Genomic DNA, 52295 nt, shown 5'->3' with positions numbered 1-52295 from the left:
TGTCGCGGCCAGCTCTGCGATGTGTGCGTCCAGGACGCCGACCGTCGCTCGCTTTGCCGGGTAGGTGCCGTAGCGCACGCCGCGCTTGTCCACCCGGGCAAGGTAGCGTTCGATGATCCGTCGATAGGTGTACTGGCTGGAAGCGGCCATGCGCAGCCAGCGGGGCGCGGCGAATAGCTTCCGGGCGAGGTCCTCCATCGATCCCGGCGTTACCGCGCCTGCAGACGACACGCCGATCGGCGCGGCGCCCGAGGCGGCGTGGTACTCCTCCATGAATTCGGGGGAGCCGGGGTCGGCTTTGAAGTTGTAGGTTTGCTGTCCAGTTTTTCGGTAGCGGTAGCGCGTCCGACCGTGACGATCCTTGTAGGCTGTCACGTTGTCAGGCAACCAGCGCTGGGCTTTACGGCGCGGCATCGTCGAGACCTTCCTCCCATGGGTTAGGCTCCTCGGCAGCGTCGAGCGCAGTGGGGGACTGGACGATTCGCGGCTCTGGGGCCGGATCAATTATCATCCGGCCGGTACGCGGCTCAACGATTAGCACCGCGCCAAGCTTTTTGGCGGCGCGAAGAGCACGCTCGATGTCGGATTGAAGGATGACGGCTCGGGAGGTCATACCGCCTTCGATTGTTCCCATGCGGCTATTATCCGCTCCACGGCCGTCGCGAAGTGCTTCGCGCTCTTTTCGATGCCGGTGAAGATCTTGCCGTGACGGACCGCCGAGACGCCCGTGCTGCCAGTGCCCATGAACGGATCGATGATCGTGCGGCCCGCCATGTTGCGCACGATCTTGTCCATTACGGCGAGCGGTTTGACGGTGGCGTGCCCAAAGGTCTTTGCGGGCATGGTGCCCGAGGTGACCCAGCGGTGCATGTCATGGTGCTCGCCGACCGGATGGTGGCCGCGATTCCAGGCATGCACGTAGGGCTCCACGTCCGCGAGGTAGTGCTTGTTGCGCATGGGGCTCGGGTTCGGCTTGATCCAGCCCAGCAAACAAAAACGCTGGTATCGCCGGTCGATGTATTCGAGCAGCTCGGGCAGCTGGTCGTTGTGGCAAAAGACCACCACGGATCCAGCGCGGAGCGGGTTAACGATCGACATGTCGAAGCCCTGGTCCAGCTTCTCCGCGACGATCATATCCGCGCCCGTGCGGCTCTTGCGAAAGGTGCCGCCGCCCCGATTGTCGAAGCGGTACGGCGGATCCATGAACTCGGCATCGAAGTAACCGAGCCGGGGGCGCAGGCGATACGCATCGCCATGATACAGTCGGTGTGGGCCGATCTGGACCACGCCGAAATCGCCGCCTGGTTCACAGGGGTCATATCCAATGCTGACAGGCGCTAGGCCGGCGTGCTGGCATTCGCAAACGTCCATGCGAAAGCCGGCGTGGTCCCTGAAGCCGGTATAGGCGCATAGGGGGCAGAAGGGGTTCATGCTTCCTCTCCGTCAATGCGGAACGCCGCCTGATCGTTGTCGATGGCGAGAGCGAGAGCCCCGGGTTTGGCCCAGATCTCGCGCGTGCTGAGGAAGAAGCTTTCGCCCATGTCGGCGAGGATCAGCGTCTCACCGATCGTCTCGGCCATGCCGGTAGCGGCAGCGCCCGGCACCATGTTGCCGATCCACTCGCGCTTGGTGACGTCCGAGCCGCCGATGAGGTCGAACGGGGTGCGGCAGCGCCATTCCAGGCCGAATTCGGTCTCTTCCTGGTAGAAGATCTCTTCCGGGTCGAAGAGCGCCTGAAGCGATGCGAGATCCAACGTCGTGAACGGGCGGTGCCACGTCCCATCAGTCGAGATGATGCGGCAGACCAAGCGGTCCTCGGGCTTGGGCAAGAGGATGGGCTCGCAGTCGAATCCTACCTCGCGCGGGTCCGCGACGGAGTTGAACCCGTTGTCGTGGCAGGCCGAGCCGCTGACCGCATATGCAGTCTGTTCCCAATCAACGACGCCGTAGTGCCCGCCGGTCTGATAATGCTCGCGGCGCGCATCGGCGACGCAGGGATGGCCGCCGGTGACGCTGTGTCCACCGGCTGAGATCGTGCCCGTCGCTTCCTCGTAGGGAGTGACGCGCATGATGTTCTGGTGGCGCTGGTTGCCCCAGCTCGGGCGCGGGTCCGCAACCGCAAATGCACCGTCGCCCGTCGTGCTGGCGCCGATGACGGTACGGCTGCTGCGATCGTAGGGCGTCACCTGATATTTGGTGGTCGTGTAGTCCTTCCCCGCCGGGCGCGGATCGGCAACGGCGGTGTCGCGCGAGGATGTGACCGAGACGCCCGGCTTGTCGAAGGGGACAACGCGATAGACGTTCGAGTGGGCTTTCCGGCCAAGGCGCGGGTCGGCGATGGAATGCGAGCCGCCGCCCGGAAGGGACTGGCCCGACACGGTGCCGACGTTTTTATCCCACTTGTTCACGCCGTACTGTTGATACGTCTGGTTCGCGCGCTCGGGCGGCCGGGGGTCTGCGACGGCATAAGCGCCAGTCGTCGGCTTCGGATCACCCGAGATCACACCGGTCGGCTTGCCGTCCCACTCATTGACGCCGAGGACGTGGCGATGCGTGCTGCTGCCGTAGGCCGGCCGAGGGTCAGCGACGCTGTGCGCGCCGTTGTGCGGGCGGCTCGCGCCGGCGACCACCCGAGCAGGATCGTCCCAACCGCGAATGCCCAGCGCCTCGTTGTGCCAGTCATCGAGAGGGCGCGGATCAGCCACCGAGAAGCGGCCTTGTCCCGGTGCGCGGTGCGAGGTGATCACCGGCGCCGTGTCGCCCCAGCCATTCACGCCCAACGCGTTCTCGCGCAGAGGCACCTCAGGCAAGATGCCGAAGTCGCGCAGGTTGCCATCGACCACGGCGAGGTCATTCAGCGCACGCCAGTCCTTTCCGGCCGGAACGAGCGCGAGGCGAACCCAAGTCTTCCATTGCAGCGACGGCACGCGGTGCATTGGACCAGCCATTGGATCGCCCGGGAGCGGCAGCTTGCCGATCACCTCACCCACGCCGCGCAGGCGGTGCTCGCGGGGCTGGTAGATGAAGGGCGGCACCTTCTCCATGTGCCGGGCGATCAGCAGCGCGCGCTTACGGCTCTGCGCCAGGTTGCCGATCACCCCGCAATCGTGGGTGTCGAGGTTGACGCTGTAGCCGTAGGCGCGGAACAGCGCGGTGATCTGATCCAGCAGCCACTTGCCGCGTGTCAGGATCCGGGGGACGTTTTCGAACAGGACCACCGGGATCGGGCTGTCCTTGTAGGCTTCGAGCAGCAGCCAGACGCCGCGCAGAGTGAGGCGGTTGAGCGCCTGATACTTGTCGGTCTTCGACTGTGACGAGGACAGGAGACCAGAGAAGCCCTTGCAGGGTGCGGAGAGGAACGCGACGTCGACAATCGGCCCATAGGCGGCGCGAATGTCGGCGGGCGTCGCTTCCTTGAAGTCGTTCGCCGGCTCGCGGCCATGGAACGCCATGTACTGCTGGCGGTCGAACAGGTCCATGACCGTGCCCTTGGCCCCGGTCAGCCGCTCGAAGTTCTTGATGGCGCCCGCATCGTTGTCGATGCCGCCAACGCAGATGAACTTTGCTTGGGTGTTGCCGACACGCGGGCGGGCTTTGTTGAACCCGATCGCACCGCCACCGACGCCGCAGAACATGTGGGCGTGGCGGATTTCGCGCACGCAATTGGTAGCGGCAAGTCTCATGCGCGGGGCGCTCCGAGGAAAGGAAGGAAGTGTTCACAGCCGTGCTCACCGCGCGCGCCGCAGGAACGGCAGATGGCGGTGGGGCTGGCGGCGCGACGCGTGGGGATGGAGGGCGCGACGGGACGCGGCTTGTCCCGGAACGCGCTTGCCAAACGGGCGCCGTCTACGCTGCGCGGCCGGGCGAGAAGTTCGCCCCGGGCGCGGCGTTCTCGCACGATTGCGAGGCTGGCGAGAAACTCGGCGACGGCTTCGTCGGCGGGAGAGGGGGCCGATGTTATCACAGAGCGCCTCCCGCCATATCGGTGGGCTCGGGCCAGTTCCAGAAGCCCTGACGACCCTTCATCTCGATGGGTACGTCCCAGCGCTCGACCTCGAGCATCGGCCAGCCCCAATTCGCCTGGTCGTCGCGGTCGCTGTCGTTGACGTGCGGCACGCCGAACTCCTCGGCGATGTCGTAGCCGTCGCGGGGCTCACCGACGATCGCGGTCCCAAGCCCGGCCGACATGGGCAGCGGGCCTTCGGCGCCGGGCGACCAGGCGCGGTCGAGGATGGGCAGCGCCTTTTCGGGATCGAGGCAAGTCATTGCCGCTGCGATGCGATGCTCTTCGCTGAGATCCCGATCGCGCAGGGTAACGAAGAGGTCCACCACCTCCGCCGGCGGAACCTTGCCAGCACCGGCGTGGATGACGATGCGCTGCCCGATCAGCGAGCGCGGTGCGCGCCAGCCTCGGAATTCGAAGGGCTTGGCGCCTGCGACGATCAGCGAGGCCCACGGCTGCCAGATGGTCAGCGCCTTCATGCCCAGCCCTCCAGAAAGCGGTTGAGGGCGGCGATCAGGTCAACTTGTAGATCGGCGCGCCCGCTCCGCACGCTGCGCTGATGCTCGCGCTCGAGGTCAATCTCGAGAGTGGTGCGAAGAGCCTCAGCGAGGGTTTCGCATGTATCCGGATCGTCGAACGCGCGGACCTGCGTTGATTCGCCGCCCATAGCGAAGATCAACAGCTGAGCAGCAGCTAGCGAGCAATCGCGAGCGGCTCTCGTAGCGGCTTCAGGCTCAGTAAGGACGGTCATGCGTGCCGCCCTCCGCCTTGTTCGTTCACCGCAGCGGCGACATTGGGATCGTCCAGCAACTTCACCAGATCAGCCGACGTTGCCGGCGCTGGATCGTATGCGGATCCGCAGAAGGGGCAGAACTTGTGCCCGAACACGCGGGGTTTGTGCGAACGGGTTTCGGCTTTCCCGTTATCCTTGCGCATGAGGCCGGTGTACGTCCGCGCGGTCATTCCTCGAAGATCGCGGGAAAAGACGATCGCCGTATCCAGCGTGTGTTCGTCCAGGGCGGCGTTGATCTCTTCGATGCATTTGCAGGGCTGGTGTGTCATGTGCGGGGCACTCCTGGTGGAAAAGGTCAGCGCTCGCCGAGGAGGCGCTGGTTGAGTTCGAAGGCGCGCTGGGGCGTGATCGGCGTGGGCGTGGCCTGCGCAGCGGCGTGGGCCAGGTGCTCGGCGGCGCGGCGGCGCTCCCGGCGCCAGTCGCCCTTTCGACCCGCTTGATGGGCGGCGATGATGCCGGTGCGGATATCGCCCGGCAGCGCAGCGTAGTGCTTCTCGCAGAGGCGCTGCCAGCGCTTGCGGGTAGTGTTGCAGCCGGGCACGTCGCAAAGGTGGGCCTTAGCCATTGGCAATCTCCATCGGTGAGCGGGAAAGGGCGGGGTCAAGGCGCGCCAGCGGCGGGCCACCCCAGGACAGGGGCATGAGCTGGTGCGGAATGCGGTCCGTCGGCATCACGCTGAGCACGACTGCAACGCCCTCTGCGAAGCGCATGACGACGCGGGCGCGGGGGAGGCGAACAACCCGGGCGCCGAAGTCCGCGGCGATCTGGAAAATCGGTGCGGAGAGGGCGGTGCGTGCATCCTCTTCGGTGCCGCCGAAATAGGCGACGTAGCGTTCGACCGCGCAGGGTGTGACGGTGACAGGAACCATGGTCAGGCTCCCACACGCATGAGGTCCGCGACGGCGGTTTCCGCCTTGCGCACGCCCATGTCCCACCACAGGTGCGATCGGCTGTCGCGCCGGTATGGATTGGCGGGGACGGGGCCACCCTTGAAACGGGCGGCGATGACGGCATCGCGTGCTTCACGCTGGACGCGGGTGGATACCATCATGAGGCAATCCACTTCACGAGCTGGGCAACGATGACGACCAGACCGAGGATCGATGCGGAAGCGATCACGGTGGGATACATCTTGCGCTGGTAGAAAGCGGCGGAGAGGGAGATGCGCTGGCGCATGTCGGTGTCGATCGGGTCCGCTTCGAGGACGATGATGTAGCGACAAGGCGCTGTGTCGACGGGGATTGTCGTCGGCGCGTTCACTGCAGCGGCTCCCGCTCGCAGGGCAGGCCGGGAATGCAGACGCCGCAGAACGCCCGCAAATCGCCGCAGATCTCGACGGTAACCCAGCCCACAGGGAGGATCGGGCGGGGGCGGTGCTCGACGGTCTCACAACCGTGGCACTGGAAGGTGAAGGGGATCGGCCGACGCGCCAGAGCGCGTTCCGCTGCCGATCGTGCCTTGGGATGATGCTGGATGCGCATGACGGGCTCCAATCAGGACCAGGACGAAAGGGAGTTCGCGAGCACGGCCCCGGCCCATGCTCCGAAGGCGAGGCCGACGCCGATCGCGGCGGCGAGGAAGACGATGCGCAGGACCGGGGAGATGTCGGCGGCGCTCGGGTGGCGCGGGGCGCATTGGTGGCAACGGCAGTAGGCAGCGTGAATGCGGTCATTGGACATCAGGCAGCACTCCTGAGAGGTTCCGGAGCCGCAACGGCCCCGGCGTTTTTGCGCGCGAGTTCGGCGCGGATCTGGTGGGTGAGGGCGGCGAAGAAGTGGGTTTCGCGCTCGGGCTCGAGGTGCCAGCGCATCGCGATGACGTGCTGCGCCTGCAGGGCTAGCTCGCGGGTAAATCCTCGGCGTTCGCCGGCAATCTCCGCGATCGTATCGAGGCTTGTATCGAGGGCGGCCTTGCGCGCCTCGAGGGTGGAGAGGTGGGCGCGTTCGCCCTCGCCGGTGACGATCCACTGCCAATCGGCGAGGATCGCCGCGTAGATGGCCAGGGCGGCGTCCGCCTGCGCCTGGTCCAACTTTCCGGCCTTGACCAACTCGGGGAAGCGCTTTTGGCGCGACGCGAGCATGCTCTCGGCCATGGCGAGGAGATCAGGGTAGTCCCCTGCCGCCCATGGCGTGGAACTGTCCACGGTGAGGGCGCGCCAGATTCCGACCGTGAACCGATCCATGAAGATTCGGGGGCGGCTCATATCATCCGCTCCGCTTTCTTGGGCTGATCAAAAACCCAGCACGAAAGCACACGCGCCATCGGGTTGTTGACGTTCTTGGTCGCGATCCATTTGCGCGACTTCGAGTTACGCAGCAGCTTCTTGAGCAGGTCCATGTTGGGCGGGGCGATGCCGGCGTTGCGGCACCGCGCCTCGAAATCGACGAGGTTGATGGCGATCGTGGTGTCGGGATCGCGGTGCTGGTTGACCGACTTGCCGTCGGCATGGTCCTCCGGCTTTTCCCGCTCCAGCAGGTATTGGACCTTGTCCCAAAAGTCCGAGACAATCGGGTGATCGCCGCCGCAGGAGTTCTGCCGATCGAGCGCCATGGCATCGACGACGCGCAGGGTTTCCTCGATCCATTCGGGGCGGATCGACGGGAACAGCTGCTGCAGCGCCTCTACCCCTGCTGCGAGCTGGCTGTGGCACTTGATGGGGCGATCGTTCGACAGACCGTCGACGCGCTTGCGCATGTCGGCGTCGTGGAAATCGTAGCGGTCGAAGAAGAAGGGAAGGTACTTCGCCTCGTTGCGGGTGACGTGGACGATTGTCCCCGACACCTCCTCAATCGGCCATCGCTCCAGCTTGATCGCCGCCGTCTTCGTCGCCGGTGACCAGCGCGATTTGTCGATGTCCATCGACATGAGGCGTTCCAGCACGGCCGGGATCGCGTCGATCCGCTCGTTCTGCATGAGGTAGATGGTGCCGAGGAAGGGCGGCTCGGAGGTTTCAAACCCGCCGCTCTTCTGCCCGGTTCCGCGCGGGCTGCGGCCGTTGTAGAGAACTAGCAGCTCGTTGTAGTCGAACTGCTTGTAACCCTTGGCCTTGTCGTCATCGCGGCCGCCTTCGATCAGGCCAACCGGGAGATTGGACACCTTCATCAGGCTGCGGGCGAGGAACGCTACGGTGCCCTTGTTAGGATCGAAACCTTCGTAACCGGCGCGCCCCGCCAGCTTCCAGAGGAACTCTACCAGCGTGGACTTACCGGATCCCGGAAGGCCGGTGATCTCGAGAAAGCCGATGGTTTTGAGCTTCTCGCGGATCTGCACCGCGAAAAACGACATCGTAAAGAAGGCGAGGGCGATCAGCCCCTTTGGGCCGTAGGCGGTCCAGATCGTTGCGATCCATTCGAACGTGATCTTGTCCGCGTCGTAATGGATCTCGAGCATTCGCTCCGGGCTACGCAGCTTCACAGCCTGCCGGCCGAAGTCGAAGTACTTCTCCTGGTTGAGGTCGACCAAGCGACCATCGCGCACGGCCGTGTCGCCAAGCAGCCAGGCGCGGTGCGGCGCGGAGTATCCTGTGAAGGGGATGGGCTCGACCACTTTGAGGCCGCGCGTCTGGTTGCGGATCAGACGATCCAGCTGCTCGCCGGTCCCGGTCCACGTCCCAGCGAAGGCCATGAGACGCTTCTTGAATTCGCCCGAGTTTGCGCAGGCCGAGGAGGAGAAGCGGGCTTTCACCGTGGGCTCAGCGCCGGGGAAGTCGATCTGCAGGAAGTAGTTCGTCTCGTCCGCGATTTCGTCGCGTTCACGATAGAGCAGGCGGAAGGCGCAGTTCGCGATCTCCTCGATCATGAGGTTGCGCTTTTCGTCGTCGTCGTAGGTTACCTTGCACCACCACAGGCTGTTGCCGTGCCGGAAGTCGAACGAAGCGAGCTTGCGCTTCTCGTGCAGCATCTTCGCCTTTTCGCGTGGTGAAGATGCGATCGTGAGGCCGCCGTTCCACAGGTAGTTCTGGATCGCCTCGGGGCCGAGCGGAGCGCGATCCTTCTCGCCCCGCCATTCAACATGGTCGAGGAGAAGGTCGTTCCAGTCCTTCGATGTGCCTTCCCCGTCCGGCGTCACCTGCGCAGCGGTTGCGTTCCAGCCTTCGGATTTCGCCTGTTTCACGAAACGCCGGGCGAAGGAAACGCCGGCGGCGCCGGGGTCAAAGGCAAACACCAGGCGGGGCCGGGTGGCGCGCTGGTACTGCTGCAGCGCCGCTGTCAGCATCGACAGGAAATGCTTGGGCCAGAAGTTGCTCGACATCGCCGACACGGCGATCAGGTGCGCGCCCTGCTCCAAGGCGACGGCGTTGAAGATGCCTTCGGTGATCCAGATGTCATCGGCCCGGGCGAGATCCTCGAGCGAGATCTTGGGCGGGATCCAACAATGGCCCCCGGGCTTGCCGCCGTATGCGAAATGGGCCTTGCCGCTAAAACGGCCGGGCTTGTCGATGATGCGTTCCCAATAGGTATCGCCCACCGGGAAGCGGATGGTGGCGCTGGTCTCGCCCGTCTTGTGGTCGCGATAGACCTCTTGGGTATAGGAGCCGCGCAGCAGCTGCAGGTCGAGGCCGCGTTCGTGCGACAAGTAGGCGTCGGCCGACGCGCTGGGGTTCTCGTGAGACGGTGGATGGCGCTTCGACCAGTCTTCGAACAGGTCGGGCAGCAGGCTGCGGACGCTCTCTTCCCACTGGCACTTGCCCTTCCCGCACCGAACGATCTTCGGTTCCTTGGAAGCGCAGTACACCGAGGTCTGACGGCAATTCGGGCACACGCCCTCCTGCAGCCAAGTCCCCTTCGTGTTCTTGAACTTGAACCGGGCCTGCAGGCCCTTGATGACTTCCTGCTGCAGGTTCACCGGCGGGCGCCCTCACCGGCGACGACGTCGCTTTCGATGGTGTACTGAATAGCGCCGCTTAGTCCGGCGCATTCGTCCGCAACGGGCCGGAGGTTTCGCTTGTCCTCTTCGCTCAGGCAATTCAGCTCAGCGCAGCCAAGGAGAAGGGCTGCCGTGCGGAGAGTGCCTTGGGTTTGAGCGAGCAGGCTTTCCAGTTCGGCAATCCGGGCGCGGGTGTGTTTCTTAGGCAAAGCTTCCCCCTCGGCCGCAGCGCGGCCGTGAAAAATCATCATGGTTTGGGTGGGTGGCCCCGGCCGTCAGGCCGAGGCGAACATGCTCATCTGGCTGTCGTCGGGTTCGTCCCGACTAGGCGGCAGCACATGTGGAATCTGATCCGCAGGGCACTGCGGTAAGTCCAAATCCGGCCGGGCAATCAACCCGGGGTTGAAGCTGTGCACGAAAACGATCTCGGACATGAACGTGTGTCCGCAGCCCGTGTTGGTGCAGTGTGCATGCAGGTGCTTGACCGTCGCCGTGACCCGGGTGGAGCGCCGGATGAAGGCCGGCGCTTCGCACTTCGGGCAGGTGATAAGCGCGCTGTCTTTGGAGAGCGCCCCACCTGATCGAAGCCGGAATTCAAGCGGTGCATGGATCAACGGGCCCCCCCGCAGTATCCCCTCGCCACTCATTTTCGACCGTCCTCCGCTTCCTGCTGATCCAACGTCGCCAGACCATCGGTCAGGCTTTCGATCGCTTCGTGAACTTCCTGCCGTGCGCGGCGCCGGGTCCGAGGATCGGGCGAACTGCTGGCGGTGATGAGGGCGGCAACCGCTTCGCCGGTTTCCTTGGCGGCCTTGCCTGCGACGGCGGCGAGACAATGGTCAGGGCCTTCGCGGTTGGCGATGTCCAGGCGCAGGGCGTGGAGGCGGTGGAACGGGGCGTGATCTCCGCCGCGTTCCATGAAAGCGCGATCGAGCCGCTCGGCGTCGATCAGGCGGATTTCCTTCTCGCAGTCGGGGTCCGACCAGTAGCGAACGGTGCGTTCGGAAGTGACACCGCAGATCGCAGCGCACCGATCCCACCCGATCTGAGCAGCGATCTTGGTTAGCGTCGCTTCATATGTGAGGGGCTCACGGATCTTGGTCACAGCCCGGCCCCGTTCAAAATCTGGCGGCGATTGACCGCGACCCGGCGAGGTCGCCCGTCTACGCCGCTCCTGCGGACACTGGCGCGTTGATCGACGCCGGACCAGCGAGAGGGCGCCTCGGGCATTTCGACGGGATAGATATCGGGGCGAAGAAAGTGACGCGACACGCCGTAAAGCCGTTCAGCCAAGAGAACATACTCAGCGGGAAGCTGCTTGGACTGGTTGATCCAACGCCACACCTTGGGCTGTGTGACGCCGAGGTCACGAGCCATTTGGCTGTCGCTGCCAGCGACTTCGCGACAGCAAACCAATGCTTCGTAGCGGGAGGGTTCTTCGTCCATGAAGCGATCTATACAGAATTGAATAGGAAGGTCAACGAATTTGTAGCGTGTGCCGTTATTCAGTTTCGTATAGGCATCGGGAATGGCTGATATTGTTGGTTCCCGACTGGAATGGTTGATACAGGATCGGCGCACTAGCCAGTCTGCGCTGGCGCGGGAGCTGGGTGTGTCGCAGCCAACGATCGGCCGCTTGATCTCTGGCGAAACCCGGGAGACCGGAAAGATAATCGAACTCGCCCGTTCGCTCGATACGACGCCAGAATACCTGATCGGAGAAACCGAGGATGACGGCCCATCTGCTCGCGTTGTGATCTCGCCTGCGCTGGCAGGCGACGACACTGAGATTGTGGAGATCAAAGAGCTTGATCTTGCTTTCGGAATGGGCGGCGGAAGCTATCTTGACCTTCCCGTCAAAGAGAAGGGGCGGAAGTTCGCACGCGACTGGCTGCGCCTATATACTCTGTCACCGGCCAGCCGGATATTCATGGCGCGTGGGATCGGCGATTCGATGGCGCCTACGATACAAAACGAAGATGTTGTCATCATCGACACAGCACAAAATCTGGTCGGTATGGGCGACCAGATTTGGGCGATATCTTACGGTAACTTCGGGTTGATAAAGCGCCTTCGACCGCTTCCCAGCGGCGGCATTAAAATAATGTCGGACAATCCCAATGTCGAATCGGAGATCGCCTTTGACGGCGAGCTACACCCGATAGGGAAGGTGGTTGCCGTTATTCGCAAAATAGCGGGCTGATAGTGTTCGACACGCCTCTGCCTGCCATTTCGCTCGCCGTTGTCGGGATCGAGTTTGACAATCGCGACGGCTCCAACCGACGTTTCGCTATGGCGATGTGCGAGCCAGGTGATCCGGTCGAGCTGCGCCTCGAGCCCGACAACCCGGCAGATGAAAACGCGGTCGCGGTGTACAACGCTGACGGCATGCAAATGGGATACATCAGCTCGCAGCGGGCCGTCCGCATCAGTGCCCTGCTGCGGGCCGGTCGGGAAATGCGCGCCGTCCTGCAACGTAAGGCAAAATTTGGCGGGTGGGTTCGTCTTGCTTTCGATGGCGAGGATCCGAAACTGACGCCTGCGATGATCGCAACGGGGCCTGACGAGGCGGATGGAAGTACCGCTGAGCCTGACAGCCAAGTACCCGCTTCCGATCCGGACTTTTACCCAGATGAAACTTGGCCAGACGACTATTAAGAGGGGGTGTGAATGGTCGCTTTAAGCAGCGAACGGCAAATCTTTATGTGGAACCTTTGGCCGCACGCCGTGCCTGCGGATGCGCCTGTAACTGTTACTGTGCCTCGGATTGTGGAGCTCTTGCAGAACGAGTTTCAAGCAGGAAAGGCCTTCCTGTACATCGACGAGGACAACCGCGTTGTTGGTGAAAATGAGGCCAAGAACCCAAAAAATTGCATTTTCGTCGCTGACATTGTTGACCTGCCTCATCTGGATGCATGGGCAATCCTAGTGACCCGAGGCGACCCGGACGCCGCACATCCAAGCTTTATAAATCCGATTAAGCTCACCGTTAAGGACGTTAAGCCCGCCGACGACGAGGTGCAGGGGTGGTCGGCGCATATGCTGATCAGCAAGACCGCGCACACACAGGGCAGGCACCGCGCCTGTTTTGAAAAAATGCCGGGGGTGAGCAGCACGCTGGTAAACGCGTTCTTCGAGCGCTTGATCGATAATGCCACGGCTGATGACCCAGACCTGCTATATGATCGCCCTCTAAAAAGGGGGAAGAAGATCGAAGTGGTTGAGCGTCGCTGCAAGTACCGCCTCGGCATCAACAAAGTGCCAGCTCAGACGTTGAAAAAGGACATTGAGCAGGGCGTACTCTCTCAGATCACGCTGATTCGAGAGGTAGAGACGTATGGTGGGCCAGGAGATCCTTCGCGTTTTACTACCATCAAAGAAGAACTCGTAATCAGAACTAAAAAGGAAGGCGCTTCAAAGGCGTACGATCTCGCTCAACAGATTGCCAAGTGGGGTAAAGAGCAGAGCTACCAAGAGGTGCAATTTCGTATCGACAAACTTCCGGGCAACACGAGTTCATCGCCAAGATTCGAGTTGGAGAAGGCCGATGCTATGGACACTCTGTATTCTCGATCGAAGCGTTTGCTGGGTTTCACATCGACCCTCGCGACGTGCTATTCAAAGGTGTTCCAAGAAATCTGTACGATGATGGCCAAGGAGCTAACTGACAAGTCGAATTGGTCATGATCTGGGCGGTCCGACAATTGGGAGCTCCGATGCGATATCTGACGATATCGCAAGGCTCAGGCCTTTTTAGCTCCAAAATCACGTACGATTTTGTTCTTCCTTTTGTCGTGGCGCTGCCCGTTACCATTTTTGTGCAACGCATGCATGTCAGCCTTGGGCTGTTCGCTGACAGCGGACTTGTACCGAACGTGATCAATTTACTCAATTTGTTGATCGCTTTTTTCATCGCGGCTTTAGCAGCCGTTGCCACATTCGATCGTGTTGGACTGGACGATCATTTAAAAGGTGAACCTGCCATTCTAAGGCGCAAAAATAACCGAAGTACTATAGTAGAGCATGTTCTGACGCATAGGCAATTTGTTTGTTATCTCTTTGGATATTTGTCTTTCACGTCCATCATATTGTTATTTGGTTTGTATGTCGCACGAATGTTTGGAGATCAGCTGCGAGAAATTCTTGAAATTTCTGCATTTTTGCGCATCGCAATGAAATCTGTAGGGGGGTTCGCGTTCTTCTTTTTGCTCGCGCAGCTCGCCGTCACCATGTTACTTGGGATTTATTTTCTATGCGACAGGCTGCAGTTCATGGATGATACCACGGTTTGACCTTTTGTGCCGCTGCGGGCGATTTAAACGCTCTCCATACTTACTCGCTGTTTTAAGCCTCCGCTTCCCATGCTGGTATCGACTGACTTCACCAGCCAGGCGATGGCATCGACCTTCATGTTCCAGCCCGACAAAGCGACACGCTGGTTGGGCTGGATCCGAGGATCCGCAATCGCGAGCTCGTATTCGAACTCGTATGCCCCGCGTTGCCGCTTGGCCTTTTCCGCCTCGGTAGCCTGCTTCGCATCCGCCTCGCTGGCATAAACACGCTTCAGGCGCTTTGCTTTTGATCCGCCGGTCGAGGTCTTCTTCTTCTTCCCGCTCGCCTGATCGTGCCAAGCCGCCTCAGCGCCGTCGTATTCGTCGCGCTGGACTTGGGTGAAACGCCAGGACCATCCGTCACGCTTGGTGATGGCGAGCGGTGCGAGGGCTTTTCCGCTGACAGTCGTGGTGCTGCCGATCGGCATGAAGAGCAGCTTTCGATCCTTCCACGTCGCGACCGCATCATACCGGCTGCCGAGATCCTTCACGAATGCCATGTCGCTCTTACCGTGCTGGTCGATCGCGGAGATGGCTTTGCCGGATAGATCCGGATGGACCTGCGCCGTCACGGAATTGCGACTGGCGATGTCCTGCAGTATCTCGCCGACAGTCGTATCCTTCCACGCTTTGGTGCGGCGCTTGCGATAGTCGCCATTGAGATCGGCGGATCGTGCGCGGATCAGCACCTGGTCGGGCGGGCCGGTCAACTCCACCTCGTCAACGGTGAAACGGCCCTTGTCGACCAAGCCGACAATCACGTCCGTTCCCGACTTCCACCCTAGCGCCAGAGCTAACACCTTCCCCGGCTCAGGAAGGGCGAGCTTACCATCGGCGTTATGGAGCGTGAGAGACAGTTCGTCCGCCTCGCCCCCGCGCTTCTCGGAAAGGGAAAGTTCGACGAAGCGCGGATTGATCCTGTCAGCCAGGTCGATGCCATCAAGCGTGAGGCGCAGGCCGGCGATATTCGCGTCCGCCATCAGTCCACCCGGGTCAACTGAATCTGAAAATCCACCGCGCGCGGAATGCCGCCGGCGAGCACCGTTCGGTGGGCTGTGTCGAGCAGATCAATGCGGAAGTGCCCGAGCACGCGGCCTGCGCCGTCCACAAGCGGCCAGTTGCCGCCAGTGTCCGCCATCTCGACCAGACGATCCAGCGAGCTGTAGCTGCCGGCGATTTCCGGCACGAGCAGGCCAGCCAGTGTAATCCTATCCTCGCCGGGCCCGACGAACTGGCTGGCGGGGCGCGCCATGTGGCGATCGGTGCCCTCGTGGCGCCACGCCTGGCTGCGCTGGAAATCGGAATAGGCGGCCGTGTCCATGCCGAACAGGAACATGCCCAGCGTAAGCAGCTGCGAGGGCGACATGAGCGGTGCGGAGGCCATCAGCGATCCTTGAACTCGGAACGGCCCCGCTGGGCCAATTTGCGCTCGAACTTACGGAAGGCGGCATCAGCCAGTTCGTCCACATTCATTCCCGGCGTGCCGTGGATATGCAGTTCGATCGGCCCGAAGCCGCCGCCGCCACCTTGGCCACCGCCCGATGGGCTGGCGGCTGCATTCATCGGTGTGAGCGAAACCGCGCCGGCGGCCGCCACGCCAGACGCCATGCGTCCGATCGCGCGCACCGGGCCGTGGCGGTTCTCGTCGATGCCGCGTTCCAGACCGCCTGCGACGTGACCACCCATCGCCATGAACAGGCGTGAGGGTGATTTGATGCCAAGGTAATTGCGGAACGCGGTGACGCCGTTCTTCGCGACGTCGAGCAGCTTCCAAGCCAGCGCCATGGGATTGATCGCGAGCAGCAGGCCCTGCATCATCATCGACCCGATGTTCTTGAGCCAGTCCGGCAGACCCTGCAGCTTGCCCTTCACCCACGCGACACCGGCGGTGAAGGCAGCGCTGATCTTATCCCAATGGGTGTAGATCAGGTACGCGGCGCCGGCGAGCGCGAGCACAATCAGCGTGATAGCGAGGACGATCGGATTGGCCATCATTATCAGGCCAGCCCGTACCACCCCGCGAGCCAATAGCATTGCGGCACCTCGCACAAGACCGAATCCGCGCATAGCGAGACCGCCGGCTTGAATGGACAGTCGTGCGAAGACGCCAAGGTGGCGCCCGAAGCGTGAAATGCCATCGACCTTGCGGAAGTACGGAAGGATCCGCGCAAATGGCCCGAGCAAGCCTCCCACCGCGAACTTGGCTGCGCCGAGCCCAAACCGGAAAGCAATCAGGGCACCGACAGTCTTGACCAGGAACGAGGTAAGCTGCGGATGAGCCTTCGCCCATGCCCGCACCGAATTGGCGGCGGAAACCACCTGACGTGAAACGGTCATGACCGTGGGCAGCAGCTGCTGCCCCAACGTGATGTTGAGCCCCTTCAGAGCGTTCATCGCCAGGCCGGTGGCGCCCTCGGACGTCGCGATCGCGGAGAGATATTCCTTCTCCATCGATCCCGCGTACTTCGACTTGTCCGCGACCAGGGCGAGGTTCGTTTGCAGCTTGTCAAGGTTGGTGAGCATCGGCGCGATGGCCGACACGGATTCCGAACCGAACAAGTTGGTCAGGATACCGGCCTGCTGTGCCTTGGGCACCTTGCTCAGCCGCTGCAGGACGTCCGTGATCGCGCCGCCGGCGTCCTTCTGCATCCGGTCGGCAAGGTCCGTAGCATTGAGCCCCAGCGTTTTCAGCGATTCCGCTTGGCTTTTGGTCGCGGCGTCTCCCTTGGTGAGCGCCAGCATCATGTTCTTGATGCCGGTGGCAGCAACCTCCTCCTCGACGCCAACGCTGTTGAGCAGCTGCGCCATGGCGGCAACCTGCGGCGCGGTGACGCCGGCGACCTTGCCCAGCGCCCCGATGCGCGTGACGATGCCGGATACGTCGGTCGCCGTGCCGCCATAGGCGTTGGTGAGCGCATTGATCTGGTTGGAAAGCGTATTCACGCCGTCCTGATTCATGGCGAAGGCGGTGCGCCACTTCGCCATCATAGCGCCGGCCTCATCGCCGGACATGTCGAAGGCGACGCCCATCTTTGCCGCGTCCTGGGCGAAGCCGAGCAGTTCCTTGCGCGGAATGTTGGCGCGGCCGGCGGCGGCGACAATCGCCGCGATGCCCTCGGCCGCCATCGGGATCCGCGTGCTGAGGTCGAGCACGTCGTCCGACATCTTCGCGAACGCCTGAGGGTTGGGGAAGTCCACCACCTTACGCACATCGGCCATGGCGCTCTCGAAGGTCATTGCCTGCTTTGTGGCGGCGATCAGCGGCACCGCCATGGCTGCGCCTGCGAGCATGCCCTCCGCGCCCTTGCCGCGCATTTCCTGCGCGCGGTTGAGCATAGCCTGCCGATCGGCGGCGATGGCAAGGTGCCGGCGCCGGCGGGCAAGCTGTTCGTTGGTGCTCGCAATGCTGCGCTCGAGCGCGCGCTCCCGGTTCATCAGCTCGGTGACGTTCCCGGTTGCGCCAGACAATTCGCGCCGCACCTTTGCCAGCTCCCGCTCGAGCTTGCGCGATTCGCCGGTGAGGGAGCGGATCGAGGACGAACCCCGGCGGCCGAGGCCGACGATGTTGCGCAGCGCCCCGGACATCTTGTCAACGCCTAGGAAGTTCACGATCAGGGAAAGCTTGTTGCTCACGGTGTCCCGTCCTTGGGTGGGTTCATCCGGTTCCAGATCGCGACCGCCCGGTTGCGCCACTCCATCAGCTCATCCAGATCCAGCGTCTCCAGCTCGCTCTTGGGCCAATGCAAAATGTAGGCGATCTCGGCGATCAGGTCCTCGGGCGATGTTCCGCCATCATCGCCTCGATCGCTTCCCGTTCCGTCTTCGTGATAAAAAAACCGCGAATGGTTCCGCAGATCTCGGCCAGGTCGTCAGGCTCAAGGTTGTCGGCTTCGTCGGGACGTAGCGGTGGCTCCGTTACGCGCGGGATCAGCTTGAGCATCGCGGTGACATCAGTAGTCAGGATGTCCTGTAGGGTGATGCCGCCGCGCAGCTCGCCTGCCTTAGGCTTGCGAATATTGACTTTCCCGAGGCTGGTCTCGCCGCGAATGATCGGCGTGTTGAGCGTGACGGTTTCGTAACGGTTCTGCTGCGTGGTCGCGGCTGCGACGTCGGTCTGTTCGGCCATGTGCGGGGCTCCTGGTCAGCGGGGCAGTCGGGGCCGGGAAGGGGGAGAGAGATTACCGATCCTCCCCGGCCCACCACCTGGACGGCGCCCCGCAACAGGACCGCCCGGTGGATCTGGTTATGTTGGTGGGTGTCAGCCGAGCAGGATCGCCATAATTTCGGCGTAGCGATCAACGCCGCCGACAAGATGCACGCCGTTGATCATGTCGATCTCAACCTCGACGACACCGTCCACCTCGCGCCGATAGTAGGCGAGCGGGATCGTGTACTTATGCTCGGTGCTCTCGCCCGGCTTGCCCTTGCCGAGGTCGATTTCTGCGAAGCGTCCCCCGATAAAGATCTCGACAGCTTCCGCCGGGGTGCCGTCATCGGCGCGGTAGGCTGCAACGAGGCGTAGCTGCACGCCGTCGACTGCAGTGGTGCCGAAGCGGCGAATAAGAGCAGCGACATGGCCGCCCATAGTCATGGTGGCCTCCATCGCTTCGAGACCCATATCGCCTTTAACCGGTCCCAACATGCCGCCGTTGCGGATATCTTCGCCGGTGAACGCGAGCTTGGGCTCTTCGAACTCCGCAATGGTACCGAGGTAGCTGACGCCGTCGACATAGCCGTTGATGTTGATGAGTTTGCGACCGAGGCCCATGGCCGGATCCTTTCAGCGGGAGGGGAGGTTACGGCTCAGACCAGCTGGTCGGCGAAGTCCGAGTAGTAGAAATCGGTGATGACCAGATTCACGCGCGGGTTCTCCATCGGAGCGCAGGGCGTGAACTGCATGCGGAAGGTCGGTCGCCCGGCGGCGAGCTGGTCCGAGGTATTCGCCGCGCGATCGAAGAACGCCTGTGCGCCAACGATGCGGCCCTGCGTAACAAGCGCACGGAACGCAGCGTTCACCTTCTCGAGCAGGTTCTTGATCTGGCCCACGGTGATGGGCTGGTCGATGAACGGGCGGATGGTGGTGGCGATGACGTCCTGCAGGGCATAGCTGGTGCGCACCGCGCTTTCGAAAGCGAAATCCGGCGCGTCGTCGCCCGCCGTGGTGCGATTGCCCCAGAAACGGTAGCCCTCGGCGCGGATCATGGTGGTGATCTGCGCATCGTTGAGCACGCCGGCATCGGTGGAGGTGTCGAGCAGATCGAAGTGCACGTCCTTCGTGATGGAAAGAACACCGTCCATCGCGACGTTGGAGATGGTCTTGTGCCAACCGATCTGTTCGTCGATTCGCGCGCGAAGGCCGAGGGCGCGCGCGACAGCATCGCCCGCCCACCCGTTGGTGTCTGGCCACAGCAGCATCAGCTCGCGCGCCGAGAAGTTCTCGCGGTAGAGGATCGCGGCGGCGACGTCGGCGCCGATCGCGCGTGCATAGGCGAACCCGCGCAGCTTCTTGGCCGCGATCACGAGCTCGGTGCTAACCGCCTGTGTATCGAGACCAGGCGCACCAATGATGCGCGGACGAACGCCCACCAGGCTCTCGGCCGCGAGCAGAGCCTGCAGGCCGGTGTAGGTGCCGCCGGTGGTATCGCCGATGACGTTGTCGTCTGTCTCGGCCGTGGTCGCCCCTTCTTCCACCCGCACGACGATGACCACCGGGCTGGACTGATCCCCGATCGCCTCGAGCGCGGCCTTGAGCGTGCCCAGCTTCCCGGCCTTACCGGCCGCAATGTCGACGCTGGTGACCAGGACCGGCGTGTTGAGCGGGAAGGCGGCGTCGATCTCGGCGGCAACATCGCCGACACCGGCTTCGCTGGTGGCGATCAGCCCGATCACCGACATGCTCGACGGGGAAGCGGTGACGGTGCTGTCGGACGATTCGGTAAGGGTAAGACCGTGGGTCATGGACGCTTCCTCAGCGGGTGATGGGGATGGAGAGGGTGACCTGCGCGTTTGGCTCGGGCACGTCGGTGCGCTTACCGGCGATGGAGATCGTGAGAGAACCGTCCGCGAACGTGCCGCTGACGTCGATCTTGGCGATCGAAAGGCGCGGTTCCCAATCCCGGATGGCCACGGCAGTTGCCGCCCGCATGAGCATGACGTTGGCCGCGTTCATCGGGCGGTCGATCAGGTCGAACAGGATCGAGCCGAATGGCCGGCGCATCGCGCGTCGGCTCAGCGGCGTCGTCAGGATCTTGCCGACCGACTGCGCAAGGTGCGCGGTGCCGTCGAGCTGCTTCCCGGTGTTGGCGTCCATCCCGATCATGGGAGGATCAGAGCGCGATCTAAGAGGGAAATGCCATAACGCGGGCGGGTGAATATCGGCGCTACCAGCAACGGGCTATCACGTTTAATTGTAGCGCTGAGCTATGTGGGGGATCAAAACTATGAACGTCAATGCCGAGCTGTTTGATACTGGACCTGACTATCAAAAAGCTAAACAGTCAGCCTTCGCTATCAGCATCCTCGTTTTTCTTGCCTGCCTCGCTGTCCCCGATCCGAACGGGAGATTTGAATTCGAAGCACTTGATGTAAAAGTTTCAGCTCCATTACTCGTCATTCAGCTATTGCTGCTCGCTATACTCGCGTACGCCGCATATGGATTCCGAATAAACCGTAGACGCGCTTTCATCGAGCACACGAAACTTGTCCGTAAATTCGGTGATGTCAGCCTCTACGAGGCGCTGACTGGTATCAAGGCGGAGTTCGAGAGCATTCTTGCTTCGGCGAAGGCTTTGGCAACCAACTTCGCTGGGGCCGCCAGCACGATGGCGAACATTGAAAGCATGAAGCAGGAAACTACGGATCACTGGCTGGATCAAATCAGCCAGCATCACCAAGAATCCGTTGATAGCATTCTGGATACTATTGCTGAGCCAGCAGACGACAGCTCGGCGGAGCTGGAGCGTTTCAAAGCAGAAATGCGGACCCGAGCAGCGGTTCCAACTTCAAACTATATTTTTGCAATTAAAGAACAGTTCGATAGGAAGGTCGATGAAGTGTCGACCCATAGATACCGCGTGTCCATCTATAACCTTTCTACCTCGGCTGAGCGGTTGAACGCGGCGACCGCCCACGATATCCCGGTCATGAAGGCTGCAATATTGGCGATGGAAAGTGCCATGAGCACAGTAAGCGACAAAATTGCTCCCGAAGAAGTGCGATTCTTCTTTGTAGAGACCGCCGTCGTTTTTTTGGCCTTGGGAGGATCTGGTCTGTTTCTGCTCTACCGGCTCGCACAACATATTCCGTTCCGGACCATCTGGCAGAACTTGGGCTGCTAAACGGGAGCGAAGGTTCGGCGTGTCTCCGCCACGGCCGGACGCAGGATCTGTTGCGACGGGGGCAAATAGGTGATCCGAAAACGGTGGCCCGGTGTTCTTCTCGCGTTTCCCCGCGCAGTGAGCACCTGACCTCTCTTCAGACCGGCCCGCCCGATTGGGCGCTGCCCGCCTGGACGTTCCCGTGCTTGTGGCTGTTGAGGCTGATACCTGCCGCAACCACGTCCTCGCTTGCGGTAATCGTCCCTTCCACCGTGACGTCCCCCCGGATCGTCATTCCGCCCGGTGCTTCTATGAGCGCAGTCCCGCCGCCGGGCAAGGTGGCAGTGAGGGCGTGGCCCACAGGATCATAGGTGATCCGCGCGCCGTCCTCGAATTCGACGCCTTCGGTCAGGCCCCACGAAGGAAGCGGGAACGCGTCCTGGTCGATTCCAGCGAGCGCCACGGCAGCGGCAAGTTGACCATCGGGACAGAGCAGAATGACCTGTTCGCCGACGCTGGGCGGGCTCGACACCTTCGTCTTCCCGCAGCGAGGGGCGAGCCAGCGGATCGGCGGCGTCGTGGCGCCTCCATCGTCGTCATCTTCGTCGCCATAGAGCACGGTGCAGCGCTTCGCATCGAGATCGACGGTAGCGATCGTTCCGAGGCGGATAAGCTCCGACATATCCGCAGGGATATCTTCCTGGTCTTTCATCGGCCGGCGCTCTCAGGTTTCGCGAGGCCTGCCGTGATCAGACCTTGGGCCCATTCGTAGGCCGAGGCGGCGTAGACATAGGCGCCGTCGCAGGAGACGAGGTCGGCTGTGTCTGCCGCCACGACGGCGCTGGCGGGCGCTGCTGCATGAACGGCGGCACCGAGATCATCGGCGGGGAAGGTGGCAGTGGGGACACCGCTGCCGGACCGCAGGCCGCGAGCAGCGATGTAATTGCGCAGGCCAGCATTGTCGGCCGCGAGCGCATCGTGGGAAGTCTGGGCATCGGAAGCGATCTCCTGAGATTTGCGTTCTGCGGCGGCCGTGGTGGCCTGCGCGGCAGCGACTTCACGCCGCCATCCGGCCCGTTCGGCTTCGCGGGACTTCTTTTCCGTGGCGAGCGCGGTGCGCGCTTGGTCACGGCCGGCGAGGGCATCTTCCTTCCCTGACCACTGCCACCAAGCGAGAACCAGCAATGCGGCGCAGGCCGTGGGGGCAGGGTGACGGCGGGCCAGACCGAGCAGCCACGCTGCTACCCGGCCCAGCCCGCCCAGCACGGCGAGCAGGAGCTTCATGCCACCCCCCGGAGGCAGATCGCCCGCTCGCGCCCACGACGCGCTGTCAGGCCGGCGACAGGGCGGAGCACGCCTTTCGGGTGCGCCTTGTCCTTCACGCGCGCTTTGTTCCACATGCTGAACGCATCGCACCCGGCCCGCCACTGCCGCGCGTTGAACCGTCGCGCCACCGTGGATCCGCAGTAGCCCCCGACGCCGATGTTGTAGGCGAGCAGCACAGCCGCGACCCGCTGGTAGTCGCGGCCATCTGCGCCAAGCGTCGGCGTGCAGGCCATGACGCCCTTGGCATGCTTCGCCAGTTCGGCCTCGAGCAGGGCAGCGCACTGCGCCTCGCTGTAGCGCAGGCCCATCTTCACGCCAGCCGTGATGCCGTCGCAGGCGGTCGGGATCCCGGCAATGTCCAGGTAGGCTTTCAGATACTGCGGCCCGGCGACGTGGTTGATGGTCGCGGTGCCGTCGTCGGCCACGGCGACCGCGACCGTGCGGCCGCTCTCCTCCTTGGGCGTTTCGACCAAGAGCATCGAGGCGGACAAAAGACCGACGATCGCGGCGAGACTGCCGCGCTTTACGCCAACGGGGATCTTCAATTCCGACATGGCTCAGCCCTCCTTTCGTTGAGTGACGCGCAGGCAGATCGCGACGGCGGCAAGGCCAACGCCGACCAGCGGCTGCGCCCAATTCGGCAGCAGGCTCACGACATGCGCGAAGCCCTTGGGATCGGTCGCGGCCCAGCTGGTGACTGCGCCGCCGACGACGGCGAATTGCACGCTGGACCACTTCCACCAGTGCCGTGCACCGGGGACCAGGCGCGCTTTCAGCTTGGCAATCATGCTTCCGGTTCCTTGCGTTTCACGAGCCGCTGCACGGTCGGCGTTTCGTAGATGCGGATGGCGGTCCAGAGGATGGTCAGCAGGGAGGCGACGGCAGGCAGCACGCTGATGAGGCTCCCGAGCAGGGCAGTGAATGAAAGTGCGTCGAGCGAGAGCTTGAGGCCATCGGGAAGATGATCGAGCGCACGCATCAGGGCAGCTTCCAGTCCGAGCGCGCACGGTTGAGCGCGAACTCGGCATCTACGATGGTGTCGAACCACGCCGCCGTGGCTACGTTGGCGTCCTGTTTCACGTCCACCATGCGCATGCGGTAGAACCGTGAGACGGCGGAGGCGCCAAACGAGGCGTCGCCGCCGATCGTCGACGCTGCGGCGGTGCTGGGCTGCGCTGCATTGGCGCCAGACGCCGCACCGGCCTTGGTGATATCAGCCGCGTTGCTCGCCCTGATTATGCGGCGGCGGTACTGGAATCCGCCCGCTCCATCCTCGACGCGGCCAAGGGCGAAAAGGTACAGGTCGGACGCAGGGAGATTGAGCGTCGCGCTGACACCGTCCGCCATTACGGAGACCTGCAAGCCGCTTTGCGCGCCAGCGAGATATGCGCCCCAGCTGCCGGTCACCGGTCCGGACCGCATCCACCCGAATAGCTTACGGATCGCTCCTGCAGCGGCCGGGAGGTAGAGCCATACCATCGCGATGTTGCCGCGAGAGGTGGTGGCGGGTTGGCAAGATGCGGGCAAGGCGATCGTCTGGATGGCCGTGCCATCCATGACGAAGCCGCCGTCGAAACCCATGAGCGGTGCCGCAAAAGTGCCGTCAGCTCCGTCTGCCGGTGAAATGTCGATGACGCTGCTACCCGCAACCGGCGCGGCCTGCGATGGCCAGCACTCGGTATCGAGAGCGTCGATCACGAAGACGTCGTACTTCGTCAGCGCCGGGTCTTTGTAGAGCTTGTCGAGCACGACACCGGCAGCGGGCGTAGCGACCTGGTTGGAAGTGTGTTCTATACCCATGATTACCAGCCGTTCCGCTTAGTGACGTTGAGAATTTCGGCGGCGAGCGCGATGTACGCCGCCCCGCCGGTCGGGAAGTGAAGACGATCGTTGGCCATGATGCTGCGCGGCACCAGGCCCGCGTTGATGTCGTCTCGATCGTTCTGGTCAGGATTGGCGACTGCCCGCTGCAGCACCGCGACGGTGTCGATGTAGCAGTGCGGGTACTTTGCCTTCACCAGCGCCAGCAGGTTGTCGTAGATTGCGCGGCTTGCGGCGGACGTCCCTGAATCCATGTCCCACAGCGGCATCATTACGATGGTCCGCTTGTTAAGCGTGGCTTGCCGCGCGACGTAGAGATCGATGTACGAGAGGATCGTCTCAGCCGGGGTGGCGGCCGGGATCAGGTCGTTGGTGCCGATCCAGCAAACCTGAATGCGTTTCAGAACGTCGCTGTTGTTCGGCACGAAGGGGACGGCCTTGTCCACCTTCACAGCGACGCCGGCGGCCGCGCGCGCAAAGGTGTAGTCGTTCGTATTGGCGGTGCGGGTAAGCGTGCCAAGGATCCCGGACGAGCCGACCTGAATGACACCGGTCATGCTCTTTGGCTGAGCGATCGACGCATACGACAGAGGGTTTCCTACGACAGTCACCGAGACCGCATTGGTAGTGGCCGGTATTTCCGGGAAGCCACTCGCGCCGTTTGCAAAGGTCACCAGCGCCGGAAGTCCGCCCTGCCGTGCCAGGATGCTTCGCGACGCTTGTCCGCCAAAGCCTTCAGTAAAAACGTTTCGTGCCTCGCCTATCGCAGCGAAGGCGGCAGCGATCTCTGGCCAACCAATGGAGATTTCGGTCTCGCTGTCGCCGTAAATCACGAAATCCCTAGAGGGGTAGAGTGCGGCCTGCAGCACCGTCGATAGTGCACCGTCTCGGAAGAACTTCGAGACGTTGGTGCTGGAGCCGATGATGAAATCGCCCGTGCTATCGGCCCCGAACAGCTTGTTCTTGGCGCCATCGGTGAAGACGTGGATCCAACCAGCGCGATTCGAGATCGTGGCAGGAAGCTTCCCGGTAAGGAACGTGACCGACGCTCGCAGCGCGGCTATCGCCGCGTCGACGTTGCCGCTGAGTGCCGTCCAGAAGCTGGCGTCCTTTTTCCACCCGCCGAGGACGTTCTTCGCGCCGTCGGTGAAGACGTGCGGCCACCCGGAGCGAGCGGAGATCGTGCGCATGAATGAGCCGAGGAAGGCGGCCCACGTCTTGGCGCTTTTGGTACCCGGCCCGCCGGGCTCGCCATCGCCCTCTGCCCAATTGCGTGCTTGCGCAAGGGCGGGTGCGAGAAGCTCCGCAAGGGTCGCGGCCGCTGTTTCGTCATCGTAAACCACCGGAACCAGTTCGGTGCCATCGATGCTTTCAGGGGAAAGGCGGGGCAGATCGGAAATCTTGGCCATTTCAGAGGATCCTTCAAACGCCGATCGTGCGGATCCACACCGTCACGGTGCGATCGTCAGCGTTCCAGATTTGCAGTGCGATCGGTGCACCATTGCCGTCGCGCAGGATGGCCGAAATGCCGGTGTTGTCCTGAATCGAGGTATTGCCCTGAACCGAACTAATGCCGAGCGATGGGTTAACCCACGCATTGTGCGGCGTCGGCAGGTTGAAGGTGACGACAGAGTTTTCCGCCACCTGGAAGGTCGTCCACGTTGTCTTCTTGCCCGATGCATAGACCTCGTAGCCACCGATCTCGGTCAGGCTGCTCTCCACGATGCGGTCATACGAAGAACCGTGAAAGCCATCGAGCAGATCGGCATCAAGCAAGGAACCATGGCCATCGACGCCGATCAGCTTGGCTAGGATAGCTGCGGCGGTGGTTTCTGCTACGATGGGGGGCAGCAGCGCTTCCAACGCATCATCGCCAGCGACGCGCGCGTCAACCTCCGCGTCGATCGCCGCGAGGATGGCCGTCATGCGCTTCCGCAGCGTCTTTGGTGTCACGATCGTCTGCGCGTCGTCCTCACCGTCCTCGCTGGCATCCACGCGCGACTGCGGGGCGATTCTCGCCACCCCTCGACCCTCTTCCGTGGCAGGCGGATAGGCGAAGACCGCATTGCCGAACTCGATGTTCTCAGCAACGTCCGCTTGGAATGCGATGTCGAAGACGAGCAATGCAAAGGCGAGAGACGACTTCGACTGGATCGGTTCGTCGGAGGTGTACACGGCGAAAAGCGCGCCATCTTCCATGTAGATGCCAAGACCCGTTGCGGACCAGGCTTCGTCGGACGTGTCATAGACCGTCAGGTGAGTGATGTTCGGCGCTGCGGCCATACCGGACGTCACCGGCAAACGCTTGAATTCGCCGGGCAGGGTGATGAGCGTTGGGGCGTAGTCGAACGGCGTCGTCGTGAGGCCAAGGTGCGACAGCGTCACCGGGTCGGAACCAGCGGCGCCCTGGACAGCGGCGAGCCCGGCATCTGTCAGCTTGAGTGCAAGGACGGCCATCAGTCGGTCTCCAGAAAATCGAGGCCATCCTCGGTGCGGATCGGTTCGCCATTTTCGGTCTGGAAGACAGCATTCCAGTCGCGGCTCGCGTCATGTTCGGGCGCGTAGTCCGCGCGGAACATGGAACCGCCCATGCCGCCTGCGGCCATGAACAGCGTCCCTTGGGCTTCCATCACCTGGACAAAATCAAAGTGGGAACGAAGCGGCTTGGCAGCGGCGACATCGCGGATGATGGCCTGCGCGGTTTCCGGCGTCAGAAAATCGACCGGGATGTCGGACGGCGCGCGTACTTCGAAAGTGTGCGCCGGTCGGGGCGGATCGACCTCCCATCCTTCAGTGATGGTGAGCAGCGGGTGAAACCGCGCAAGAACCTGCTCGACAGCCGCCCGTGTGCCCTTGCGTTTGTGGAAGCGCATTGCATCCGCGACCGCTGCGCGCTTCTCGGCCTCTGTCCATGAGGTGTCCCAGTGGCTGATTGCGAGGCCCCAAGCGAGGAATGGCAGCGCCTCGGGGTCACACGTCGCCGGGTTCCATTCCGTACCGACCGCCGAGAAGTCGATGCGGGACAGCATCGCATCCTCAAGGGCGAGTTCGGCGGGTGTGGAGTTGAAGGGCAGCAGGCTCACAGCTCGGTGCCCGCAATGGTGACCGAACGCGAAATCGGGTTGCCGACCTGATACCAGTCCACCACCACGTCCGCTGCAGGCTGCAGTAGTTCCACGCGTTGGACGTTGCCGACATGAAGCGCTGCGATGATCGCCGAGCGCGCGGCGTCACGGTCGAGCTTGCGGATCTCGGCAAGATGCGCGTCGAGCGATGCGTTGGCTGTCGAAAGGATAAGGCCCTGATCAGGGCCGGCGAAAACCCAGAGCCGGGCCTCAATCGCGAAATCGACCTGTTCGGCGGGCTGCACCGAGACGTTGTCCGTCATTGGCCGAACCGGGCCTTGCAGGGCAGCGTCCACGGCGGCGAGTACTTCGGTGCTGGGCACGCCCGTACCGATCGAGGAAAGAACGGCTATCTTCACATCGCCTGGCCAGTCCGCGTCGTCCAGCGCGTCGGTCATGGCTGCGATCAGCTCGGGCGCGGCAGCGTAGTCCGCGAGAAGCTTTAGAACCAGCGTCCTGATGTCCGCAGGCTTGGGAGCGTACGCCTTTACGTCGGCTACATTGCCGTGCGCTGAGCGAGCATGAAAAACATAGGCCAGTTCGGGGCCGGCAACCGAGAAGCGATGAGGCGCGAGCTGGATGCGCTGCCGGTAGGCGGTGTCCCCTTCCAAGACGGCGGCGACGCTGCCGCTCGCCGGTGAGAGGACTAGGCGTCGCACGTCCATCAGCGCGCCGAGGTGATCGAGGTTAGCGCCGGCTGCGAAGGCAAGAAGAAAGCTCCGTGCCGCGTCGTTCACCGCCTGCGCGAGAACCAACTCGTCATAGGTGTCGGCCTGCAGCAGCATCATCGCCGGGTCGCTCTCCACGAGCGCCGAGAACGACGGCATCTGCGTGATCAGACGCGCGAGCTTGCCCGCGAGACGCGTCTCGAAATCCGGCTGGGCGACCAGGACCGGCGGCGGCAGCGTCGAGAGATCAACGGCGGGGGAGGAGGCAATGGATCCGACCATGCCTGTGTGCATGGGCCAGCTTCGTGCGCGCGCGGTAGGTGTTGCCGGGGTAGAGGCGAACTCTACCCGCTCAGTCTTCCGGATGCAGGAGCGAGGCCGCTATTTCCATCGCGATGCGCTCGTCGTCGGGGTTGAAACCGAGGATGCGCCGTGTGGGATAGCGGTAGCGAACAGAGCGGCCATCGCGCAAGCGCCCCACTGTATCCACCTCGCCAAACTGGCTGACTGCGGCCACCCGATCGACGCTTCCGGACGCGGGGCGAACCTCCACACCGTCCGCGTCGGCGTCGATCTTCCAGTTGCGCAGCCGCCGCAGGCCTTTGAACATCTTGCCGGAACTGCGCTTGCGGATTTTGCCGCGGCGATCGAGGCGAGGCTTGCGTGGCTCCATACCCCGCCCATCGGGCTCGACGTTGTCCGCGACGCGCTGGAGATTGGCACGGCGAAGCTCCTGGCCGAGTTTCAGCGCGGCCCTTCGCCGATCAGAGGGCGAAAGGCCGGCAAGGATCCGGCCAAACCATTCGTTGAACTCGCTGAGGTCCTCAGCCACCGCTTCACACCTCCCAAGGCGGGGTATCTTCGACCACCGTAACGCCCTTGAGCGGCGGTGCTTCGTCCGGTGCGATGATGCTCATGATCGCCGGGTCGAACGGGTCCGGTTCGCCTTGGTACTGCAGCGTGTACCCGCCGTCCTGCGCGATCACGGCACCGACAGTCTGGTCAAGCTGCAGTTGCAGGAGAATGTCCGCCGTCGAGTTGTCGAGGATGTCGGCATCGAAGCCGATCTCGCCGGAGTTCGGCATCATCAGCTCGGGCTGGTTGACCCGGGCCCACTCGAAGATCGCGAGGAACAGTACGGTGATGTCGCTGGCCATCTCGGTGACTAGGACGTTGGCCTGGAATGCGAACGAGAGGCCACGGCTCTGCGTTTGCGTTGACCGGGCAGAGCCCCGTTCGATCCAGATCCTTATGCGGTCCGGATCGTTCTTGAGTTCGGGAAGCGCGGCAAAGATCGCCTGTGTCAGGGTTTCGAGTTTGCGCACCGCGTCAGTCCCACAGCTTTACGGTTTCGAGAACGGCAGGTGCGGCGGCCGACAGTTCGGGAAGGGTGAGCACGGTGCCGGCAGGCAGGCGTGGGCCGAGTGCGGCAATGCCCGGGTTGAGATCGAGTACCTGTTCGGTCACTCCCTGCGTTCGTCCAAGCTCGCGCCAGCAGACGGCATCGACCGTGTCACCCTCGAGCGCGACCGCGCTGGCCATCAGATCAGCTCTACGCGGTTGCGGGTAACAGGCGTCTCTGCGCCGATGCTGAGCAGGTCCGCGACGGCGGCATGCGCGATGCGGCGCGAATCATCGGCCGTCAGCACCTTCTCTGCAGCGCGGTCGAGACCATCATCGGTTGCAGAGACGTCGCGGTATTGCCCCTGCAGCTCGGCCGCCGCGTAATAGATGATGATCCGCTCCCACAGTGCGACTGCCCGGTTCTTGTTGTTGAGCGTCAGGGACGTGGTGCCTGCGAGTGAAGTGATGCCGGCGCTCGCATGTTTGCTGCGCCATGCGCCTAGAAGGCGAAAGGCGGTGAGCATCGCGCCTTCCATGGCGCCGATCAGTCGGGCAGTGGGTACGACACCTTCGCCGAGGCGCGGTATCTCGCGGGCAACCAGGAGCTTCACAGGAGGGAACCACCCATCGGCCACAACCTCGGCATTCGCGGGGTCAGCGCTTGGGGCCGGGAATGAGATCGACAAGCCAGTCATGGGCGGTTCCTTCTGCCACGATGTCGGGGGGTGGGGACGGTCGGACCGAAAGACCGCAGGCGGCTCGCGATCGTCCCGTCCGCCCCCCGAGCGCCGTGGGGCACATCGGTGGCGGCGGCCTCAGGCGAGGCCGGCGCGCCTGGTCTCGAAAATGGAGCGGGGCTGGGATCGGGTCAGCACGGCGATCGGCGAGATCACCGGCGCCGTGATGACGTTCATGATCGTCAGGAAGGCGGCGAACACGGGTGCGGCAAGCAGGCACATGGCGGTGCACAGGACGCGCGAAAGGGGACGGCGAAGGCTCATTTCGGTTCTCCGGTTGTTGACTGGTCACCGCCGGCCTCTGCCGACAGCTTGGCGAGCTGGCGCTCCAGTTCCTTGATTTCGGTTTTCACGCCGACGTCCTTGTCCAGCTCGAGCGCACGCTTGGCATGGGCGAGGGCTTCCGCAGTAAAGGCCGCCTTGCCGCCAGCGGGCGCATTGTCCGCGCTGGGGTCGAAGGCGTCGGCCTTACGGCGGAACCCCCGGCCGATAGCCTTGTACAGCTTCGCCTTCGCCGGATCAGGCATGTCGTAGCCGTCGACCAGCGTCAGGACCTGCAGCAGCTGCTCGAGCGTCACCAGTTCGTGCTGGTTGAGCGCAACCGTGGCGATGTCTTCGGCAAGGAAGCACGCGGCCGTCCGGCTGTAGCGCTCGGGCATGACCACGTTGAACTTGAGCACGTGCGCGCCGATGCGCAGCGCGTAGTCGATGTCGCGGTAGTCGATCGCCCACACCATGTTGGTAACGACAATCTCGTCCTGCACCGCGTGGCCCTGCTCGCCTACCTGCAGAACGCCTTCGATCCATGGCGAGAAGGCTTTGGCGAACTCCGCCTTCATCGGGTTGCGCGCCTCGATCGACGCGGTGTCGGCGAGCTGGCGCAGGTTGTCGTGCAGCAGCACGCGCAGGGCCGCGTATTCCTTGCCCGCGACGGTCTCGGTATCGAGGGCGGGCGGGGCGGCTTCGGTGCGCTGGCTGACGTGGTTGGGGCCCGCGCTTTTGAGGCCGCGAACCATCTGCTGGTGACGTCGGAAGGGGCTGACCATGCGGGGCTCTCCTGTGAATGATGGGGTGCCCGCTCTATCCGGCGGCGGGCGCGGGACGCTGGCCGAAGCCTCTCCCGCTATGCGTTGGCTGGGTGGTGCCATCCCGGATGACAGGTCCCACCGTTCGCCCTCGGGTATTACGGACGGGCGCCGAAGGTGATGTTCTCGGCCAAAACCGCAAAGTCAGTGTCCTCGAACACGTAGCCCTCGTTGACCGAGTTGTAGTCGACCAGCTGCGCCATGTTCTCCGGCTCATCCTTGATGTACCGGCGGCGCGAGCCTTCCTGGTAGTAGATCGACAGGTTCTTGAGCGGAGTGACCAGCATCGTGCCTTCCGGGAAGAAGGGGACGATGGCCGCCGGACGCCCGCCGATCTGGCGCGCCGACATGACGATGTCGGAGACCGTTTCGTCACTGGTGGACCGGCCGCCGTCGATCGTGTCTGCCAGCGGGCGGTTGACCATCGGGAAGTACTTCTCGTCCACCAGGTCCTGGCTGACGACCACGACATGATCAGTCGAACTGCGCGCCCAGCTGGGCATACCGCCGATGAGGTCGTATGCCAGCGCGTCGATGTTCTTGTAGTCGCCGTCTTCGTGATCGGACCCGGCGCCGATGTAGATCGGTGCAGCGGCGCCGGTAGCCGTGGTGACGCCGCCGGCGGTTACGGTGGCGCGGCCCATGACGTGGTCGGGCTTTTCAAGCCGCAGCTTCTGCAGCCAACCGATGTTGACGTCTTCGCCAAGCGGGTTGTCTTCCGGATCGGTATCCGCCGCAGCGGTGATACCGTGCCAGCCCACCATGATGCGGCTCAGGCCCACGGACGTAGCGACGTGCTTGGCATAGCGCTGGGCAAAGTCATCGAACTTTGACCAGGCATCAACCAGCTCCCACGGCAGCCAGCTGTCGAACAGGGTGGTTTCGAGCTTAAAGTCGCGGTCCTGGAGGCGGCCCACATACTGCGGACGGCGGGGCAGGTTGGCGCGCGAGCGGCGGCTTGCGATCATGTTGTTGGCACCCATGCCAATGACCTGGCCGATCAGATCGCGAACGCCGATGATGTTGATACGGTCGAGGAAGCCGACCTGTTCACGCTGCAGATCCTCGAGACGCTGCTCGCTGGTGGGTGCGAGGGCGAATTCGCGGCTGACGTCGCGCGCGCCGTTGGCATTGCCGATGGCCGTGAAAAGGCCGTCCAGATGTTCACGGCCGCGAACGGAGAGATTGTAACCCATGATGATGGTCCTGCTTGAAGGGTGCGGGGCGGGCGGTGAGGGCGCGGCTTAGAAGACGCCGGCGTAGCGACCGGAATTGCCGTTCGATTGCGGCCGGCGGTTGTACTGCTCGGAGGGGGTGTCCTCCTTTTCCTTCTCGAGCTTGGCGAACTTCACGCCTAGCGCGTCCACCTCGCTGCGAAACTCGGTCCGCAGCGCGCCGACCTCGTCCGAGATCGCCTTGCCGTGATCGGCGAAGAGCTGCTTCAGGGCGGCGAAGTCGAAGCCTTGCGACGCAGGTTCCTTCGTCTCGGTGTTGCCCTGCGGCTTTTCCTCGGTCTTTCCGCCGCTGAACTTGGCGAAGGCACCGTCCAGCACCGCGCCGAGCTTGGTCAGGAAGCTGTCGCTGGCATCGCCGCTGCCTGTCTCGGCGAATTCGAGAAGCGCGGATTCCTCGCCGGGGACCTTAAGAACGCCGGGAAGCGAACGGTTGAACTGCAGACGCTCGGTGGCGATCGAGGCCGGGCTGTCGGTCAGCGCGCAGCCCATCATGTAGGCGAAACCCTTGCCGCCGAAATTGGGCTCGATCTCGATCGACGGATAGACCTTCTGGCCCGCGTCGTTGAGCTGCTTGGCATCGTCCATGACGTCGAACACGCCGTAGAGGCCGAGGCGCTTTTCCTTCTTGCCGTTGAAGTTGACCTCAACTTCAGCGGTCGAAAGCTCGAGCACGTCACCGTAGGAGCGGAAAGGGCCATCGCCGGTGAAGCCGCGCAGGTGCTCGATGTTGAGCCGGGCTCCGTAAGTCTTCGGGTCGTAGCTGTCGGCCATTTCCTTCAGCATCTTGTCGTCGATGGTGCGGCCATCGACGGTCGAGCCGGCGGTGGCGAGGAGGAAGGACTTGGTCTTCATGGGGCGGCTCCGCGTTCGGTCCTAAGAAGGGCGGTTGCGGCGCCCGGCGTCTGATGACGTGTTCAGGCCCGACCGGCGGCAATCTTGCAACGCGCGGGCGCGGTAACGCTGGCTTCTACCAGCGCAGGCCATCGCCAGAGGGGGGTGTCCGCGGTGCATGGCATCCCCATGGCCCAATTTACCCCCTCGGCTGAGCGCGAAGCGGACCCGACGATCAGTCGGCAGGTCGGCCGTGCGCTCAAGCGCGAGGCGCGCTCGCTGTACTGGCGCGGGTGGCCACTCAACGAGATCGAGGACGAGCTGGGGGTGAACTATAACACCCTCGCAAGCTGGTGCCGCCGCGAAGGGTGGGACCAGGCGCAGCCCGTTACCGTGATCGTCGACCGGGTCGAGGTGAAGATCGCCAACCTTCTCGACAAGGACCCGTTCACCGAAGGGGACATGAAGCGGGTCGATTTCTTAATGCGCCAGCTCGAGCGGGCCGCGCGCATCAACAAGTACAACGAGACCGGGAAGGAAGGTGACCTCAACCCCAACGTCGCCAACCGGAACAACGGCGAGGCCAAGGCCAAGCGCGCGGAGAAGCGCAAGAATTTCCTGACGCTCGATCAGTGGCAGGCGCTGCTCGACGACTTCCACGATCGCAATTTCGAATACCAGGAATTGTGGTGGGCACAGCGCGACCAGCGCGTCCGCAAGATCCGCAAGGCCCGTCAGGTCGGTGCAACGTGGTATTTCGCTCGCGAGGCGCTGGCCAAGGTCGCCGAGGCGATCATCAACGGCGCGGGCAAAGACAAGCTCGAGGTCGAGGAAGCGCCGCGCAACCAGATATTTCTGTCCGCATCCGAGCGCCAGGCGCTCAAGTTCCGCCGTGAGATCACCGGGTGGGTGCGCCGCGTCACCGGGGTCGAGCTCAAAGGCAAGATCATCATGCTCGACTTCGTCGGGCAGTATCCCGACGATGATGAGGGCAACGCCACCGGCCCATCGCTGGATCCGGTCGGCTTCTACTTCCTGTCCACCAACTCGGCCACAGCGCAGGGCGAGAGCGGCGACTTCTACTTCGACGAATATGCGTGGGTCCACGGCTTCGATGAGCTGAACCGCGTCGCCAGCGGCATGGCGACCCACGAGATCTACAAGAAGACGTATTTCTCGACGCCCTCGACGAAGACGCATGACAGCTACGCCTGGTGGTCCGGCGAATCATGGAACCTCGGCCGCGCGAAGGGGGATCAGAAGCCCTTCGACATCAGCCACAAAAATCTGCGGCGCGGCGCAATCATGCCGGACGGCAGCTGGCAGCAGCTGATGACCATCCATGATGCCGTGGCCATGGGTCTCGGCAAGCGAGTCAACGTCGATAATCTGCGGCAGGAGTATTCCGAGGAGGCGTTCCGGAACCTCTTCGAATGCGAAGACGTCGACGATTCTGAGAGCAGCTTCCCTTATGCCCGTCTTGCGCCGGCGCGGGTGGACAGCTTCCTCAAGTGGCGCGACTTCCGCCCCGCGCTCATCGACATTCCCGGCGCACGTCCGTTCGGGGACAAGCCGGTGTGGATCGGATACGACCCGAACAAGCAGGGCCGCGACGATGCCGCGCTTATTGTCGTTGCGCCGCCCGAGCAGGCCGGCCGGGGCAAGTTCCGCGTCCTGGAGAAGATCCGGCTCAATGGGCTGGATTTCGCGGGGCAAGCCGACGCTATCCGCAAGATCGCGGCGCGGTACCGCGTCACCGACATTGCGATCGACACGACCGGCCATGGTTTGGCCGTGTGGGAGCACGTGCGCAACTGGTTCCCCCTTGCTCGCAAAATCGAATACTCGGTGGCGAGCAAGACGGCGCTGGTCATCAAGGGCCAGAACATCTTCCGTCACCAGCGAATCGAGTTCGATTCGGGTTGGAGCGACCTCATGCAGGCGCTCATGGCGATTCGCCCGGCGCTGACCGGCAGCAAGAAGGGCGTCACCTACGTCGCCAAGCGCAACGGTGAGATCGGCCACGCCGATATCGCATGGGCGCTTCTCAATGCACTTTCCAATGAGCCGCTCGATGCAGGCAGCGCCAGCCAGGGCGCCGGCGGCACGATCCGTTTCCTAGACTGACAGGAGCCACTTCCATGACCGATGCCCTATCAACCGAAGTGGTCGAGACCGTAAGTGCGTCTGCCGTCAAACACCCGGCGGACGCGTCTTTCTTCTCGTTCGGCGATCCGGAAAGCGTACTCGATCGGCGCGAGCTGAGCAGCTATTTCGAGACCTGGCACAACGGCCGCTGGTATGAGCCGCCGATGCCGATGGGCAAGCTGGCGCAGGCGTTCAACATGAGCCCGCACCATCGCAGCGCTATCGCGCTCAAGGTGAATTTGCTCATCTCGCAGCAATTGCCAACGCGCGAGCTTTCCGCAGACGCCTTTGAACGATTCGCGCTCGATTTCCTGCAGATGGGCAACGGCTACCTCGAGGACGTTCCGAACGTCGCCGGGCGCACGGCCCGCGCCGAGCATACGCCTGCGATCCATACCCGGGCAGGTGTCGACCAGGACGTCTACTGGTTCGTGAACTACGCGGCCGGGAAGGAGCACAGGTTCATGCCAGGGCGCGTTTTTCATCTGCAGCAGCCCGACGTCGCGCAGGAGATTTATGGCGTCCCGGAATGGCTTTCAGCGCTACAGTCTGGGCTTCTGGCTGAGAATGCCACCCTCTTCCGCCGCCGCTATTATCTGAACGGCGCGCACGCGGGCTTCGTGTTCTACGTCAGTGACGCGCTGGCCGATCAGGAGACCGTCGACAAGCTCGAGGAAAAGCTCAAGTCCGCCAAGGGTGTCGGCAACTTCAAGAACATGCTGGTCTATATCCCGAACGGGAAGAAGGACGGCATCCAGATCATGCCGATCGCCGACGTTACCGCGAAGGATGAATTCTCCGCGGTAAAGGGCATCAGCCGCGATGACATGCTCGCAGCTCACCGCACGCCGCCGCAGCTGATCGGGATCATCCCGCAGAACAATGGCGGGTTCGGCAAGGTCAGCGAGGCCCGCGACGGGTACTACATCACCGAGATCGTGCCGATCGCGCGCCGAATGCTTCGGATGAATGCGTGGTTCGGCGCGCCCGTTCTCGCCTTTGCGGACTACATCTGCGCGGACAGATCGATAGTGCGCCAAGTTGGCGACGGCTTTCAGATCCTTCCAGCCGGCTCTTCCTGATTAGTCGCGCTAGGGTAACCAGTAATAGCCGGCCGAAAGATATTCTCCGCTTCATTTATAGCTCTATCGAATTTTTTAAGAATTTCATCATTCGCATGGCTATTAAGCCATATATCTAGCTCGAGCTTATCCCGAAGACTGTTGTCGAACTGATCATATTTTTGAGCGCCAAGCATCATTGCAGCGACGCCAACCTTCACCATCGCCGCATGAATATCGTTAAATGGCTGCATTGCAGCGACGCCAAATAAGGCAGCTGCCCTATAGCGCTTGGAGTAGAGATTGTTGAAGAAATTCTGATTTTCATGCATTCTTCGAAGATATGGATAATAAGTGTCACGAAGATCGCGCTCTTCTTGCCTTTCTTTATCACGGCCGATGCGGTCGGAATTTTCATCTGAGAATGATCCTGGGGACCGAATTTCTATCATTACACTTCGGGCCTCATAGAACTCGCGTAAAGCAGTTTCCGCGAAATCTGAGCTTCGCTTCCAGTTATTAAGATCTCGGTCCAACTCGAATTTTCGTTCTGCAAGCGACTTGTCGAACTCAAATTTCTCTTTTGCGGCGGCTTGATCCGCAGCCAACTTCGAATGGTGAAGCTTGGCTGCGATGCGCGAGTTAACAGCAAGAACTACGATAGCGACGATCCCAGCGACTAAAGACGCTAAGACTGCGGGCTGGCCTAATGCTCCGGCCATATCTTCAAGCGCTGGTGTGGATGGTGTAACGCCGAGCATTCGTAGACTCCGGTTGGATATTGGTTTGGTCGCGGCAGCAAGTCAGCTTGCCGCATTCGGCGCCGGACATAACAAATTCCCATCTCGCTAGTCTCAGCCGATTGCGTTTGTCACATCGGCCTGCGCCTAAGCTCTTCTGCCGGACAGAAAGCTAAGTCCTGAAATCCTTACCTACGAGAAGGGCGCAAGGTAACGATCGCGCCCTTCGTCCGCGAATCGCGCGTAGCGCAACTCCAAGCATTTAAATTATCCACCCAAGGAACAATATTACCCATCAGGGAACTTATTTTTCCACGTAACAATATTACGCGGACGCGCAACGAGGCAACTCTGCCTCACAGCCAAACGCGCTTGCCCCCACGCCTCGCTTGCTCCTTCTTCAACGATAATTGTGCATCTGGGGGAGGGGGCGGCGCAGCCTGCAACACCCCCATACCTTGCAACGGCCTAATATTCCTAATCTGCTGGGAAATAGCGCTCAAACCTCGGGGAAATCTGCGGCTTTCCAGATTAGGTCTCCGCCCTAATCGGACATAATATTTTTTGGCGCTAGACCTTATATCATTGAAAACTAACGTTTTTTTAAACTGCTAATATTGCCCTACTTACATATAATCTGATTATAACAATATTAGGAATATATTAGGACGTAACCGTTTGAAATTACAGAAATGTTAGGAATGTTAGGTGGTTGCGAGATACCCCCTGTTACCCCAGACCCTCAACGGAGGACTGCGGATTTTTGGTGCATCGATGCCGGGGATATAACTGTCGGGAGGTCGCGGCTTGGACTGTGCGGATCTGTGCGCAACAGTGCGCGGCAGCGATCAGCGCTGAGGGATGCGCCGATCGCGCTCGTTTCGCATGATACGCAGCGCCTGATCTGACGGGAGAGGCGCGTACGCGCTGTCTCTCAATGCAATCCCGCTGGTGATGTCATCGACGTCATGGTCAACACGGATCCGCGCTTCGAGGTGGTGAAGCTCTCGGCCGCCGCGACAATGATCCGCCGAGAAGAGCGCGAGCGGCTCCTCCGTTTCAATGTCGACCAGGTAGAAATAGCGGAAGGGGATCAACGCCAGGGCTTCGCCAAGCCGCGCGCAATCAGGTATTGGCCAGCGTCTCGGCCGTTCACGTAAACCGTTGCGAGAGTTCGGCCGTAGCGATCAGTCCCAGTTCGCTGGATCTTCGCATTCCCGCTTCCTAGAAAGGTACGCAATGCGTCGCGGCTGTCGCGGCCGAGCTGAGCATCACACCAAGCTGGGTTTTTTTGATGCGGCAAGGCGCGTGCGGTTTCTCGCGGTGCATCTCGGAGATCCTTGCATTCCGGAGCATCGATGCCGGCGAGGCGAACCCGTTCCCCGGAACATAGGCGGACGGTGTCACCATCGTGAACGGAGGCAATGCAGGCGGCGGCAAGAATCAGCGACATGAGTGCCCGGGTAGCAGAACAAAAAAGGCCCACGCAATTGAATGCGCGAGCCGTAATGGAACATTGTCGAGGTTCGCCAAAGGCTTCGGGACTCGGCAGAAAGCCGTGGGTCAGGAATTGTGGTTCGCCAAACCAAGTCTATGAAACGGCGGAAAAGTCCCACACCAGCCCTGTCCACCACCAGCTCTCAACTGATTGAGAACCGCAGAAAACCTGGCTGGCCAGCTTCCGAGTGCTACACAAAAGCGCTACACGGAAGGCATGGAAGCGGTGTTCAAACTCTCCCGGCGCAAAGGCTCCGCCAAGTGGCAAGTGCGAAAGCGCTGGCCGACCGATGTTGCAGCGATTCTTCCGGGCGAGTTCAACGCCTCCACGGGCGAGGAGGAGCGGTCCAAGGCGCAACAGCAGCTTGTCCTGATCGCGGCAGAGTATGAGCGGCGGGTTGCGGAAGCACGGTCTAAGATCGCTTCAGCGCCAGTGACCGAACTGACGGAGCTACAGGTGCGGCGCATAGCCGCTGAGTTTTACCGCACAGGGCTTCCGTCTAGTGTGGTGCGGCGTCGGGTCGAGCCCCTCGAACAGCAGGAGCTTGTCTCTTTCGCTAGGTCTCAGGCGGCTTCGGCACGGCGACTGGCCGGACGGCTTGATTTCAGCCCCGTTATGGCTGCCGCTCGTACTCTTGTCGCGCGGGAGGGGGTGAGCCTGCCTGATGATTCGGAGGGATGGGACCGCGTACATTCGAGGCTGATGCAGGTTTTTGTTGCATTGCAGGAGGATAGGCTTGCGATGCTCGAAGGGCACCAAGAGCGTGTTCCTACGGCCCGTTCTCTGTGGGACTTCCCGGATGAACCAGCCGCATCGCCGGAGCGAACCATAGACGATCTGTTAGCCGCCTACGAAGCCGACAAAGCGGCGGGGTGGAGCGGGTCGTCTAAGAAAGCCGTGGTTCCTGTCTTCCGCGTCCTGCGTGACGTGTTTGGCCGTCGCGGGGTGTCTAGTATCACGCGCGAGGACGCCAGAGGCATCGTAGAGCTACTGCAGCGGCTTCCGACCATGCCGGGCAAAAGGAGGGAACTGGACGGCCTGACCATGCCGCAGGCCGCCGATCGAGCTCGCAAGCTAGGCTTGCCGACGCTTTCGCCCAAGACAATCAACGATGGCTACCTCCTGCACATTGCCTCAGTTTTTAATTGGGCTGTGCGGGAGCAGTGGATTGCGTCCAGTCCGTTCAAGGCTCTTTCAGTTCACGACCCGGTAGCGGACGAGGACCGGCGCGACCCTTTCACCGCTGCTCAGTTGCAGGAACTATTCAGCTTGGGGTGTTGGGTCGGGCCGTGGGAAGCGGCGCGGGGCAGGGCGGGCGATTATTGGGTGCCGCTGCTCTGCCTGTTTCATGGCTTACGGAATGGCGAAGCGGCCGGCCTTCGTGTGGAAGACGTCACCATCGACGAAGGTATCCCGCTGATCCACGTCCGACCTTATGAAGGGAAGGGACTGAAGACCGAGGGGTCGCGCGGGTCGATCCCGGTTCACCCTGAAATGCTGGCGTTGGGATTCCTAGCCTACGTCGAGGGGCGGCGGGATGACGGTGAGGTCCTGCTGTTCCCTGAGGGGACGTCAAACGCGCGCGGGCAGGTTGGTGCGAAGCTCGGGGAGCGGTTTAGCCAAAAGGTCAAAGCGTTGGGGATGACCGGGCGAAAGCTGGGGATGCACTCTTTCCGTCATAACTTTGAAGACCGGCTGCGGGCGGCTGAATTACCCGAGAGGACGTCGCTCGCCCTTGCGCGCCGAACGGAGCCCGGATCAAGCCGCATCTATGGAGAGGGCGTTACTGCCCGCCAGAAGCAGGCGGCAATGTCGAAACTGCACTATCCTGGCATCGATCTGTCCCACCTACGGAGGGGGACTGAGTAATGCCGGATGCGGGTTACTTCAGAATCCTCATCCTGCACCACGCGCAGGGCGGTCGGCGCGCAGGCTGCGGCAACGCGGTGCGGCGCTAGAGGGGCGGCAGGCCGCCGACGAAGCGGGGCGGATCGTGGAAGGCCCGGGCGGAGAATTCTATCGGATTTGGGGGCTTATGAGTGCCCACGTAGTTCGATGCGGCTTCACACGACACGGGGACCTGGGCTAGAGGTCGTGTCAGGGCCATTCCCGCTGCTGCATCGCGGGCCGGGCGTCGTTCTCTATGCCCATTCCAGTGATTCAAGGAGGTAGAGTGGTCCACGGCAGCGCAGTAAGCAGGGGGCCAGCCCTCGGCAGGGGCGGCAACGCCGTTGCGCTCAACGCCATCCTGCTGTCCTCCTTGCAGAAGATCGCGGAAACCCTGCCGGAGCGCTGTACAACCGCTCAGCTCATGTTCTTCCTCACGGCAGCCATGCACGACCTCAATGACGACCCGTCGACTTTAACCGAACTACAGGAAGAGGTCGGGCCTTACGTGAGCCGCAGCCTGCACACGACATACAAGGTCTTCCTCGACGAGCCCCGCAAGCGATCCGATTACGATTGCAAGGCGCGGGGGCTTGGTTGGCTGACCGCCGAGGCCGATCCGAAGGACGGGCGGCGAAAGCTGCTGCGGTTAACGGAGCAGGGCCGTCACGTTTTCTGTGAAGCGTTCGCTTAGAGCTTCACCTTCTTAAATCGCCGGGGAGGCCGCCTCAGGCGTCGACTCTGGAAGATAGGCCATTCCTTGCTGGAGGGCGTAGACGCGCTCTGCGGGCTTCCAGCGGCATTCTGCGCCATTCGATTGGGCCTCACCATTGGTCTAGTGAACACCTGCGATATGCGCGGGCCACGCCAAGGAGAATTCCATGACGATAGTGACGCCTGCCCGCCTGCTCCAGCTCCGCCAAGAACTGAATTTCCTGTGTAGGGCTCTTGCGGCGGAGTTTGACAGGATTGCCTCCCGGACTTCCGGGCCCGATTACGACCCCTTCAATTCCGAGCATGTTGCTGCCGCAGGAAGCACAATAACGGCGGTGCTGAAGGAGGTCGGTAAGGCGTTGCCGCCGTGCCGGGTCGCGTCCGTGAGCAAGCTCTTCGAGAACACCGGCCAGTGGCAAGCAAAGATGCGTGTGCTGAAGCTCCTGCGAAAAGCGGCGGTGCATTGTCGCGCTGAAAGCTGGGCACGGGCGGGTGCTTCGACCGGCAGCAGCTAGCCCCCACGCTCGCGGTTGTCTCCGGCATAGCTTTGCGAATTACCGGCAGTCCCTCCCCGCCATCGAGAAGGACGGAAGGTCTATGATCGACGCGGAAAGCCTGCATGGATGGCTCGCGAACGGTCGACCGATCCCGAGCTGGTTCCGAAAGGTGATGGACGACTATGAGTTTGGCGAAGGGCGCGACTATTTTCCCGAAACGGAAAAAAGGACCGGAGGCAGGCCCCGTAAGGACTACCTCCTGACCACCTCCCGTCGAGCATAACGGGACGCCTATGATCGACGCGAGGAGCCTGCATGAGTGGCTTAAGCCGAAGGTTCGCTTCAACGACTGGATAAGCCGACGTCTCGATGAGTATGACTTCCAAGATGGGGAAGACTTTCACTCACTGCTGAGTAAAACCCGTGGTCGCCCTCGGAAAGATTATCATCTCACTATTGGGATGGCGAAAGAGTTAGCCATGGTCGAGCGGACAGAGGTTGGCCGAGCGACTCGCCGCTACTTCATTCAGATGGAGCAAGCCGCTCTGAAGATGGCGACCGCCCATGTCGAAGCCGGCACGCCCGAAGCGATCCCACAGGACTTTTTCGATGCCCGGTCGGAGATTGCTTCGCTCCATGCGAAGCTGGACCGGCTGGTTTCGGCAATGGCATTGCCCGCGCCTAAGGACGCCGAGCTTGGCCCCCTGCCGCCGTGGGTCACCGCGCAGGCTGCCGTCGATCGGCTCGGCCTCTTCGACCCCCGCCTGCCTGCCTCCGCGATGCACGGCTTGGCTTCCAAGGTCGGGGCCGAGTTGACCTCCGGTGGCGAATACAGCGCGGCAGAAACACAGGCGGAAAGCGCGGCAATCGTCCCGCCTTCAATTTCCACTCACCCTTGGGGGAAGGATACATGGAAGGAAGTAACCTTAGGTTATCCTTAAGTGGTCCTTAGGATGGTACGTAGATCGATACCCCTCCATTCCTCCCTCCTGATTGCCCCTCACCATTGAGGAAGGGAGCATTCATGCAGCACTGAGGCAGCAGGTCTTCTCCCTCTCCCGCCACCGCAAGAGAGGATCTATGGCCATTTATCCTGAGACACTGCCGCACCGCAAGCCAGCCGGAATATCGGTTGAAGCCGCTAACGACAACGCGCCTCCGCGAAAAGCCGACCTGCCTGGTAGTTGGTTGAGCTGCTTGGTTCGGATTTCTGCACAGGTGCCGCCAAGAACGACCCCCGCGCAAATCGCTTTCTTCCTCGCCGCGGCCCGTGACGATTTACTCGGGAAGCCGAGCACGTTCGTTCAACTGCGCGATGACTTTGCGCCAGCCGTCCGGCGGACGCTCCACTCGACCTACAAGGTTTTTATGACCGAGCCGCGCAAACGCCCTGACTACGTGGTCACCCGCCCCGGCTTGGGGTGGCTGTCGCAGGAAGTAGACCCTTGTGACGGTAGACGCCGATACATTCGCTTAACGTCGGCTGGCAAAAGCGCCCTAGCGGACGCCTTCAACATCGAAGTGCGACCGTCACACGGAGAGAATCCCGAAGCGCTCTCCAACCGCCTACGGGTGGCTATCGAGGCGGTGTACGTCCTCTGATCGCGGTGGCCCTCGCAGCTTTAGGCGGGGCCACTAGTCCCGGTTTTCGTCAGCGGTGGCGGAGGTCAAGGGCGGCCCGGTAACTCTCCGCCGGGTCGCCACCTTGAGCACTCCTGCTCCCCAGGCAGGCCCTTTAGTTTCGGTAAAAATTTCCGAAGCGGGAAGCGCTATCGACGGCTGCCGCCGCTTCCCCCCGCCGGGGGTGCCTCAGGGACGACCGTGGGCCGTCTGTCGCCTCCTCCCCGCCCTACGCTGGCAGGACCACCCTAGCGGGAAAAGAGGTGGGCCGAGCGACGGGCACCCCCTCAATCCTCACTCCTCGCCAGCCGCAACACCAGGCGGCCCGCACCAGCCCCAAGGAACCACTCACATGGCCTCCGATCTTTCCCAAGTCCAAGCACGTCCCACGCAGCAACCCCGCGCGACTAGCGGACGCAATCGCATGTTCTCCCGCCAGAGCACCGAAGCTCCTCCCGCCCGCTTCCTTCAGGATATGCGGAACGCCAGTCGGGGAGACGGCGGAGCAGGTGAACTCATGCGCGCCCTCGGCATGGTCCGAGAAGCTGCGTCCGATTTCCAGCAGTATCAGGAAGGCAGGGCCGCCAAGCAGGCTGAGGCCGACCAGGCTGAAGGTGCGGAGGCAGCGGCAGCGGGATTGGTCGATCCAGCCAAACAGCAGGAGTCCAAGGCATATCAGGCGGGTGTCCTGTGGCAGCGTGGCGATGCTGATTGGGCGACGCGGCAGAGCGCTATGGAGCAGGGGGTGCAACAGCTCATCCAAGGGCAGACCGACCCCGATCCTGCCAAGCGCGAGGCGGAGGTGGCCGAGTTCCTCGAACAGCAGAACCGAGCCTTTGCTGTGGACGAGGAGGGAAACCTTCGAGACTTCGGCTCTCCGGCAGCGGCTCGCCATTTCGCCACGCAGATGGGGCAGGTGCGCGGCGTCCTCCTGCCTCAGGCCGCTAGCCTGATCCGCAAGCGCATGGGCGAAGAGAGCCTGTCGAACATGGCGACTGCTGTGATCGGGAAGCTGAAAGCGGGCCAGCAAATCGACCCCGCTGACGAGTTCGCCCGCCTCCTTCCCTCGGTTGATCGCCGCGCCGCCGTGGAAACGCTGATGCAGGCCGTGGAAGCTGCTGCCGGAGAAGCTCAGCAATCCGACCCGCAAGCGGGCCTGCGCATGATCGACGGACTTCTTGGCTGGGCACAGCGCGGTTCCGGCCGTCCAACGGACGATCTCCCAAAGCCGCTCATCCCGGGCAACCTGTCAGAGGCCATTCGCTACCGAGTGAAGAACTCGGACGGTAGTGTCTCGACCGTGCGGACGATGAGCATCGGTACGGACGAAGGCGAGGTTCTGATCCCCACCGTGGTAGACGACAAGGTCGTTTCCGACGAGGCAGCGATCGAGCACTTCCGCAAGACCGGCGAGAACTTCGGCACCTTCAAAACACCTGAAGAAGCGACGGCTTATGCTATGGCTTTGCACAGCCGACATGAGGCTCAGCTCGCCAAAGAGGGGACAGCTCCGACCACCGGTCTCCTGCAGCCCTTCCAAGGGTTCACCGCGGGAAAGCGCACCGGCAAGATGGGCGATGCCCGAAGCGGCGGCAGCTCGCACAACGGCGAGGACTTCCCGGTCCCTGTCGGTACGCCGATCACGTCGCCCCTCGGCGGTGAGGTTATCTCGTCGATGCGGAATGCTCGGGGTGGTAATCAGGTCCGCGTCCGCCTCGATAACGGCGCTATCGTCGGCTTCGCCCATCTGTCCTCGCGAGAGGTTCAGGTCGGCCAGCGCGTCGAAGCCGGGGCTCAGCTCGGGCTCTCGGGCAACACCGGCAAGTCGACCGGGCCTCACGTCCACATGACCATGGAGGTCGACGGCAGGAAGGTCTCGCCCTCGGACTACTTCGCTCAGCGCGCGCGCGCGGCCCTCCCGACCTCGGAAGCGTTGGGCAGCGCTTTCGGGAGTGCGGGGTCGGGGGAAGACTCGGGAGGGGAGGTCTCGACCATCACGCCTCTTGAGGGGCCGCTAGCCCTGTCCCCGGGGCAAGTCCTCCACCTCCAAGAGTTCCGCCGCACATACAGTCAAAGGGCGGAGGCTGAGGCAGAGCGGCGGCGCTCGGAGGACCAGGCCGGGAACCTGTCGCAGCTTATAGCTCGGCTCACGGGAGCGGAGGGCAACTATCCAACCAAGGCCGAGGTTCAGGCCAAAGTCCGGGCCGGAGCCGTGTCCCCGCAGCAAGGGATGCAGCTCCTCAACATCATAGATGGGGACACCCGACAAGCGAGGTCGGATGCTCGTCAGGCGGTGGCGTGGGCCCGGGAAGATCAGCGCGAGAGCAAAGAGTCTTACCTACGGAGCCGGGTCGGTTCGCTGCTTGGTCCTGTCTATGCAGGTCGTGCGACTATCACCGAGACCGTAGGGAAACTGACGGCGGCAGTCTCTCGGGAGTCCGACCCCGAGTTGCGCCAAGCCTTGATGCAGAGCGTCCACGGGGAGCTTAGCCAGTTGCAGACGCTTCGCCAGAAGGGGCCCGAGTATCAGGGCGCAGGCGACGACCTCGACGGCTGGGAAGACGCCTACGGCGGTCAGCTCGGGAAGGTTCGGCTCCCCCGTGGGATGGATACGCAATCAGCCCGTGGATTGATCCGCTCAAAGCTGGATGAGGTCCGAACCGAGCTGGGCCGAGGCAATGTCCCGCCCGACAGGGTCAAAGGCTACATGGAGAGCGCTGAGCGGCGGCTAGACTTGTGGTTCTCGCAGACGTTCCCGCCCCGAGCGGTAAAGAGGTGAGTGGGCGGAGGCTCTTTCGGTTGATCCGGGGGAGCCTCCCATCTGCGCTCCAACCCCTAGTTGCGAGTGTACTGCGGCAGGCCCTCAGCGCGTCGCCGCGCACTTTCACGCTTGGCGGCGGCCTGATCCTCCAGGTTCATCTCGCGGATGCGCTTCATCGCTTCTTCTCGCGAGAGTTCTGCTGCCGGGTAGGGGTAGAAAATGGCCCCGGCGGTGTCGATGCCGAAGACCAAAAGGTTTATGCGGCGCCGCGCTTTGTGGCCGTGGCATTCATTGCTGTCCAAGCCGATGGTGCGTCGGTTGAAATCCCGGCGGGCGGCCTGCTCTGGCGTATCATGGATCGCGGGTGAAATGTTTGTGTGGATCACGGTGAGCTGATTTCCCTGTTACGCGACTGCCGCGCTTCGTCGCTGTAGCGGAACGGTTTGTCGTGAGAAGGTGATGGTTCCACAAGCGCGAATGCTTTGAGTCCAGCCGAGTCTTTTGCGCGATGAGCTGTTGCATCTAGCCGTATCCGGCAGGGAGCGCACTGGCTCGAAAACGAGCGATTACGATACAGTTCCATTAGCTGTATCGGAAATTAGCTTGACGGACATTCCGATCCACCGCATATATCGAGCCACGTTTTCGTTACAGAGGCTTCACCGATGACCCGCACCTTTGCCTACTGCCGCGTCAGCACTGCCGACCAGACCACGGACAACCAGGTCCGTGAGATTGCTGCTGCGGGGTTCAGCGTGGAGCCTAAGCGCGTTGTGGAGGAGACCGTCTCCGGTTCGGTGGCCGCTATGGAGCGAGTAGGGTTCTCCCGCCTTGTCGATCGGATGGAGGAGGGAGACGTCCTTATCGTCACGAAGCTGGACCGCCTTGGCCGCAACGCCATGGACGTTAGGGCGACCGTTGAACGGCTGGCAGCAGAAGGGGTGCGGGTGCATTGCCTAGCCCTTGGTGGCGTCGATCTGACCAGCGCCGCCGGAAAGATGACTATGGGCGTTCTGTCTGCCGTGGCGGAGTTTGAGCGGGACCTTCTTATCGAGCGGACGCAAGCGGGCCTGAGCCGCGCTAAAGCTGAGGGCAAGACCCTTGGGAGACCATCGGCTCTCACGCAGGAGCAGCAGGGCGAGGTTAGGGCGCGCCGCGCCGCTGGGGTATCTCTAGGGGCCTTGGCTAAGGAGTATAGTGTCAGCCGTGCGGCGATCCAGAGGGCGGAGAAGCGGGTTGCGTAAGCCCGCGCTCGTGCTTTGCCCTGCTTTTTTCGGGCAGCAAGCCCGCCGTGCCTGAACCGGCTTCAAGGGGAGTCTTTCGGGTAGGCTTAGCGGGGGCTGCAGAAGGCGCTCTCCTCTCAGCCGTTGGAGCACTGACACGGTATTTCACCTTGCAGTCGCCAGAGATTAGGGCTTTGCGGTCGCCGGGAAGGACGGCCAAAAAATTTTCCGAAAAGCTCCGGACAATCGCCGCTCTGTTGCACATCGTGTAATGCTTGGAGGCGTACTCGTACGATCTATGGCGGTCGGAATCACCCTCCGTGATTCCCTGAAAGAACAGTGATCCACAAAATACTGCTACGGTCGAGATCACCTCGAACTGCATCGCAGCTAATCCGGCTCGCTCGGAGAACAGCATGACACTTGCTAGGATCGCAGGCAAAACCCCAATGTAGAGTGCAACGAGGTTGATCCTGTATCCGTATGCGGCTTGGTAGATCACCATGCTGGAGACAAGTGCCGCCATGCCGTAGACCATGCGAAGGATGATCGTGCGTGCTCTCTGATTAGAGTTTTCAGCCCTCGTCCTCTCTTCCGGGTCGGTCAGCGCCGCAGCCCTGCTTATAGCGTAAGGGTATCTGGAAGTTAGTCGGTATGACGTGAAAGCTATCGGCACGAAAAGTGAAAATATGTAAGCCCTTACCATATCCCCGATAGACACAGAAAACAGATCGGCCACCTTAGCATGTGCAATGAGGTTCGCGCCAAAACCAAGGCAGTAGCTCCACAGAAACAAAGAGGCTCCGAGAACGTGTGCTATTGGCAAGGCGACTAGGATGTGACCTATCCGTTCGTTCGTAGTCAACTTCTCTGCCAATCATTTTAGCGCGCGGGACGGAAAATCGCGTCACCGCCCGGATTAGATACCGATACTGTCGAATGATTAAAAGTGGCGGAAAACTTCGCTGAAGAATCGTTAGGCTTCCTCCGTCGTGGGCGGTTGAGAGGCGCCGACAATGGTGCTACACAAATGCCCACAATGGGAGCTATGAGTCCACGGTTTTCTGCGGTTTATTCGGGCTGATCGGCAATCCAGCCCTGTCCACCACCAGCTGACCCGGCGAATGAGCGCCGGTCCCGTTCAGGGTTTTCACATAGAAAAATAGATGTCTCTCGGTGCGAGGCTCCGTTCCCGTATGGCTGCGGTCTACGAAAGATCGTGGTTCGCGGCGAGCGGGTTCTACCCGCGCTTTCCCGTGGACAGGGAACAACGGGCGCGTGGTGGCATTGCGGTACACGTGCACACTGGCTAGACGAGAACGATGCCCGGAAACATTCTAGATAATCAAGGTCGCGGCGAAGCGTCGTGGCAATGGCCCGCCATTCACAAGGAAGGTCGCAAGTTCGGCGCCATCGCGGGCGTCGTCGCTGCGATTGTCTGGATACTGTGGGGACCGTGGTTCGGCTGGCCGCTGGCGGTCCTGACGGTCTGCGTGCTGGCGTTCTTCCGTGATCCGATCCGCGTCACGCCGCAGGACGAGCGCGCCATCGTCGCGCCTGCCGACGGCCTTGTCACGCTGATCGGCAAAGTCTCGCCGCCGCGCGAACTGACCATGGATGATGGAAGCGGCAATGCGCCGATGCCGACCGATCTGGTCACCCGCATCTCGATCTTCATGTCGGTGTTCGACGTTCACATCAATCGCTCGCCGATCAGCGGAACGATCAAGCGGGTGATCTACATTCCCGGCAAGTTCGTGAATGCCGATCTCGACAAGGCGAGCGAAGAGAACGAGCGCCAGCACATCCTCGTCGAACGCGGCGATGGCCTGCGCATCTGCTTCACGCAGATTGCCGGACTGGTTGCGCGTCGCATTGTGCCGTTCGTGAAGCCGGGCGACATCATCGCTTCCGGCCAGCGCATCGGCCTGATCCGATTCGGCAGCCGCGTGGACGTCTACCTGCCGGTTGGCGTCGAGCCGAAAGTCCTCATGGGTCAGAAGATCGTTGCGGGTGAAACTGTGCTTGCGGAACTCGGCAGCGCGCCGCTGATCGAGGGCATTGCCCAGTGATCGACGATCTGCCGGGCAGCGATCTGGACGAAGCTCCCGGCGACGCACCGCGCCGGCGTCTGGCTCCCGGCCTTTCGATGCGTGCAGTGGTGCCCAATGCTATCACCGCTGCGGCGCTCTGCTCCGGTCTGACCGGCATTCGTTTCGCCATTGCCGGAGATTACGAAAAGGCTGTGCAGGCAGTCATTCTCGCTGGTCTGCTCGACGGCATCGACGGGCGCGCCGCGCGATTGCTCAAGGCGCAGACGCGCTTCGGGGCCGAACTCGACAGCCTTGCCGATTCGATTTCCTTCGGCGTCGCACCGGCGCTGATCGTCTACTTGTGGACGTTGCACCAGCTTCCCAGCATGGGCTGGATCGCCTCGCTGGCCTTTGCGATCTGCTGCGTGCTGCGGCTCGCGCGCTTCAATGCGCGGCTCGACATGCTCGACCAGCCGCACAAGGATGCCGGGTTCCTGACCGGCGTTCCTGCCCCGCTCGGCGCCGGACTCACGTTCCTGCCGCTCTATCTGTGGGTAGCGAGCGGACGCATGCCCGAGTTCGCCAACCCGATTATCGTGAGCGGGTGGATGGTACTGGTGGCCTTCCTGATGATTTCGAGCATTCCGACGCTCGCTTGGTCGCGGATGCGTCCGCCGCCGCATCTGCGACTTGGCGTCCTTGCACTGGTTGGCCTGACGATGGCAGCCCTGCTGATCGAGCCCTGGTTCACGCTTGCGGTCGTGACCATCGTATATCTGCTGTTGATCCCGGTCGGCCTTGTCACTTACGCCAAGGTCAGGCGGCAAGGTCCATCGATGCCGTACCCGGCCACTCCAGCCGCGCCGCAGTACGACGGATCGGCCGCTTCCTGAGCGCGCCGAGCGCGGGCAGTTCCACGCGTTCGATCACCTTCCACGTCACAACTATCGTCCCGGGGCACGCAGCGAGCTGTTCCCGGAAGGTCAGGGCCTGCGGCGCATAGCGGCTGATCGTCACCAGGATCGAGAATGCCGAAGCCATCGCGGCGAAGGCAAAGAGACAGGCGGCGAATGCAGTCATGACCGTTCCTTTCGAATCTTCGCCCGCTCCCCTCGCCTGAAGTCGGTAGAGGGCTGTGGACAGCTTGTGGAAAAAGAGAATCTGTTCTAACAATGTTCCGATGACCGTTAGTTCTCTTTTTGTTCTATCCGAGTCAAGCGCTTTTTGAAATTCGCGTCGCGATGCCCTTTCACACTGCGTGATTGCGATGCGGATAGTGATGCAGGCGATGGGTGACGGGCTTGGGGTGCTGCTGGCGCCGTGGCCTACGGGGTAACCGGGCCTTTCCGTCCGTCCGGGTCTGCAGCGTCTTTGCATGGATCGGCGGCGGTGCCGCGCTGTCGCAAAGCGCTGCGTGCATCGCGCGCACGGCGGGTAGGGCGGTGGTCAGGCTTTTCCAGATTGTGAGCGCGGCCGCTGCGGCAGCGAGCGCAAACAGGATGGATGCAATGATAGTCATGTGCGAGCGACCTTCTTATTCCGGTTTCGCCCCACCCCGTCCTCTTGACGCCTCCTTTGGCGCGAAACCTGTGCAATTTGAGATGTTTGCTACGTTAGCCAACTTATCACCAGCTTTGCCTTGAGAAAACCGTCAGGCGCGGCGAGTTCCTGTTCAAGTCCTTGAATCGTGTGCGAATCGGCCATTTTGACGGTGAACTGACAAACGTTTGCGGCGAATTGGGGCTGGATTTTGATGGCGAAGGCGTCTAAGCGCGCCGCGTTCGTTAAGAGATTGCCCGGATCGTCCGGTGCGACTCGAAGCGGGCAATCCACATGGAAGGCGCACATACCGGTGCTGTTGCGGCCAGAGTCGAAAGACTTCCGCGCGGTTCCTGCCTTCCAGAGGTTCAACCGGAAAGGAATTCTACTATGGCGGCACCTGTCGTCACCATGTCGCAGCTCATCGAAGCCGGCGCGCACTTTGGTCACCAGACCCACCGCTGGAACCCGCGCATGAAGCCGTACATCTTCGGCGCGCGCAATGGCATCCACATCATCGACCTGTCGCAGACCGTGCCGCTCTTCGCGCGCGCTCTGGAATTCGTGCAGTCGACCGTCCAGGCCGGTGGCAAGGTCCTCTTCGTCGGCACCAAGCGCCAGGCGCAGGAGCCGATCGCTCAGGCAGCCCGCGCTTGCGGCCAGCACTACGTCAACCACCGCTGGCTGGGCGGCATGCTCACCAACTGGAAGACCATCTCGGGTTCGATCAAGCGCTTCAAGGCTCTTGAAGAGCAGCTGGCTGGCGACACCGCCGGTTTGACCAAGAAGGAAGTCCTTCAGCTGACCCGCGAGCGTGACAAGCTCGAGCTGTCGCTCGGCGGTATCCGCGACATGGGCGGCATCCCGGACGTGATGTTCGTGATCGACGCCAACAAGGAAGAGCTGGCGATCAAGGAAGCCAACGTCCTCGGCATCCCGGTCGTCGCCGTGCTCGACACCAACGTCAACCCGAACGGCATCGCGTTCCCGATCCCGGGTAACGACGACGCCAGCCGCGCCGTGCGCCTGTACTGCGAAGCGATCGCCCAGGCCGCGACCAAGGGTGGCCGCGCCGCCGTGGTCGACAGCGGTG

The 52295-nt window shown here is 62.3% G+C and carries 70 protein-coding genes (1 of these 70 running past the window's edge); 18 read left to right on the top strand and 52 right to left on the bottom strand.

The window, feature by feature from the left end; translation table 11 throughout:
- From ACYPYD_RS13920 to ACYPYD_RS13835, 18 genes are all read right to left on the bottom strand, one after another.
- On the bottom strand, positions 1-414 hold the 5' end (the start) of the coding sequence (locus tag ACYPYD_RS13920; protein ID WP_459663714.1) for a tyrosine-type recombinase/integrase. The gene continues 639 nt to the left of window position 1, outside the view; the window shows 414 of its 1053 coding nt (coding positions 1-414); the start codon lies at positions 412-414; the stop codon falls past the left edge of the window.
- A 195-nt stretch (positions 415-609) separates the two neighbouring features.
- Complete coding sequence (locus tag ACYPYD_RS13915; RefSeq protein ID WP_459663713.1) at positions 610-1431, bottom strand: DNA methyltransferase; 822 nt, start codon at positions 1429-1431, stop codon at positions 610-612.
- On the bottom strand, positions 1428-3683 hold the full coding sequence (locus tag ACYPYD_RS13910; RefSeq protein WP_459663711.1) for a DNA cytosine methyltransferase: 2256 nt from the start codon (positions 3681-3683) through the stop codon (positions 1428-1430). The genes ACYPYD_RS13915 and ACYPYD_RS13910 overlap by 4 nt, the downstream gene beginning before the upstream one ends.
- Before the next feature lie 277 nt (positions 3684-3960).
- On the bottom strand, positions 3961-4482 hold the full coding sequence (locus ACYPYD_RS13905; protein ID WP_459663709.1) for an ASCH domain-containing protein: 522 nt from the start codon (positions 4480-4482) through the stop codon (positions 3961-3963).
- Positions 4479-4754 (bottom strand): hypothetical protein, encoded by a 276-nt coding sequence (locus tag ACYPYD_RS13900; protein WP_459663708.1) that lies wholly within the window; start codon positions 4752-4754, stop codon positions 4479-4481. Before ACYPYD_RS13900 ends, ACYPYD_RS13905 begins: the two co-directional genes overlap by 4 nt.
- Positions 4751-5065 carry a hypothetical protein gene (locus ACYPYD_RS13895; RefSeq protein ID WP_459663706.1) on the bottom strand — a complete coding sequence of 105 codons (315 nt, stop codon included), beginning with the start codon at positions 5063-5065 and terminating at the stop codon, positions 4751-4753. Before ACYPYD_RS13895 ends, ACYPYD_RS13900 begins: the two co-directional genes overlap by 4 nt.
- Positions 5066-5091: 26 nt before the next feature.
- Complete coding sequence (locus ACYPYD_RS13890) at positions 5092-5361, bottom strand: hypothetical protein (RefSeq protein WP_459663705.1); 270 nt, start codon at positions 5359-5361, stop codon at positions 5092-5094.
- On the bottom strand, positions 5354-5665 hold the full coding sequence (locus ACYPYD_RS13885; RefSeq protein ID WP_459663703.1) for a hypothetical protein: 312 nt from the start codon (positions 5663-5665) through the stop codon (positions 5354-5356). Before ACYPYD_RS13885 ends, ACYPYD_RS13890 begins: the two co-directional genes overlap by 8 nt.
- A 2-nt stretch (positions 5666-5667) precedes the next feature.
- The gene (locus ACYPYD_RS13880) at positions 5668-5847 is read right to left on the bottom strand and encodes a hypothetical protein (protein WP_459663702.1); all 180 of its coding nucleotides are present in this window, start codon (positions 5845-5847) and stop codon (positions 5668-5670) included.
- On the bottom strand, positions 5844-6056 hold the full coding sequence (locus ACYPYD_RS13875; RefSeq protein ID WP_459663700.1) for a hypothetical protein: 213 nt from the start codon (positions 6054-6056) through the stop codon (positions 5844-5846). Before ACYPYD_RS13875 ends, ACYPYD_RS13880 begins: the two co-directional genes overlap by 4 nt.
- Positions 6053-6277: a hypothetical protein gene (locus tag ACYPYD_RS13870; protein ID WP_459663698.1), complete on the bottom strand. Its 225-nt coding sequence runs from the start codon at positions 6275-6277 to the stop codon at positions 6053-6055. The genes ACYPYD_RS13875 and ACYPYD_RS13870 overlap by 4 nt, the downstream gene beginning before the upstream one ends.
- Before the next feature lie 12 nt (positions 6278-6289).
- Positions 6290-6475, bottom strand: coding sequence for a hypothetical protein (locus ACYPYD_RS13865; RefSeq protein ID WP_459663697.1), 186 nt, complete (start codon positions 6473-6475; stop codon positions 6290-6292).
- The gene (locus ACYPYD_RS13860; RefSeq protein WP_459663696.1) at positions 6475-6978 is read right to left on the bottom strand and encodes a hypothetical protein; all 504 of its coding nucleotides are present in this window, start codon (positions 6976-6978) and stop codon (positions 6475-6477) included. Before ACYPYD_RS13860 ends, ACYPYD_RS13865 begins: the two co-directional genes overlap by 1 nt.
- A 17-nt stretch (positions 6979-6995) precedes the next feature.
- Complete coding sequence (locus ACYPYD_RS13855; RefSeq protein ID WP_459663695.1) at positions 6996-9641, bottom strand: toprim domain-containing protein; 2646 nt, start codon at positions 9639-9641, stop codon at positions 6996-6998.
- On the bottom strand, positions 9638-9913 hold the full coding sequence (locus ACYPYD_RS13850; protein WP_459663693.1) for a hypothetical protein: 276 nt from the start codon (positions 9911-9913) through the stop codon (positions 9638-9640). Before ACYPYD_RS13850 ends, ACYPYD_RS13855 begins: the two co-directional genes overlap by 4 nt.
- Positions 9914-9937: 24 nt before the next feature.
- A complete protein-coding gene (locus ACYPYD_RS13845) occupies positions 9938-10276 on the bottom strand; it encodes an ogr/Delta-like zinc finger family protein (RefSeq protein WP_459663691.1) in 339 nt (112 codons plus the stop codon).
- A gap of 29 nt (positions 10277-10305) precedes the next feature.
- Positions 10306-10767, bottom strand: coding sequence for a hypothetical protein (locus ACYPYD_RS13840; RefSeq protein WP_459663690.1), 462 nt, complete (start codon positions 10765-10767; stop codon positions 10306-10308).
- Positions 10764-11108, bottom strand: coding sequence for a YdaS family helix-turn-helix protein (locus tag ACYPYD_RS13835; RefSeq protein WP_459663688.1), 345 nt, complete (start codon positions 11106-11108; stop codon positions 10764-10766). The genes ACYPYD_RS13840 and ACYPYD_RS13835 overlap by 4 nt, the downstream gene beginning before the upstream one ends.
- Before the next feature lie 82 nt (positions 11109-11190).
- On the opposite strand from ACYPYD_RS13835, the gene ACYPYD_RS13830 reads away from it, so the two are divergent.
- Genes ACYPYD_RS13830 through ACYPYD_RS13815 form a run of 4 tightly spaced genes read left to right on the top strand, consistent with a single transcriptional unit; the run spans position 11191 to position 13954 of the window.
- Positions 11191-11865, top strand: coding sequence for an XRE family transcriptional regulator (locus ACYPYD_RS13830; RefSeq protein WP_459663686.1), 675 nt, complete (start codon positions 11191-11193; stop codon positions 11863-11865).
- Positions 11866-11867: 2 nt separating this feature from the next.
- The gene (locus ACYPYD_RS13825; protein WP_459663685.1) at positions 11868-12320 is read left to right on the top strand and encodes an HIRAN domain-containing protein; all 453 of its coding nucleotides are present in this window, start codon (positions 11868-11870) and stop codon (positions 12318-12320) included.
- 12 nt (positions 12321-12332) lie between these two features.
- Positions 12333-13349 carry a hypothetical protein gene (locus ACYPYD_RS13820; protein WP_459663684.1) on the top strand — a complete coding sequence of 339 codons (1017 nt, stop codon included), beginning with the start codon at positions 12333-12335 and terminating at the stop codon, positions 13347-13349.
- 29 nt (positions 13350-13378) lie between these two features.
- Entirely contained in the window at positions 13379-13954 is a 576-nt protein-coding gene (locus ACYPYD_RS13815) for a hypothetical protein (protein ID WP_459663682.1), read from the top strand.
- Between the two features lie 23 nt (positions 13955-13977).
- Here ACYPYD_RS13815 and ACYPYD_RS13810 read toward each other — a convergent pair whose 3' ends face one another.
- From ACYPYD_RS13810 to ACYPYD_RS13775, 8 genes are all read right to left on the bottom strand, one after another.
- On the bottom strand, positions 13978-14973 hold the full coding sequence (locus ACYPYD_RS13810; protein ID WP_459663680.1) for a contractile injection system protein, VgrG/Pvc8 family: 996 nt from the start codon (positions 14971-14973) through the stop codon (positions 13978-13980).
- Entirely contained in the window at positions 14973-15377 is a 405-nt protein-coding gene (locus ACYPYD_RS13805; RefSeq protein ID WP_459663678.1) for a phage tail protein, read from the bottom strand. The genes ACYPYD_RS13810 and ACYPYD_RS13805 overlap by 1 nt, the downstream gene beginning before the upstream one ends.
- Positions 15377-17626, bottom strand: coding sequence for a phage tail tape measure protein (locus ACYPYD_RS13800; protein WP_459663676.1), 2250 nt, complete (start codon positions 17624-17626; stop codon positions 15377-15379). The genes ACYPYD_RS13805 and ACYPYD_RS13800 overlap by 1 nt, the downstream gene beginning before the upstream one ends.
- Entirely contained in the window at positions 17623-17751 is a 129-nt protein-coding gene (locus ACYPYD_RS13795; protein ID WP_459663741.1) for a GpE family phage tail protein, read from the bottom strand. The genes ACYPYD_RS13800 and ACYPYD_RS13795 overlap by 4 nt, the downstream gene beginning before the upstream one ends.
- An 8-nt stretch (positions 17752-17759) precedes the next feature.
- A complete protein-coding gene (locus tag ACYPYD_RS13790; protein WP_459663674.1) occupies positions 17760-18119 on the bottom strand; it encodes a phage tail assembly protein in 360 nt (119 codons plus the stop codon).
- Positions 18120-18251: 132 nt separating this feature from the next.
- Positions 18252-18761, bottom strand: coding sequence for a phage major tail tube protein (locus ACYPYD_RS13785; RefSeq protein ID WP_459663673.1), 510 nt, complete (start codon positions 18759-18761; stop codon positions 18252-18254).
- Between the two features lie 35 nt (positions 18762-18796).
- Entirely contained in the window at positions 18797-19951 is a 1155-nt protein-coding gene (locus ACYPYD_RS13780) for a phage tail sheath subtilisin-like domain-containing protein (protein ID WP_459663671.1), read from the bottom strand.
- A gap of 10 nt (positions 19952-19961) precedes the next feature.
- Positions 19962-20312: a GPW/gp25 family protein gene (locus ACYPYD_RS13775; protein WP_459663669.1), complete on the bottom strand. Its 351-nt coding sequence runs from the start codon at positions 20310-20312 to the stop codon at positions 19962-19964.
- Positions 20313-20433: 121 nt separating this feature from the next.
- On the opposite strand from ACYPYD_RS13775, the gene ACYPYD_RS13770 reads away from it, so the two are divergent.
- Positions 20434-21330 (top strand): hypothetical protein, encoded by an 897-nt coding sequence (locus tag ACYPYD_RS13770; RefSeq protein WP_459663668.1) that lies wholly within the window; start codon positions 20434-20436, stop codon positions 21328-21330.
- Positions 21331-21466: 136 nt separating this feature from the next.
- On the opposite strand, the gene ACYPYD_RS13765 is transcribed toward ACYPYD_RS13770, so the two are convergent.
- From ACYPYD_RS13765 to ACYPYD_RS13680, 18 genes are all read right to left on the bottom strand, one after another.
- Entirely contained in the window at positions 21467-21991 is a 525-nt protein-coding gene (locus ACYPYD_RS13765) for a phage baseplate assembly protein V (RefSeq protein WP_459663667.1), read from the bottom strand.
- Between the two features lie 26 nt (positions 21992-22017).
- Positions 22018-22593: a hypothetical protein gene (locus ACYPYD_RS13760; protein ID WP_459663666.1), complete on the bottom strand. Its 576-nt coding sequence runs from the start codon at positions 22591-22593 to the stop codon at positions 22018-22020.
- Positions 22590-23189 carry a lysozyme gene (locus tag ACYPYD_RS13755; RefSeq protein ID WP_459663664.1) on the bottom strand — a complete coding sequence of 200 codons (600 nt, stop codon included), beginning with the start codon at positions 23187-23189 and terminating at the stop codon, positions 22590-22592. The genes ACYPYD_RS13760 and ACYPYD_RS13755 overlap by 4 nt, the downstream gene beginning before the upstream one ends.
- 3 nt (positions 23190-23192) lie before the next feature.
- Positions 23193-23423, bottom strand: a complete 231-nt coding sequence (locus tag ACYPYD_RS13750; protein WP_459663663.1) for a DUF7940 domain-containing protein — start codon at positions 23421-23423, stop codon at positions 23193-23195.
- On the bottom strand, positions 23420-23614 hold the full coding sequence (locus tag ACYPYD_RS13745) for a hypothetical protein (RefSeq protein WP_459663661.1): 195 nt from the start codon (positions 23612-23614) through the stop codon (positions 23420-23422). Before ACYPYD_RS13745 ends, ACYPYD_RS13750 begins: the two co-directional genes overlap by 4 nt.
- Positions 23614-24435 (bottom strand): hypothetical protein, encoded by an 822-nt coding sequence (locus tag ACYPYD_RS13740; RefSeq protein WP_459663660.1) that lies wholly within the window; start codon positions 24433-24435, stop codon positions 23614-23616. Before ACYPYD_RS13740 ends, ACYPYD_RS13745 begins: the two co-directional genes overlap by 1 nt.
- 2 nt (positions 24436-24437) lie before the next feature.
- Positions 24438-25865 carry an SGNH/GDSL hydrolase family protein gene (locus ACYPYD_RS13735; protein WP_459663658.1) on the bottom strand — a complete coding sequence of 476 codons (1428 nt, stop codon included), beginning with the start codon at positions 25863-25865 and terminating at the stop codon, positions 24438-24440.
- Between the two features lie 13 nt (positions 25866-25878).
- Entirely contained in the window at positions 25879-26913 is a 1035-nt protein-coding gene (locus ACYPYD_RS13730) for a hypothetical protein (protein ID WP_459663657.1), read from the bottom strand.
- Positions 26913-27539, bottom strand: coding sequence for a phage tail protein I (locus ACYPYD_RS13725; RefSeq protein ID WP_459663656.1), 627 nt, complete (start codon positions 27537-27539; stop codon positions 26913-26915). The genes ACYPYD_RS13730 and ACYPYD_RS13725 overlap by 1 nt, the downstream gene beginning before the upstream one ends.
- Complete coding sequence (locus ACYPYD_RS13720; protein ID WP_459663654.1) at positions 27536-28531, bottom strand: baseplate assembly protein; 996 nt, start codon at positions 28529-28531, stop codon at positions 27536-27538. Before ACYPYD_RS13720 ends, ACYPYD_RS13725 begins: the two co-directional genes overlap by 4 nt.
- 70 nt (positions 28532-28601) lie before the next feature.
- A complete protein-coding gene (locus tag ACYPYD_RS13715) occupies positions 28602-29081 on the bottom strand; it encodes a phage virion morphogenesis protein (protein ID WP_459663652.1) in 480 nt (159 codons plus the stop codon).
- 4 nt (positions 29082-29085) lie between these two features.
- Positions 29086-29574, bottom strand: a complete 489-nt coding sequence (locus tag ACYPYD_RS13710; RefSeq protein ID WP_459663651.1) for a phage tail protein — start codon at positions 29572-29574, stop codon at positions 29086-29088.
- A gap of 4 nt (positions 29575-29578) precedes the next feature.
- Entirely contained in the window at positions 29579-29791 is a 213-nt protein-coding gene (locus ACYPYD_RS13705) for a tail protein X (RefSeq protein ID WP_459663649.1), read from the bottom strand.
- Positions 29791-30288, bottom strand: a complete 498-nt coding sequence (locus ACYPYD_RS13700) for a head completion/stabilization protein (RefSeq protein ID WP_459663647.1) — start codon at positions 30286-30288, stop codon at positions 29791-29793. The genes ACYPYD_RS13705 and ACYPYD_RS13700 overlap by 1 nt, the downstream gene beginning before the upstream one ends.
- A gap of 120 nt (positions 30289-30408) precedes the next feature.
- Positions 30409-30594: a hypothetical protein gene (locus ACYPYD_RS13695; RefSeq protein WP_459663645.1), complete on the bottom strand. Its 186-nt coding sequence runs from the start codon at positions 30592-30594 to the stop codon at positions 30409-30411.
- Positions 30591-31376 carry a phage terminase small subunit gene (gene gpM / locus ACYPYD_RS13690; protein WP_459663643.1) on the bottom strand — a complete coding sequence of 262 codons (786 nt, stop codon included), beginning with the start codon at positions 31374-31376 and terminating at the stop codon, positions 30591-30593. The genes ACYPYD_RS13695 and gpM overlap by 4 nt, the downstream gene beginning before the upstream one ends.
- Before the next feature lie 137 nt (positions 31377-31513).
- Positions 31514-32611, bottom strand: coding sequence for a phage major capsid protein, P2 family (locus ACYPYD_RS13685; RefSeq protein WP_459663641.1), 1098 nt, complete (start codon positions 32609-32611; stop codon positions 31514-31516).
- A 48-nt stretch (positions 32612-32659) separates the two neighbouring features.
- A complete protein-coding gene (locus ACYPYD_RS13680; protein WP_459663639.1) occupies positions 32660-33502 on the bottom strand; it encodes a GPO family capsid scaffolding protein in 843 nt (280 codons plus the stop codon).
- Between the two features lie 168 nt (positions 33503-33670).
- Here ACYPYD_RS13680 and ACYPYD_RS13675 point away from each other — a divergent pair, with 168 nt between their 5' ends.
- Both ACYPYD_RS13675 and ACYPYD_RS13670 read left to right on the top strand, forming a co-directional pair.
- Positions 33671-35608: a terminase large subunit domain-containing protein gene (locus ACYPYD_RS13675; protein WP_459663637.1), complete on the top strand. Its 1938-nt coding sequence runs from the start codon at positions 33671-33673 to the stop codon at positions 35606-35608.
- Positions 35609-35622: 14 nt separating this feature from the next.
- Complete coding sequence (locus ACYPYD_RS13670) at positions 35623-36711, top strand: phage portal protein (protein WP_459663635.1); 1089 nt, start codon at positions 35623-35625, stop codon at positions 36709-36711.
- Here ACYPYD_RS13670 and ACYPYD_RS13665 read toward each other — a convergent pair.
- The 3 genes from ACYPYD_RS13665 to ACYPYD_RS13655 all read right to left on the bottom strand — a co-directional run bounded on the left by ACYPYD_RS13665 (position 36684) and on the right by ACYPYD_RS13655 (position 38883).
- Positions 36684-37451, bottom strand: coding sequence for a hypothetical protein (locus ACYPYD_RS13665; protein ID WP_459663633.1), 768 nt, complete (start codon positions 37449-37451; stop codon positions 36684-36686). The two genes, ACYPYD_RS13670 and ACYPYD_RS13665, sit on opposite strands and share 28 nt — an antisense overlap.
- Positions 37452-38278: 827 nt before the next feature.
- Positions 38279-38527, bottom strand: coding sequence for a hypothetical protein (locus tag ACYPYD_RS13660; protein ID WP_459663631.1), 249 nt, complete (start codon positions 38525-38527; stop codon positions 38279-38281).
- Positions 38524-38883, bottom strand: a complete 360-nt coding sequence (locus ACYPYD_RS13655) for a thermonuclease family protein (RefSeq protein WP_459663630.1) — start codon at positions 38881-38883, stop codon at positions 38524-38526. Before ACYPYD_RS13655 ends, ACYPYD_RS13660 begins: the two co-directional genes overlap by 4 nt.
- Positions 38884-39144: 261 nt before the next feature.
- On the opposite strand from ACYPYD_RS13655, the gene ACYPYD_RS13650 reads away from it, so the two are divergent.
- From ACYPYD_RS13650 to ACYPYD_RS13620, 7 genes are all read left to right on the top strand, one after another.
- Positions 39145-40797 (top strand): site-specific integrase, encoded by a 1653-nt coding sequence (locus ACYPYD_RS13650; RefSeq protein WP_459663628.1) that lies wholly within the window; start codon positions 39145-39147, stop codon positions 40795-40797.
- A 304-nt stretch (positions 40798-41101) separates the two neighbouring features.
- Complete coding sequence (locus ACYPYD_RS13645) at positions 41102-41509, top strand: hypothetical protein (RefSeq protein WP_459663626.1); 408 nt, start codon at positions 41102-41104, stop codon at positions 41507-41509.
- Between the two features lie 187 nt (positions 41510-41696).
- Positions 41697-42044, top strand: a complete 348-nt coding sequence (locus ACYPYD_RS13640; protein ID WP_459663624.1) for a hypothetical protein — start codon at positions 41697-41699, stop codon at positions 42042-42044.
- Positions 42045-42126: 82 nt separating this feature from the next.
- Positions 42127-42309 carry an antA/AntB antirepressor family protein gene (locus tag ACYPYD_RS13635; protein ID WP_459663622.1) on the top strand — a complete coding sequence of 61 codons (183 nt, stop codon included), beginning with the start codon at positions 42127-42129 and terminating at the stop codon, positions 42307-42309.
- A 10-nt stretch (positions 42310-42319) separates the two neighbouring features.
- A complete protein-coding gene (locus tag ACYPYD_RS13630; protein WP_459663620.1) occupies positions 42320-42967 on the top strand; it encodes an antA/AntB antirepressor family protein in 648 nt (215 codons plus the stop codon).
- Positions 42968-43106: 139 nt separating this feature from the next.
- Entirely contained in the window at positions 43107-43628 is a 522-nt protein-coding gene (locus ACYPYD_RS13625) for a hypothetical protein (RefSeq protein WP_459663618.1), read from the top strand.
- Positions 43629-44163: 535 nt separating this feature from the next.
- On the top strand, positions 44164-46425 hold the full coding sequence (locus ACYPYD_RS13620) for a M23 family metallopeptidase (protein ID WP_459663616.1): 2262 nt from the start codon (positions 44164-44166) through the stop codon (positions 46423-46425).
- 56 nt (positions 46426-46481) lie between these two features.
- Here ACYPYD_RS13620 and ACYPYD_RS13615 read toward each other — a convergent pair whose 3' ends face one another.
- Complete coding sequence (locus ACYPYD_RS13615; protein WP_459663614.1) at positions 46482-46793, bottom strand: hypothetical protein; 312 nt, start codon at positions 46791-46793, stop codon at positions 46482-46484.
- A gap of 279 nt (positions 46794-47072) precedes the next feature.
- Here ACYPYD_RS13615 and ACYPYD_RS13610 point away from each other — a divergent pair, with 279 nt between their 5' ends.
- A complete protein-coding gene (locus ACYPYD_RS13610; RefSeq protein ID WP_459663612.1) occupies positions 47073-47651 on the top strand; it encodes a recombinase family protein in 579 nt (192 codons plus the stop codon).
- On the opposite strand, the gene ACYPYD_RS13605 is transcribed toward ACYPYD_RS13610, so the two are convergent.
- Positions 47608-48495 carry a hypothetical protein gene (locus ACYPYD_RS13605; protein ID WP_459663610.1) on the bottom strand — a complete coding sequence of 296 codons (888 nt, stop codon included), beginning with the start codon at positions 48493-48495 and terminating at the stop codon, positions 47608-47610. The two genes, ACYPYD_RS13610 and ACYPYD_RS13605, sit on opposite strands and share 44 nt — an antisense overlap.
- Before the next feature lie 457 nt (positions 48496-48952).
- On the opposite strand from ACYPYD_RS13605, the gene ACYPYD_RS13600 reads away from it, so the two are divergent.
- Together ACYPYD_RS13600 and ACYPYD_RS13595 are read left to right on the top strand one after the other, a co-directional pair.
- Complete coding sequence (locus tag ACYPYD_RS13600) at positions 48953-49702, top strand: phosphatidylserine decarboxylase (protein ID WP_008829171.1); 750 nt, start codon at positions 48953-48955, stop codon at positions 49700-49702.
- Between the two features lie 77 nt (positions 49703-49779).
- Complete coding sequence (locus tag ACYPYD_RS13595; protein ID WP_459663739.1) at positions 49780-50556, top strand: CDP-alcohol phosphatidyltransferase family protein; 777 nt, start codon at positions 49780-49782, stop codon at positions 50554-50556.
- Here ACYPYD_RS13595 and ACYPYD_RS13590 read toward each other — a convergent pair.
- The 3 genes from ACYPYD_RS13590 to ACYPYD_RS13580 all read right to left on the bottom strand — a co-directional run bounded on the left by ACYPYD_RS13590 (position 50480) and on the right by ACYPYD_RS13580 (position 51574).
- Positions 50480-50743 carry a hypothetical protein gene (locus tag ACYPYD_RS13590; protein WP_459663608.1) on the bottom strand — a complete coding sequence of 88 codons (264 nt, stop codon included), beginning with the start codon at positions 50741-50743 and terminating at the stop codon, positions 50480-50482. The genes ACYPYD_RS13595 and ACYPYD_RS13590 overlap by 77 nt on opposite strands.
- A 169-nt stretch (positions 50744-50912) precedes the next feature.
- Positions 50913-51182, bottom strand: a complete 270-nt coding sequence (locus tag ACYPYD_RS13585; protein ID WP_008829174.1) for a hypothetical protein — start codon at positions 51180-51182, stop codon at positions 50913-50915.
- A gap of 89 nt (positions 51183-51271) precedes the next feature.
- The gene (locus tag ACYPYD_RS13580; protein ID WP_172704997.1) at positions 51272-51574 is read right to left on the bottom strand and encodes a hypothetical protein; all 303 of its coding nucleotides are present in this window, start codon (positions 51572-51574) and stop codon (positions 51272-51274) included.
- 18 nt (positions 51575-51592) lie between these two features.
- Between ACYPYD_RS13580 and rpsB the strand changes: the two genes are divergently transcribed.
- On the top strand, positions 51593-52295 hold a 703-nt coding region (gene rpsB, locus ACYPYD_RS13575), incomplete at its 3' end, for a 30S ribosomal protein S2 (protein WP_459663606.1).

Source organism: Novosphingobium sp. 11B (assembly GCF_054589055.1).
This window is presented reverse-complemented; position numbering and strand designations above follow the sequence as displayed.

What these genes read in the sequence shown, in the direction of transcription:
- ACYPYD_RS13915 (WP_459663713.1), bottom strand. Translation starts at nt 1,431, where the DNA reads ATGAACCCCTTCTGCCCCCTATGCGCCTATACCGGCTTCAGGGACCAC.
- ACYPYD_RS13910 (WP_459663711.1), bottom strand. Translation starts at nt 3,683, where the DNA reads ATGAGACTTGCCGCTACCAATTGCGTGCGCGAAATCCGCCACGCCCAC.
- ACYPYD_RS13905 (WP_459663709.1), bottom strand. Translation starts at nt 4,482, where the DNA reads ATGAAGGCGCTGACCATCTGGCAGCCGTGGGCCTCGCTGATCGTCGCA.
- ACYPYD_RS13900 (WP_459663708.1), bottom strand. Translation starts at nt 4,754, where the DNA reads ATGACCGTCCTTACTGAGCCTGAAGCCGCTACGAGAGCCGCTCGCGAT.
- ACYPYD_RS13895 (WP_459663706.1), bottom strand. Translation starts at nt 5,065, where the DNA reads ATGACACACCAGCCCTGCAAATGCATCGAAGAGATCAACGCCGCCCTG.
- ACYPYD_RS13890 (WP_459663705.1), bottom strand. Translation starts at nt 5,361, where the DNA reads ATGGCTAAGGCCCACCTTTGCGACGTGCCCGGCTGCAACACTACCCGC.
- ACYPYD_RS13885 (WP_459663703.1), bottom strand. Translation starts at nt 5,665, where the DNA reads ATGGTTCCTGTCACCGTCACACCCTGCGCGGTCGAACGCTACGTCGCC.
- ACYPYD_RS13880 (WP_459663702.1), bottom strand. Translation starts at nt 5,847, where the DNA reads ATGATGGTATCCACCCGCGTCCAGCGTGAAGCACGCGATGCCGTCATC.
- ACYPYD_RS13870 (WP_459663698.1), bottom strand. Translation starts at nt 6,277, where the DNA reads ATGCGCATCCAGCATCATCCCAAGGCACGATCGGCAGCGGAACGCGCT.
- ACYPYD_RS13865 (WP_459663697.1), bottom strand. Translation starts at nt 6,475, where the DNA reads ATGTCCAATGACCGCATTCACGCTGCCTACTGCCGTTGCCACCAATGC.
- ACYPYD_RS13860 (WP_459663696.1), bottom strand. Translation starts at nt 6,978, where the DNA reads ATGGATCGGTTCACGGTCGGAATCTGGCGCGCCCTCACCGTGGACAGT.
- ACYPYD_RS13850 (WP_459663693.1), bottom strand. Translation starts at nt 9,913, where the DNA reads ATGATGATTTTTCACGGCCGCGCTGCGGCCGAGGGGGAAGCTTTGCCT.
- ACYPYD_RS13835 (WP_459663688.1), bottom strand. Translation starts at nt 11,108, where the DNA reads ATGGACGAAGAACCCTCCCGCTACGAAGCATTGGTTTGCTGTCGCGAA.
- ACYPYD_RS13830 (WP_459663686.1), top strand. Translation starts at nt 11,191, where the DNA reads ATGGCTGATATTGTTGGTTCCCGACTGGAATGGTTGATACAGGATCGG.
- ACYPYD_RS13820 (WP_459663684.1), top strand. Translation starts at nt 12,333, where the DNA reads ATGGTCGCTTTAAGCAGCGAACGGCAAATCTTTATGTGGAACCTTTGG.
- ACYPYD_RS13815 (WP_459663682.1), top strand. Translation starts at nt 13,379, where the DNA reads ATGCGATATCTGACGATATCGCAAGGCTCAGGCCTTTTTAGCTCCAAA.
- ACYPYD_RS13810 (WP_459663680.1), bottom strand. Translation starts at nt 14,973, where the DNA reads ATGGCGGACGCGAATATCGCCGGCCTGCGCCTCACGCTTGATGGCATC.
- ACYPYD_RS13805 (WP_459663678.1), bottom strand. Translation starts at nt 15,377, where the DNA reads ATGGCCTCCGCACCGCTCATGTCGCCCTCGCAGCTGCTTACGCTGGGC.
- ACYPYD_RS13790 (WP_459663674.1), bottom strand. Translation starts at nt 18,119, where the DNA reads ATGGCCGAACAGACCGACGTCGCAGCCGCGACCACGCAGCAGAACCGT.
- ACYPYD_RS13785 (WP_459663673.1), bottom strand. Translation starts at nt 18,761, where the DNA reads ATGGGCCTCGGTCGCAAACTCATCAACATCAACGGCTATGTCGACGGC.
- ACYPYD_RS13780 (WP_459663671.1), bottom strand. Translation starts at nt 19,951, where the DNA reads ATGACCCACGGTCTTACCCTTACCGAATCGTCCGACAGCACCGTCACC.
- ACYPYD_RS13775 (WP_459663669.1), bottom strand. Translation starts at nt 20,312, where the DNA reads ATGATCGGGATGGACGCCAACACCGGGAAGCAGCTCGACGGCACCGCG.
- ACYPYD_RS13770 (WP_459663668.1), top strand. Translation starts at nt 20,434, where the DNA reads ATGAACGTCAATGCCGAGCTGTTTGATACTGGACCTGACTATCAAAAA.
- ACYPYD_RS13765 (WP_459663667.1), bottom strand. Translation starts at nt 21,991, where the DNA reads ATGTCGGAGCTTATCCGCCTCGGAACGATCGCTACCGTCGATCTCGAT.
- ACYPYD_RS13760 (WP_459663666.1), bottom strand. Translation starts at nt 22,593, where the DNA reads ATGAAGCTCCTGCTCGCCGTGCTGGGCGGGCTGGGCCGGGTAGCAGCG.
- ACYPYD_RS13755 (WP_459663664.1), bottom strand. Translation starts at nt 23,189, where the DNA reads ATGTCGGAATTGAAGATCCCCGTTGGCGTAAAGCGCGGCAGTCTCGCC.
- ACYPYD_RS13750 (WP_459663663.1), bottom strand. Translation starts at nt 23,423, where the DNA reads ATGATTGCCAAGCTGAAAGCGCGCCTGGTCCCCGGTGCACGGCACTGG.
- ACYPYD_RS13745 (WP_459663661.1), bottom strand. Translation starts at nt 23,614, where the DNA reads ATGCGTGCGCTCGATCATCTTCCCGATGGCCTCAAGCTCTCGCTCGAC.
- ACYPYD_RS13740 (WP_459663660.1), bottom strand. Translation starts at nt 24,435, where the DNA reads ATGGGTATAGAACACACTTCCAACCAGGTCGCTACGCCCGCTGCCGGT.
- ACYPYD_RS13735 (WP_459663658.1), bottom strand. Translation starts at nt 25,865, where the DNA reads ATGGCCAAGATTTCCGATCTGCCCCGCCTTTCCCCTGAAAGCATCGAT.
- ACYPYD_RS13730 (WP_459663657.1), bottom strand. Translation starts at nt 26,913, where the DNA reads ATGGCCGTCCTTGCACTCAAGCTGACAGATGCCGGGCTCGCCGCTGTC.
- ACYPYD_RS13720 (WP_459663654.1), bottom strand. Translation starts at nt 28,531, where the DNA reads ATGGTCGGATCCATTGCCTCCTCCCCCGCCGTTGATCTCTCGACGCTG.
- ACYPYD_RS13705 (WP_459663649.1), bottom strand. Translation starts at nt 29,791, where the DNA reads ATGGCCAGCGCGGTCGCGCTCGAGGGTGACACGGTCGATGCCGTCTGC.
- ACYPYD_RS13700 (WP_459663647.1), bottom strand. Translation starts at nt 30,288, where the DNA reads ATGACTGGCTTGTCGATCTCATTCCCGGCCCCAAGCGCTGACCCCGCG.
- ACYPYD_RS13695 (WP_459663645.1), bottom strand. Translation starts at nt 30,594, where the DNA reads ATGAGCCTTCGCCGTCCCCTTTCGCGCGTCCTGTGCACCGCCATGTGC.
- gpM (WP_459663643.1), bottom strand. Translation starts at nt 31,376, where the DNA reads ATGGTCAGCCCCTTCCGACGTCACCAGCAGATGGTTCGCGGCCTCAAA.
- ACYPYD_RS13685 (WP_459663641.1), bottom strand. Translation starts at nt 32,611, where the DNA reads ATGGGTTACAATCTCTCCGTTCGCGGCCGTGAACATCTGGACGGCCTT.
- ACYPYD_RS13680 (WP_459663639.1), bottom strand. Translation starts at nt 33,502, where the DNA reads ATGAAGACCAAGTCCTTCCTCCTCGCCACCGCCGGCTCGACCGTCGAT.
- ACYPYD_RS13675 (WP_459663637.1), top strand. Translation starts at nt 33,671, where the DNA reads ATGGCCCAATTTACCCCCTCGGCTGAGCGCGAAGCGGACCCGACGATC.
- ACYPYD_RS13670 (WP_459663635.1), top strand. Translation starts at nt 35,623, where the DNA reads ATGACCGATGCCCTATCAACCGAAGTGGTCGAGACCGTAAGTGCGTCT.
- ACYPYD_RS13665 (WP_459663633.1), bottom strand. Translation starts at nt 37,451, where the DNA reads ATGCTCGGCGTTACACCATCCACACCAGCGCTTGAAGATATGGCCGGA.
- ACYPYD_RS13655 (WP_459663630.1), bottom strand. Translation starts at nt 38,883, where the DNA reads ATGTCGCTGATTCTTGCCGCCGCCTGCATTGCCTCCGTTCACGATGGT.
- ACYPYD_RS13650 (WP_459663628.1), top strand. Translation starts at nt 39,145, where the DNA reads ATGGAAGCGGTGTTCAAACTCTCCCGGCGCAAAGGCTCCGCCAAGTGG.
- ACYPYD_RS13640 (WP_459663624.1), top strand. Translation starts at nt 41,697, where the DNA reads ATGACGATAGTGACGCCTGCCCGCCTGCTCCAGCTCCGCCAAGAACTG.
- ACYPYD_RS13635 (WP_459663622.1), top strand. Translation starts at nt 42,127, where the DNA reads ATGATCGACGCGGAAAGCCTGCATGGATGGCTCGCGAACGGTCGACCG.
- ACYPYD_RS13630 (WP_459663620.1), top strand. Translation starts at nt 42,320, where the DNA reads ATGATCGACGCGAGGAGCCTGCATGAGTGGCTTAAGCCGAAGGTTCGC.
- ACYPYD_RS13625 (WP_459663618.1), top strand. Translation starts at nt 43,107, where the DNA reads ATGGCCATTTATCCTGAGACACTGCCGCACCGCAAGCCAGCCGGAATA.
- ACYPYD_RS13620 (WP_459663616.1), top strand. Translation starts at nt 44,164, where the DNA reads ATGCGCGCCCTCGGCATGGTCCGAGAAGCTGCGTCCGATTTCCAGCAG.
- ACYPYD_RS13610 (WP_459663612.1), top strand. Translation starts at nt 47,073, where the DNA reads ATGACCCGCACCTTTGCCTACTGCCGCGTCAGCACTGCCGACCAGACC.
- ACYPYD_RS13600 (WP_008829171.1), top strand. Translation starts at nt 48,953, where the DNA reads ATGCCCGGAAACATTCTAGATAATCAAGGTCGCGGCGAAGCGTCGTGG.
- ACYPYD_RS13595 (WP_459663739.1), top strand. Translation starts at nt 49,780, where the DNA reads ATGCGTGCAGTGGTGCCCAATGCTATCACCGCTGCGGCGCTCTGCTCC.
- ACYPYD_RS13590 (WP_459663608.1), bottom strand. Translation starts at nt 50,743, where the DNA reads ATGACTGCATTCGCCGCCTGTCTCTTTGCCTTCGCCGCGATGGCTTCG.
- ACYPYD_RS13585 (WP_008829174.1), bottom strand. Translation starts at nt 51,182, where the DNA reads ATGACTATCATTGCATCCATCCTGTTTGCGCTCGCTGCCGCAGCGGCC.